The organism is Rhizobium sullae, assembly GCF_900169785.1.
Lineage (GTDB): Bacteria > Pseudomonadota > Alphaproteobacteria > Rhizobiales > Rhizobiaceae > Rhizobium > Rhizobium sullae.
Genome location: NZ_FWER01000050.1, coordinates 1 through 57,671, shown reverse-complemented (window position 1 = coordinate 57,671; position 57,671 = coordinate 1). Strand labels below are relative to the sequence as shown.

Sequence of the window (57,671 nt, the reverse complement as noted above, 5' to 3'; positions counted from 1 at the left end):
AGCCCCGATCAAGTGTTCACAGAAACCACGCATGATTGGTGGGCGGCGGATGAACGCCTAGCGGGCAACCTGGTGAAAGTGCCCTCGATCTCGGAAGTTCTACACCAAGCGGGACGGCCGTTTGCGGTCGTCACGTCGAGTGGCCCCGGCGTTCTGCCGGCGCTGAACTGGAAGGGCCAGCAGCGCGGACAAACCGGTTTCAATGTCCGCCATCCCCAGATCGGCTACCCGCATTCGTTTGCCGCCCGCGCCCATCGTTCCCTTAAAATCCCGGCCGGGGGCATCTCCGCCGATGGACCAATGACGGCGTTCCGGGTATTTGAGCGCGAAGTATGGCCCTACGACAAGCCCGCCGCCACCATTCTATGGTGCACCGAAGTCGATAGCGTCAGCCATCTGCACGGCCTGCAATCGACCCAGCTACGAGAGAATATGCGGGCTTGCGATGCTGTAATTGGAGAGCTGCGGGCATGGCGGGACGCCCAGCCGGAGCGCGACAGCATCACGTTGTTTATCGTTTCCGATCATGGCCATGTGACGATCGGCGGCACAGTCAACGTGGCCGACGCTCTTTGTCAGGCCGGTTTCAAGGCGGCGGCATCTTTCAACGATCATGCAACGCAGGTGCTTGTTCGACCGGGCCGCGCGGTGGGCCTTTGGCTCAAACATGATGACCCGGCCTTACTGCGGGACATACGGGACTTCATGATGGAACAGGTATGGTTCGGCGGCGCATTCAGCCCTGCCAGCGAACCGGGCAGCACCAGCGGCACGGTGGATGGCAGTCTTGCGCTGGAACTGTTGGGTGCGGGCGGCGAGCGCGCTCCTGGCCTGTTCGTGCACCTCGGGAAAACGCCTGCCGACGATCAGACCGATCAGGCCGGGCATGTGGATTCGGTCTTTTACGACCCCGGCGACAACGATCTGCGGATAGGCGGCGGCACGCATGGGGGGCTGCATCGCGGCGAGTTCACGGCCGTTCTCGCGAGCTACGGCGCGGGAGTCGCGCAGGGCCGGGTTTCAGATGCTCCGAGTTCAATCACGGACATTGCGCCCACAATCCTGTCACTGCTGGGGATCGACGCGCCGAAGACGATGACAGGCCGCGTGCTGGGCGGCGATGCGCCGGAGAGTGAGGAACTGGCATACGCGGAGATTCTCTCTGCCGGCGTCCACAAAACCACCTTCCTGACGGGTATCGAGCGGCAGGGCCATTTCCATGTCAGCGAAGGTGGGATTCAGTAGGGGCATCCTACAGAAGGGCTGGCACCGTAAACTTAACGCTGTGAAAACAAGATCTGGGAGTGAGGCTTTGGTTCGTTCGGCGTGAAGGCGGGCGATTTGGCGCCATGCTTCGATGGCAGTTGCTCGACCGACGGCCCATTTTTTTGTTCCCTCGCAACCAGATTGCGAGCTCTGTAGCAGAGCGCTTATCAAAAGAAGTTGGGAAAGGGAGAAGGCGAAAGGGAAGGAAAACCGGTCGCAGATCGGTCCTCCCGCCGCCGCTGTCGCTCAACCGCCGCCTCCGCATCCCGGCCACAGGTCCTTCGCAGGGCTGTTAGCCCCGCTTGTCCTTCGCGGCAGGGCTGCTCGACCGCAGTTGCGCCGGTAGGGCCGCTTTGCGGTACGGGAGATGTCTTCAGGAAAAAATGAAGACAGGAAGGACCGGCAGAGGGCTTGGTCCGCATCCCCCGGAAAGGAACACTCCCATGCAACTCATGAAGGTCGATCCGCGTGCGCTGAAGGCCAATCCCGACAACACCCGCCAGTCGACGTCGACGCCCCAGGCCGACGCGCTGCTGCTTGCGACCATCAAGGCCGTCGGCATCATCCAGCCGCCCGTCATTTTCGCCGAAGCCGGCGGCAACGGGTATGTCATCGAAGCCGGTCACCGGCGCACCCGCATGGCGATCGCCGCCGGCATCGAGGAAATCAATGTTATCGTCGTCGAGGCGGCCAACGACAATGGCGCGATGCGTTCGATGATCGAAAACATCGCGCGCGAACCGCTCAACCCCGTCGATCAATGGCGCGGCATCGAGCGCCTAGTGGCTCTCGGCTGGACCGAGGAAGCGATTGCGATTGCGCTGGCGTTGCCGGTCAGACAAATCCGGAAGCTTCGACTGCTCGCCAATGTGCTGCCGGCGATGCTCGATCGCATGGCCAGGGGCGACATGCCAAACGAGCAGCAGCTTCGCACGATTTCCGCGGCGTCGCTCGACGAGCAGAAGGAAGTCTGGAAGGCCCACAAGCCGAAGAAGGGTGACACGGCATCCTGGTGGGCGATCGCCACCGGCCTCACCAAGACCCGCATGTTCGCGCGCGATGCGAGCTTTGGCGACGATCTCCGCCAGGCCTATGGCATCGAATGGGCGGAAGACCTCTTCGGACCGGGTGACGAGGACAATCGCTTCACGACGAACGTCGAAGCGTTCCTCGGTGCGCAGCAGGAATGGATGAGCAGCAATCTCCCGAAGAAGGGTTTCATCGTCGAGCTCAACAATTGGGGCCAGCCGCAGTTGCCGCCGAAGGCGGAGCGTGTCTACGGCAAGCCCGGCAAGGGCGATTGCACCGCCATGTACCTCGATCGAGAGGGCAAGGTGCAGTCCGCCCACTTCCGGATGCCGGAGGCGAAGAAGGCGAACGGCAGGGCCGATCCGACCGCGCCCGGCTGTGAGGACGGAAACGAGGCCATCGATCTTGCAGCCAAGACACGTCCCGACGTGACCCGAAACGGCCTCGACATGATCGGCGATTTCCGCACAGACGCTCTGCATGAGGCATTGGCACAAGCGCCGATCGAGGACGATACCTTCATGGCGCTGCTCGTCCTCGCATTCGCCGGCCAGAACGTCTCGGTCGACTCCGGATCCGAAACCTCCAACCATCTCTACGGCTCCAGGCGTTTCGCCCGGCACGCCGTCCAGCTGATCGGTGAAAATGGCAAACTGGAGTTCGCCACGGATACGCTTCGTGTCGTGGCCAGGTTGACCCTGATCGACGCACTGTCGGCGCGGACCACCCGCACGGACAGTGGTATTGTCGCCCGGATCGCCGGCGATGCCATTGGCGCCGACACCTATCTTCCGAACATGGGCACGGAGCAATTCCTCGCGTGCCTATCGCGTCCGGCACTGGAAGCGTCCTGCGGGGGTAGGAGTGTCGTTCCCCGCCCGCGCGTCAGGGACACCCGCGCTGCCCTTGTCGAGCACTTCAAGGAAGAACGTTTCGTGCATCCGGCAGCCCTCTTCGCACCCGATGACGCGAAGCTGGCCGAGTGGCTGGCCAAGAAGATGGAGCATGGCGGCGAGGACGAAGATGCACTCGCCGACGGGAAGATGCGCGGCATCGGGCCCGGCGCTGACGATGAGTCGTATCCGTCGATCAAGCACGACGCAATCGACAAACCGCATGTTCCGGAAGCTGAGGACGGCGGCAGCGCAGCCGACACCGAGTTCGAAGAGCTGGATGAAGCCGACGCTGACACCAGCGCTGAGGATCCCGATACCGCTTACGGAATCGCGGCAGAGTAATCCTGCTCCACAACGTCATAACGATCGGTACCGCCGCCCGGCCATCACTGGCGGCGGCATGCCTATGACGCTCGGCGATGACGCGGACAGTGCGGCGGCGCAAGCTTGGCCGGGAGGGCGCGTTTTTGGTGGGGGCTGATGCGCTGGAGGAGGAATGCTGGCTGTCGGTCGCAGGAGTTTCTCTCCTTCGGGGATTCGGATCCATAGCCCGACCCCTGCCGGCCTGCCCTTCGTTTTGCTGCGGTCTGAACCGGCGGCCGGTCGTTTCAAGGCCGCTACCGCGCCGCCGAGCGGCCAGTGCAGCCTCGCTCGCAAAGCGGCTCCGCGTCCTTCGCGGGGCTTTACCCCGCTTGTCCGCAAACCAGTTTCGCTCGCTCTGCCGTCCCGGACCTCTGAAAGCGCCCGCCCTCAGCCGGTTCCTGTCGACCGCATCGAAGGGCAGACCGGCAGCGGCCGGAGCCGCTTCGGTGGAAACCGCGAAAGGAAAACCCCATGGCCAAGCCCGCAACCAATAGACCTTCCACCCGCGTTGTCCCGCTCCGCAAGGGCGCCACCCTCGAAATGGTCAGGCTCACTTGCCCGGACACCGCACAGGCAATGCTGATCGCCGAGAGTTTTGGGACCGCGGTGGTCGACAGCGACGGCATCCATGAACTCCACGAGCGTCTGATCATTGAGACCGCTGACAGCCTTTCGAGCGGTCTCGGCGAGAAGGCGATGCAGATCCATCTCCAACGCATCGTCGGGGCCTATGTCAGCTCGGCGCACGGAGCCGGCCAGTTCTACAGCAGAGCCGTCTCCGAAGCCCGGGACGCTACCGCAAAATCGGCAAACGACGCCCGCGATGAGGATCTCGACGGCCCGGTCGGTTACGACAGTGCCGCCCAGCGTAAGCGCGAATTCGCCGCCGACATGGGCATTCAGTCCCACGCGCTGCGGATGGCCGCTGAGGGTGCGGTCTCCGCCTATCGCCAAGTCATAGGCGACGTCTGGAAGCCTTTCGACCGCCCGGTCGAAAATCCGGGCCACTCGCTCGACCGCAAGGCAGCCGAGGCACAAATGGCGGCTCTCGGTTGAGCCGCTCGCGCGGGAGCTTCGGCTCCGCTGCGTCTTCCCTCTCTCCTTGAGCTTTAGGCCGGTTCCTTTCGGACCGGCCTTTTTACATGGAGGAAAGAGAAAGGCAGAATATCGATCCTGCCAACTACGCGGTCCCCGTCCCGGTCGGCGGTCCTGCAGGAGCCGGCGGCCTGCCGCAACGGCTTCGCCGTCCTTCTCTCCGTTCCGGCCGTTCCGGTGCGGCGTGCCACCCGATCGCTCCTGCCTTCGGACCTCCGCGACGGAGCCGCGGTGGGCGCGGCCTCCAAAACGGAGGATAATGACATGAGCAGGAAAGCCGAGGGCGAACGCGCCGACATCTATGCACGGATCACGGACCGGATCGTTGCCGATCTGGAAAAGGGTGTAAAACCCTGGATGAAACCCTGGCACGCGCCCAACACCAATGGCCGGATCACCCGGCCGCTGCGCCACAACGGCCAGCCGTATTCGGGCATGAACATTCTCTTGTTATGGTCGGAGGGAATGGCGCGGGGGTTCACTTCCCCTATGTGGATGACGTTCAAGCAGGCGCTTGAACTGGGCGCGGCAGTGCGCAAGGGCGAGACCGGGTCGACGGTTGTCTTCGCTAGCCGCTTCACCAAGTCCGAGGCGGACGGCAATGGCGGCGAAATCGACCGTGAGATCCCTTTTCTGAAGGCATACAAGGTCTTCAACATCGAGCAGATCGATGGGCTGCCGGAACACTACCATCACCTACCGGGTCCAGCGCTCAAACCTGGCGAGCGCATCGAGCACGCCGATCGCTTTCTCCAGAACACGGGCGCTGTCATTCGGCATGGTGGCGCGCAGGCGTATTACTCGCCGGTCACGGATCACATCCAGATGCCGCCGTTCGAGACGTTTCGCGATGCCGCCTCTTACGTGGCAACGCTAAGTCATGAAAGTTGCCATTGGACGGCGCGCCCCGATCGCGTCAATCGCGATCTCAGCCGATATGCCAAAGACAAGACTGAACGCGCCCGCGAGGAGCTGATCGCCGAACTCGGCAGCTGCTTCCTATGCGCCGATCTCGGAATCGCGCCGGAGTTGGAGCCACGGCCGGACCATGCGTCTTATCTCGGCTCGTGGCTGAAGGTCCTCTCCGACGACAGGCGGGCTATTTTCCAAGCCGCGGCGCATGCCCAGCGTGCAGTCAACTTCCTGCACGGACTCCAGCCCATTCAAACAGAAGAGAGGGCTGCTGCGTAGGGACCGCTAAGGTCGGTCGTTGTCACCCGCAACGGCCGGCAACTCTATCGGATTTCCGTCCGATTGCATGTCCTGACTAGGTTTGAGGTCCAGCTTTTCCCAGATCGATGGCTTCTGATCGGTTGATTTGAGCTTTCGTGACTGCTTGATTTCGAGCACAAACGGTTTTGTCTGCTGACGCATAGATCCTCCAGGCGACGAATCGCGGCTCGACAATATCGCGTTGATAACAGGAGGCAACTGCCCGGCTGGACGAGTTTGTCGTCTCCGAAGTCGACGCCAAGACTTAGAGACAGAGGAGCGGCTTCGCGACCGGGCTGTTCCGCCGGGGCAACGATAGTGGCGAGGGCGCCATCGACCTGTTCCCTGTCATGGCCACGTCCTCCGCGGGCTCGATGAGGCATGTCTGATCGGAGACCGGCTTCGCCTCGATCGCTCTCCCGCAACGGCCTTGCGCAACTTTCTTCCCCTGCGAACTGTGTTCGCATTCCTCGCGCAACAAGAAAGATTCTCCTGGCCGCCCTCCATTTCATTGCGGCCTTTCAGGTGCGGTCCGATCGTCCCCGATCCTTGCGACAGCCATCGAGGCCGCGAAGGGCGCGGCCCGAAACAACCGAAAGGAACTTGGACATGGCTACCATCGGCACCTTCACCTCCACCGAAAACGGCTTCACCGGCTCGATCCGCACGCTGGCCCTCAATGTCAAGGCCCGCATCTCCCGCATCGACAACCCCTCCGAAAAGGGTCCGCACTTCCGCATCTACGCCGGCAATGTCGAGCTGGGTGCGGCCTGGCAGAAGCGCTCCAGCGAGACCGACCGCGACTACCTCTCGGTCAAGCTGGACGACCCGAGCTTCCCCGCCCCGATCTACGCAACGCTCTCCGAGGTCGAGGGCGAGGACGGCTACCAGCTGATCTGGTCCCGCCCCCACCGGGACTGAGATCCCAAAGGCCCCGCCGCTAAGGCGGGGCCAATGGGCCGCTTTGAGAAAGTAGGCAACGGGCGTCGAGCCCGTTTCCCGCTTTTCGGGTGCCACACGGAGAGGTGGGGTCTGCTCATATCGAGCCAATCGTGCCGTGGAGCCGGGCCAGCCTCAAGGACGAGCGGTTCCCCCAAAATGCTGGCGCATTTCGGCTCCCCCACTCGCCGCCGCTGGCGGTCGCATGCGCGATCCTTGACCCTGACCCACCGCCACGACCGTGGGCGTNGCCGCCGCTGGCGGTCGCATGCGCGATCCTTGACCCTGACCCACCGCCACGACCGTGGGCGTCATCTTTCTCAAACATCAAGGAGATGACGATGATCGAACAACAAATCGAAGAACTGCGCGCCGAGTTGAACGCCTGCATCGAGCCCGCCGAGCGCCGTGAGATCGAAGCCGAGCTCGAAATCGCCCAGGCCGAGCTGATCGTCATGCTTGCCGAACAGGACGGTTCCACCGAGGCCGAGCCGCCCTTCTGAGGGCGGCATATCACCGGCGCTGCCGTTCCGTCGCCGTCCACAGTACGGAGAGGAGCGATCCGCTGCAACTTTCCTTTCGGTCTACCGTCATCGACATCGGGGATGTTGCATCCCGTCCGTCGCGCCGCAAGCTGCCGGCGCCAGAATTTTCCCCACCGCGTTGCGGCTCCTCGCAGGCCAAAATTCAGGCGCCGGCAGGTCCTCCACTCTCATTTCGGCGTTTCAGGTGCTCCCTCCTTGCCCGTCATGCGGCCTATCCCCGCGATATCCGCTTTTCGAAAGGAGAATATACCGTGCAACAGCTCGCTCAATTCCTCATCGCCACCGGCCGCAGGCTCCGCGTCCTCGGCAACGTGATCTGTCACTTCTTCCGCAAGGGGAAACTCGGTCTCAAGCTCACAATCAAGATTCCGTTCCTGGTCGAGATCGAGGCGTCGTTCGAGACCGACTGGAACCGGCGAGAATAACGCGCCAACAGGGGCCGCTTCGGCGGCCCCTCCTCTGTCAGCTGGAACGAGGAAAGCAATTATGGTCAGCTCCGAAAATTTCGGCGCGTTGTTTTTGGCTGATAGCCGCGACCACGCTTTTGCTTCAACAGCTCAAGGAACAACTGAACCGCTTCTTCTTCCCGTTCGAACACATGCTGTTTCTCCTGACCACGTTTCCCGATCCTTCCCCAGCGTCGGGTCAGGCAGGCCTCTCCGAACATCGTCTGCTCGATCTGCATGGCATAGTACCGCGCCATGTTCTTGGCTGGATCCGTTCGTTCGACATAGAGCTGGTAGGGTTGCGAAATCATGCCGGCATGATCGTCACACGGCGCCGCCACGTCCAACGACATATGTGAATCCTACAGATGCGATCGATTCATTTTCGTGAAGAATGGCGTGTCGGGCGAGGCGCCGATGGCGCGCGGCTCTAGTCGCACCGCGACCTGAGCCCGCACGCGGTCTCCGCCCTATCGGGTTACGATCCTCTCGCAGCAAGAAGCATGCCTCTTCCACATGTTGTTGCCCGGAGCCCGCCGGCTGGTCTCATAGCCATCGGAGATGGCAAGCGGTCGCGTCCTTTCCGGACGCGGTTCTATCTCTCTCTGACACCCCATTTTGCACCCGCCGTTCCGGCGTCAAGGACATCGCGGCCCCTCCAATTTTCCCTGCACCGCAAGCGGCACAGGGAAAATCGGTTCCTCCGCTCGCCGCACGGCGGCCGCGTTCCGCGGTCCCTGACCCCTCACGGACTATGGTGCGGACACCTTTCGTCAGAAACGAAAAGGAGACTCTGATGACAAAGCATCAAATCACTCAGCCGGTTGAAGAAGACCAGAAGCGGCCTGATCAACAGCCGGATTGGCTTGAACGCTTGCGCGGAAATTTCGATGCGGAAGTGCATCTTCCTTCAGACATCTCGCGCGAATTTCTGTCTGCGGCGCTGCTTTGGGCAACCGACAACAAGGTCGATTTCGGATTGTTCCACGAAGCCGGCAAGATCATCATTGCGCATTTTGGCGGTGATGAGATCTACCTCCCGTCGCGGTGGTCCGACAAACGATGGCACATCGGCCTTGAGGACAACGAGCCTTTCGATCCGAGCGACTGAGGTCGAGACCAGAGGCGGCTTGTCGCCTCTGGTCTTTGCCTATTCACATGAGCCCCTCCGGCCGGATCGACCGAGCGGAGCGGCCATGAAAGGGGGGCTCTGCCACCCCTCTCAATCTCACCCCATGAAGTAAGGGCAATGCCCCTCCTTCAAACTTCCTCCCATGGGGAAAGGGGACGGTTCCCTGCTCCCTTTCCCCAACCCCCTGTCCCGTGCCGGAGAAGCGATGGTTCGCTGTCACCCGCCCTGGCACCAGCCGTGTCGGGCACCATCCCATGATCGGGCGAGCCCTTCGTCGATCAAGACGTCGCCCAGCGAATTGCCTGCGCGAGACACGGTGCGAAGTTTGCGACCGCACTTGTCTTCATCACGGAACCCGGCCGCCAGAGAGAATTTTCCAGCGTTGAGCAGCGCCAGGAGGCGGGATTTTGCCGCTTCACCTTTGATCCGTTCAGCCTCGCAGCGGGGCGGGCTGAGTTCAGGCGTATCGATATCGGCAATGCGGATTTTCTGGCCCTCGAACCAGAATGTGTCGCCGTCGACGACGCAGTTCGCTCGATGACTGTCGTCGCAGATCGAAAATGCGGCCGACAATGAATCCGTCGTCGGTGTCTTGGCCAAAGTGGCGAAGCCGGGGAGAGCGTCGGCGCCGCCATAGGTAAGCCAACCTCCAACAGCAATGATCACGGTGCATAGAACTGCCGTTGAGCGTTTAAGCCGTCTGTTCTGCCCAGATCTCAGCAGTCCTCCACCCTCGCGCTGCCGATCGCGGCCGCCTCCGACCTTCGGCGGCTTTCTGAACGGACCCACATTCGATTTCGCCACTATCGGATCCCCTCGTTTCGCCTCACCCTATGTCGGACCCGGATTCATCTGCGTTTACGGAGGAGCTTGGCTCCGGGCTGCGGTGTGGCCGCCAAAATGGTGTGCGAGGGGCGGGGAGCAGTCGATCCCGCCTCCCCTTCGGGCCACTATATTGAGGCTCCTGCGGCTGCTCTGTTTCCCGCCCGTCGCACGACGAGAATTCCCGAAATCTCGCCCGTCGGGCGTCGCTATGCTGATTTCTCCGATACTCTTCATTTTCCTGGATCAGCCTTGCTTGCTTGCTTGCACTGCGCGCCGGCTTGGATCATGCAGTCTCTGGCGTATCGCCGATCATGTGAAACCTGTTCGTGCCGACGCATGCCTTCATGTCGTCGCGCCGGAACCAGATGGCTCGTCCGCATCGGAGCGGCGCGTTGCCGGCTGTGAAGACGATCTGTTCGTCGGCACGCATGCGCAGAACTTCATGGGGCTGGATGAGTGGTCTGGCAGCGAGCTGCTTCGAGCGCGTCCGCGATGATCCCTTTGCCTGGAAACTGCGGCTGACCTGGTCGATCTCGACCGTGGTCATGCCGCAGCGTCGGGAGATGTAATCGGCGGTCTCGGGATCGTTGATCGCGGCAAACGAAATCCAGCTGGCACTCTCGAACCACTTGCTTGCCGCGTCGCGACCGCCATAGGTTTCGCGCATCTGGCCGATCGACTGGTAGATCATCGTCAGCGTGATGCCGTATTTGCGGCCGGCGTCGCGCGCGGTCTCGATAATCCGCATGTAGCCGAGGCGGGCGACCTCATCGAGGAGAAACAGCGCGCGCCCCTTTATTTGTCCGTCGCGATTGTAGATCGCATTCAGAAACGAGCCGATGATGACCCGCGCAAGACCGGAATGGGTCTCCAAGGTCTTGAGGTCGATGTTGATGAAGACGTCGGTGTTTCCCGCCGCGATGTCGCTGGTCGAGAATTTCTTTCCCGACACGAGGGCGGCATAGTTCGGATAGGAAAGCCAATGTGTCTCCTTGACCGCATTGGCATAGACGCCAGAGAAGGTTTCCGGCGTCATGTTGACGAAGGCTGCGACGTTCTCCTTCACGAAATCCGAGCCCGAATTGTCGTAGATGTCTTGCAGCCGCTTGCGCAATGTCGGCTCAGGCTCGGAGAGGTTCATGCGCACCTGCCGAAGTGTCTGGTCTTTTTCATCCGTGTGACCAGACAGGCAGACATCGGCGATGAGTGCCGTCAGCAGCTGGAGCGCCGATGCGCGAAAGAAGTCGTCACGGACACCACGCGCGCTACCGCTGTCGCTCATGATCCATGAGGCCACTGAGGCAATATCCTCTTCCTTGGTTCCGCCGAAACGGCCGACCCAATCAAGGACGTTAAAGCCAGTGGCCGGCTTTCTGGGATCGAGAATGAACACGTCCCTTCCCGCTCCGGCCCGATGCCCGGAGACCATCGGTGCGACCTCGTTCGATGGATCGAGCACAATCAGCGTGCCGCCCCATTTGAGTGCCGTCGGGATCGTTACCGACGTCGTCTTGAAACCGCCGGAACCGGCAAAGACGATTCCATGCGACGAGCCGAACGAGCCATCGAAGCACAGCAGCGGCGACTTGCCGCCGGCGCCCCAGGCCTCAGCGCTGTCACCCCGAAACGCTCGGGCACCGACACTGTCCTTGTCGACACGATAGCGCTCACCGATGACGATACCGCCATCCTCCGCAAACAGCTTCGCAGCTTCCGTCAGTTTCATCCAATCCGTTTCACCATGGAGCGCCCTTTTGCCGCGAACGCGTTTCGGCTCCGTGCTTGCGAACGCCGCGTTGCCGATGAACGCGACTCGGACTGCGAAGCAGGCGCACATGAACGCTGCCCCCATGCCGATCAACGTTGCCGGATCGAGATAGGCGAATACCGTCTTGTCGGCGTTAAGCGTGTTCGTGAAAGCGGCAAGGCGCATCGTCTCGCGCGTAGCCGCGATCAGGATCGTCGCGCTGCATCCGGCAAGGACACCCCAACCTGCCCGCTTGATGTTGATCGAGCCGGCGCTCGCGAACAGGAACAGAACTCCGATTGCGCCACTGGCCAGAAAGGGCAAGGCGATCCCCGCCCGCCCCCATGCCTGTCGTGCGGCCTCGGTCTTTCCGAAACCTGCGAGCCACTGCTCGATCCCGGTCATTCCGATGACGACCAGGATCATCAATGTCCCTGGTACGACGACGAGCGCAAACCTATTGATAGTCATTGCCGAAGGCCTCCACGCCGATTGCCGTGAGCCTGGACCGCTCGCCCTCGTCGCCTTTGATCCGGCGGGCGGCATCGATGAGCGCTCCCAGCAACAGCGCGCGCTTCTCGTAGCGCAGCCCAGCTTTGACGATCAGGCCGCCGAGCTCGATCTTTTCGCGCGTGTCTTTCTTGCGGGCGTCGGTTGTCAAAGTCCTGCTCATGCGTTCAAGCCTCGCCAGCGCTGCCCGCGCCCGCGCCAGACGCGACCGCCGTGGTTGCGCCGCTGCCATCGCCTGCGCCCTTTTTCCCTCCGGTCGTACCGCCCTTCCCTCCCCCTTGGCCTCCGCGAAACCGTTTGGTCAGTTGCTCAAACGCAGCCTGAAGCTCCGCCTCGTCGATCTCGATTTCGCCCAGTCCTGCCTTGAGCGCAATCCGGCCAATCCGCTCGGCTTCCCGGGCTTCGGCAATCTTGAGCTGCTCCTGCAGTTTGGCAATTTCGTCGCGGATTTTCGCGGAGGGCTTCTTCATGTCCGATTGTCTCCATGGCTGAGAAAGCGTGTCTTTCGAAGCCAGTTTCCGGAACTTCAGTAGCGAACGCACTACTGTGAATCCTACAATCGCCAGCGGCGATGCTTTGGTGGATCATCCCGGCCGTTCCGAAGGAGCGGCTTCCAAGGGCGCAATTATACGTCGCTGGCGCGACGTGTTGCTGAGAGAGCCTGGTGGGGCCGCCGCTCCCGACGAACCCTTTGAGTTTGTTCGCAACCGGGAGAGAACTCCGCCGTGGCCGTCCCTCACTTCTCCGTCAGCGTCGTCGCCCGTGGCTCCGGCCGCAGCGCCGTCCTGTCGGCGGCCTACCGGCACTGCGCCAGGATGGAGTTCGAACGGGAAGCCCGGACGATCGACCACACGCGAAAGCAGGGGCTCTTGCATGAGGAGTTCGTGATCCCTGCCGACGCGCCGGAATGGGTGCGCAGCATGATTGCCGATCACTCGGTCGCCGGGGCGTCCGAGGCCTTCTGGAACAAGGTGGAGGGCTTCGAGAAGCGATCCGACGCGCAGCTCGCCAAGGACGTCACCATCGCCCTGCCGCTCGAACTGACGGCCGAGCAGAACATCGTGCTCATGCGCGATTTTGTGGAGCGGCACATCACCGCGCAGGGCATGGTGGCGGACTGGGTCTATCACGACGCCCCCGGCAATCCTCACGTCCACCTCATGAGCACATTGCGCCCGCTGACCGAAGACGGGTTCGGCTCAAAGAAGGTCGCGGTGCTCGGCCCGGATGGCAAGCCAATCCGAAATGACGCCGGCAAGATCGTCTATGAGCTTTGGGCCGGCAGTACTGAAGATTTCAATGCGTTTCGCGACGGCTGGTTTGCCTGCCAGAACACGCATCTGGCGCTGGCCGGTCTCGACATCCGCATCGATGGCCGTTCCTTCGAAAAGCAGGGTATCGACCTCGAGCCAACCATTCACCTCGGCGTCGGCGCCAAAGCCATCGAGCGCAAGGCCGAGCAATCCGACCACAAGTCGGAGACCTCGACTCCCAAACTCGAACGCATCGAGCTTCAGGAGGAGCGCCGCAGCGAGAACGCCCGCCGCATCCAGCGCCGTCCGGAGATCGTGCTCGACCTGATCACGCGGGAGAAGAGCGTCTTCGACGAACGCGATGTTGCGNGCATCCAGCGCCGTCCGGAGATCGTGCTCGACCTGATCACGCGGGAGAAGAGCGTCTTCGACGAACGCGATGTTGCGAAGGTGTTGTATCGCTATATCGACGATGTCCTTCTGTTCCAAAGTCTGATGGTCCGCATTTTGCGAAGTCCGGAAGCGCTCCGGCTCGAACGCGAGCGGATCAACTTTGCGACAGGTATTCGGACATCCGCGAAGTACACCACGCGCGAGATGATTCGCCTTGAAGCCGAGATGGCCAATCGCGCGATCTGGCTCTCCGGTCGCGCCTCCCATGGCGTCCCTGAGGCGGTGCTGCAGGCGACCTTCGCGCGCCATTCCCGTCTGTCGGATGAACAGCGAACGGCGATCGAGCATATCGCTGGGACCACGCGGATTGCCGCTGTCATCGGCCGCGCCGGCGCCGGCAAGACCACGATGATGAAGGCTGCCCGCGAGTCGTGGGAAGCGGCCGGCTATCGTGTCGTCGGCGGAGCGTTGGCTGGCAAAGCCGCAGAAGGTTTGGAGAAGGAAGCGGGCATCGTTTCCCGCACGCTCTCGTCCTGGGAGCTTCGCTGGAACCAGGGTCGTAACCAGCTCGACGCGAGAACCGTTTTCGTACTCGACGAGGCCGGCATGGTCTCGTCGCGGCAGATGGCGCTCTTCGTCGAAGCCGTCACCAGGGCCGGCGCCAAACTCGTCCTGGTCGGCGATCCGGAACAACTTCAACCGATCGAAGCGGGCGCCTCCTTCCGCGCCATTGCCGATCGCATCGGCTATGCCGAACTCGAGACGATCTATCGTCAGCGCCAGCAATGGATGCGTGACGCCTCGCTCGATCTGGCGCGCGGCAATGTCAGTCAAGCGGTCGATGCCTATCGTGCCCATGGGCATGTCAGGGGATTGGACCTCAAGGCGCAGGCGGTCGAAAGCCTGATCGCCGATTGGGATCGCGGCTACGATCCTTCGAAGAGCAGCCTGATCCTCGCACACCTTCGGCGCGATGTTCGGATGTTGAACGATATGGCTCGAGCCAAGCTGGTCGAGCGCGGCATCGTCGCAGTCGGTTTTGCCTTCAAGACCGAGGACGGAACCCGCATGTTCGCGACCGGCGACCAGATCGTGTTCCTCAAGAACGAGGGCAGCCTTGGCGTCAAGAACGGTATGTTGGCCAAGGTGCTTGAGGCTGCACCCGGCCGGATCGTCGCTGAGATCGGCGAAGGTGAACATCGTCACCAGATCACGATCGAGCAGCGCTTTTATAACAACCTTGACCACGGCTATGCGACGACGATCCACAAGAGCCAGGGCGCGACCGTCGACCGGGTGAAGGTGCTTGCTTCCCTTTCATTGGACCGACATCTCACCTATGTGGCCATGACGCGCCATCGTGAGGACCTCGCCGTCTACTACGGCAGTCGCTCCTTCGCCAAATCCGGCGGTCTCATCCCGATCCTGTCGCGCCGAAACGCCAAGGAGACGACCCTCGATTACGAGAAGGCGTCGTTCTATCGCCAGGCGCTGCGCTTCGCGGAAGCGCGGGGCCTTCATCTTGTCAACGTCGCCCGCACGATCGCACACGATCGCCTCCAATGGGCCGTTCGGCAAAAACAGAAACTCGCCCACCTTGGCACCCGTCTTGCGGCCATCAGCACAGCGCTCGGGCTGGCCCGCGGCAGCAGCAAACACTCCATCCCGAACACGATCAAGGAGGCCAAGCCCATGGTATCAGGCATCACCACCTTCCCGAAGTCGCTCGACCACGCTGTCGAGGACAAGCTCGCCGCGGATCCCGGCCTCAAGAAGCAATGGGAGGACGTCTCGACCCGCTTCCACCTTGTCTACGCGAAGCCGGAAGCAGCCTTCAAGGCCATCGATGTCGATACCATGTTGAAGGACAAATCGGTCGCGCAGTCCACCCTGGCAAGGATTGCCGGCGAGCCAGAGAGCTTTGGCGCGCTCAACGGCAAGACCGGTCTTCTGGCGAGCCGTGCCGACAGGCAGGACCGGGAGAAAGCGGTCGCCAATGTGCCGGCGCTCGCCCGAAATCTTGAACGCTATCTTCGTGAACTGGCCGAAGCCGAATTCAAACACGAGACGGAGGAGCGCACGGTCCGACTGAAGGTTTCGGTCGACATCCCGGCACTGTCTCCAGCCGCCAAGCAAACGCTCGAGCGCGTGCGCGATGCGATTGATCGCAACGATCTTCCGGCTGGCCTCGAATACGCGCTCGCCGACAAAATGGTGAAAGCAGAACTCGAAGGGTTCGCCAAGGCGGTTGCCGAACGTTTCGGGGAACGGACCTACCTGCCTTTGGCTGCGAAAGACACTGATGGCAAGACCTTCGAGACCGTCACAGCAGGAATGACGGCCGGCCAGAAGGCAGAGGTCCAGTCCGCGTGGAATTCCATGCGGACGGCCCAGCAACTTGCCGCTTATGAACGAACGACGGAAGCGCTCAAGCAAGCCGAGACGCTGCGGCAAACCAAGAGCCAAGGGCTCTCGCTGAAATGACCGGCGCTGCAACCCGCCGGTCGATAACCAAGCAGCAACGACGAGCCATTGTGGTTCTGTCGATGGCGGCGATGGCCGCCATCCTGCTGGTCGTGACTGCCGTCGCCGGCCGCTACCGCATCAATCTGACACCGAGCGAGCCACTCGGCCTGTGGCGCATCGTTCCGCTTCATCGACCGGCAGCAGTCGATGACCTCCTGTTCATCTGCCCGCCGGAAACGGCGGCGATGCGGGCAGCGAGGGCCCGAGGCTATCTTCGTTCCGGTTCCTGCCCGGGCGGTGTTGCACCGCTGATCAAGACCGTAACCGCCGTCGCAGGACAGAATGTCGAAATCGGCGTCAGCGTGAGCGTGGATGGGCGGGAGGTGTCCTCTTCCAGTCTCGCACTACGAGATGGAAAAGACCGGCCGTTGACGCCCTTTCCGAGCGCCATCGTACCGCCAGGACATGTCTTCCTGCATTCCGCATTCCCCGGCTCCTATGACTCCCGATATTTTGGCCCGGTGCCGATCTCCGGTATTCTCGGGCTGGCGCAGGAGGTGTTCACCTATGTGCCGTGATTACCTTCGGCCGGCGCTGCTGATATTCGCTTCGATCGCGATCGGCGTGGTGGGCTGGAGCGGCCATGTGTTGCTCCTTCCTGTCGCGCTTGGGTTTCCGGTTCTGTGGTCGCTCGCACGAACGAGATTGGTGGCGGCACTTGTCTCCGCCGGATATTTCCTGGCCGCATCGCGAGGTCTGCCACAGGGCGTGGCCGCCTTCTATTCGTCGGATATCTGGCCGGGCTTGTTGCTCTGGCTGTGCGCGTCTTTGAGCTTTGTCATGGTGCATGCCGCCCTCTGGGCGACGAGCGCTGCCCTTCGCCCATTTCGCTATTTCCTCGCTGCCGTCATCACGTTGCGAAATGGTATGGCAACCCCACGAGCAAAGACGTCTTCCCGCAGATTTTCGAGGATGCGCTTTACGCATGGAAGACTGGTGAGTTTGAGGGCTTGAGCGTGTTTCAGGCGGAGGATCCTGGCATACCCATCGAAGCGCCGCAGCAAAGCGATAAGGAAGTGGATGGCGAGGAAGCGACGCCGAAAGACTTACAACCAGAGACGATGCAGGATGTTAGGCATGCGGGGATACGGATCGATCTTTCCCGCATTGGTGGTCAACAACAGCGTTGAGTTCACCTCGCATTGGCGAGGCATGTTCCGGCCAAGCCAAAGTTTAGGCGACTCCAAAGCATGAAATTAATGCGCTTCCAGATGCCTCGTCCGCGGTTGTAATGGCGGCGAGCCAGTAAAACCCGCGCACTGACGGGTTCCAGCTAAGAAGTTGCCCGACAAAAACCCGACAGGATCTGAATTCTGCTCGCTGAGCCATGAACTCGCGTGGTTGCGACCAAACCGCTCATTCGTCCAGCCTCGCAGCCGCAACCGCGTGCGGCATCAGGAATGTGGCAATCTGCGCGATGACGTCGATCAGATCGCCAGGATTGTGTGCAACGCCTTCAATGAAAGCACGCCATTGTCGCTGCTTTTGCTGGTCCTTGGCAAAGGCGTCCGTTAGGGCGTCCGGCAGGTCAATGGGGATCGGTGTCTCGCGGCGATCAAAGGTAGCGGCTATTGCGCGCGCCAGCCGATCATCGCTAAAGTCGAAAGACCTGCTGAGGATCCAGATGTCGTAGAAATCCTTCATGCGGCTGTTTACTCGCCCCAGCATCACCATTGCCTGGAACTTCTCGGCAATGACCGTTTCTCGCGCATAGGCCCGAAGCCGCGGCATCGGAAAATCGAGCATGGAAGGATAATCCAAAACCTCCACCCCAGGCTCAAGCGCATCGCCAAAACCGATGTCGATGGTCAGGTTGATCCGGGCTCCGCTGATCGAAGCGATCACCCGCAGCCTGAGCCCACCATAATCCAGTGCCTCGCGAATACGATCCACATGCAGCGTATCAGCGTCGAACGTAACGCCATCGTCGGCCTCTTGCGCCAGAATTTCCCGAAATGTCTCAAGCATCGAGTCCGGACTCGGATCACCGAAACCCAAAAGATCCAGGTCGCGCGTGCCTCGGTGCGGATTGTCGAACCAACTCATCATCAACATCGCCCCTTTTAGAACGAAGCGATCGGCGTGGGGCGACTGGCTAAGCCGGAACAATAACCGTTCAAGAGCGAAACGCGTCAGGACGAGATCGAAGCTTTGCCCGCTTGCCTTGGCGAGTTGCAACAGGCGGGAGCGCACCGAGGCGCCGACGTTTCTGATTTCTTTAGCCATTGGCGGTCAGCGCCTCGAGATACGGCCGGATCACAGAGCCAACGCCACCGCGTTCCGCCTGGTTGGCGATTTCGCCAGGAGTCGCCCTTCGTTGCCGCAGCGCCTCCTGCAGCCCTTCTATCGCTACCGAAAGGCCGATCTTGTTGCGATATCTAAAGCAATCGGCAATTGTCTTGGCAATTCCAAAGACCCTCACAGGAACGCCTTCAATGATATGGGTTTCGACGCTGTCGTTGAGAAGGCTGTCTGTGAAGCGCACGATGCGCACAGCGGGGGCTTCCAGCTTCGGCGCCCAGTCCTTACGGCCTATGGCAAGCCAGATTTGTCCGGGGAGCTGATCTGTCAGGCTGTGAAATACCAATGCCGAAACGAGGCAGATAACGGCTTTGGGCGCGCGTTTTGCAACCTCCGCCAAGCTGTGGCTGGCGTCGAGCTGCGCATCAGGAAGTTGATAGAGACCGCGGGCAAGCCGCAGCACTTCACCATCTCGTTCCATTCGGCTCATGGTGGCAGCCGTCACTCCTGCGTTCCGCAGTTCGACGAAACGTGCTATCCCGCGCTCGGTTAGCACGGTCCGAGCGATTTGGCGTTGCGTGACTGAACTGGGCATTGATATAAAAGCTCGGAGAATAGGATCTATTATCCCAGGATTTGTATCACAATCCTGGGGGCCGAGAAAACCCTCGCATTATGAATTCTTCACCACGACTAATTGCCTCGATGGACAAAGCTGACAAATCTAGTGGTCGCCTGGAGTAAAGATGTAGCTTGCGGCGAGGTCCACCATGCGCGCAGTGAGAGCCGGATAACCCTCGACGATCTCGTCTGCGGCAGCGCCTTGCAATTTCATCGCAGCGATTGTTCGGACTCGAGAGGAGCACAAATCTCAATTCCATTTGACTTGCTTCGACGATTTCTCGTTGTCGCGGGCCGGATTGAAGCTGCTGAGATCCCAGATTATGCGCCTGTTTGCGTACTCACTTGGGTCTCACCAATCGGTCGCACTAATTCGACGTGGCTGACATCTAAGGCTTGAGCCAGTTCATAAATCGTAATCACAGTTGGGTTGCGACGACCTCGCTCCAGGCTACTAAGATATTGCTGGCTGAAACCAGAACGCGCCTCGACCTCTTCCTGTGTCAGGCCTTTCTCCCGACGCAGGCGGGCAAAATTCGAGCCGACCAGTTTGCGCATGTCCATGCGCCGAAAGATCGCCGTTTACACACTCGGAGTTTATCAACTAAAGTATGTAAAGCTCCTTCCCGTAAATGCCCGCCAATGCGGGCGGGTAATGGGTTTAGTTGTCGATATAAGCATCAGCACATTGTCTGCAACTCAGAGATTTCGGATGTAACGGTGTCCCATTTGATGTAGGCGAACCTTCGGGGCCACTTGGTGAGAGAATGAAAGTTTGGGAGAAGCGGGTGAACAAAGCGAGCTCATCCGATGCAAATGGTCGAGAAAAGGAAAGAGAATCGCGCTTCAGCTCGATGCAACAGTCGAAGCTTGAGGCGTTGGCTGTCTCGGCAATTCTCGAACACCGCCTCCTGATCGCCGCCGACGAAGCTGTCTATGAGGAATGGGCTCGCGCGACCGCAGACCCATCACTTTCCGCCGCCGTGCTCAAGAGCCTGCAGGAGGAGTATGTCGCGCGCCAAAAGAAATCTGAAGTCCAGCAAGAAGAACTTTCGGAAATCATCGATGCGTTAGGCTACATCCCCGAGGTTCCACTCGATAAACATGAATGACGGTCAAACCAACCCGTGATCTTTAGCAATTGCGACGAGCTGTGGGACGGTCGCAGCCTCAAGTTTTTCGCGCGCTTTATCAAGGTAGTGCTGCACTGTCCTCGGTTTGATCCCCGTTAGCATTGCGGTTTCCGGAGCGCTTTTACCCTTTGCCGCCCACATGAGGCACATTGCTTCTCTTGGTGAAAGCAACCGTCTCGGAGCGACAATGGTCGTCGCGGCGATAATCTTCAGGCAGTAATGGATCACCAGCACCGCTCGGATCGCTTGTTGCGCATCCCGCAGTTTTGAAACGTCAGCCGTCGGCGCCGAAGATGCAAACGTCAGCATCATCGTCGACCCGAAACTTCCTTCGACGGGGATCGTCACCCCACTCCGAATTCCGTACTCGATCGCCTGGTCCCGAAAACGCCTGAGTTCGGAGGTTCCACGAGCGGGCCAATCGTCGGCCGTCCAGGAAAACATTTCCATGCGACGCTTGGCTTCAGTAACGACCGGGTCGATGCGGGAGTAATGGCCTTCGAGATAAACACCCTGCCATTCCTCCGGATAGGAGTTGAATGTGCGGATTTCCAACCCCTCAGTCTGCAGATAAGCAAAACGGTCGAAGCCGCATGCGTGCGCAAATGTTTTCAAAGCACTTTTGATCATACGTTCATCATGCGCGGCTTCTGTCATATCGATGAGAGAGCGAAGGTCACCGTCCACTAACTTTTCTCCTTTTTTCGACGGTGCAAGCCTCCCACTCGTCGCGCCGTTCTGACGCCGCGAGGTACCGGTTGCCACCGTTCGGCTAGCCGGAACCACATGGGACATTGGACGATACGGCAATTGCTTCTACGCGAAGCAGATCCACGTTCGTTGCATCGCTTAGGTCTATTGACCTCTGCCGGGTATTCAACTCTTTCTGATCTAAAGACGACGATTTTATAGAGATTTTTAGTCACACCTGCGCCCCCGCGCGGAATGTACTTGCGACGTTCAGCGACAAGCGAAAATCTGAGCGTCCGTTAGCTGTTTAGCGGCCGCTATAGACAGAATGAAAAATAACATCCTGATCGACCAACACATTGAACTTGTAGCCCGGCCGGATGCGAATCGTCGGCTGAACGTTCAGATTCTTCGAGATCGTCTCTTCTGCTACGCGGCCAAATGACGCGGCAAAATTCCGTCTTGCTGCATCCGAAGCCGTGTCCTGCGTCGCGAGCGTCGAACTCTCAGGCATCGACATATCGGTACCCGCCCCGATGATTGCCACCAGGGCTGCAGAACCGAATGTTCTCCAGAGATGTCGGTCGACCTTGTCCTGGAAGCCGCCATAACCTTCAGCGTCAGTGCCCGCCATACCACCGATCTGCAGGGTAGACCCGTTCGGAAAAATGAGGTCCGTCCAGACGACGAGTACCCGTTCCTGGCCGAAAGACACCTTGGAATCGTAGCGACCGAAGAGCTTTGCGCCTTGCGGGATGAGAAGGCGATAACCGGTTGCGCTGTCGTAGACATTTTGGCTGACCTGAGCGGTAATGCGCCCCGGCAGGTCGGAATTGAGGCCGGTGATCAATGTCGCCGGGATGACTGAACCGCGCTTCAATTCGTTGGGTGACATCTGCGGCACGACCTGGTTCGGCAGGTAGCCGAGATCCTTGATGTCCTGATTAAAGAAGTCCTCCTTCGACGTCTGCCCGTTCTGATCGACGTTCTGCTCCATCAAGCCTGATTTCATGGCCGCGCCATAAAGGTCTGAGGCGCTGCTCGTCACGGCATTTGTCGGCTGGCGGACGGTGTCATTGGTGGAGATTGCAGCCTTCTCGACATCGGAGATGTCTACCTTTAGCGGCGAATCGAGCGCCGTGGAACGGGCCTGGAGACGCGCCATCCGTTGCCGCTGGGCTTCGCGCATATATTGTTCATCCTGCTCTCGCTTCAGGCGTGCCTTCCACTCCTCTTCGGATTCGAGCCTTTGTCGGCGATCTTGTCGATCTGTTGGTTGGCGCTCGAAGACCGGTTCCTGCTTTTCCTTTTTCTCCGCGACGACTGGCGTCGGTTGAAACACCTCCTGCTTTTCTGGGTCACCGATAATGCCGTCGGTGACACCCCGCTTAAGCTGATCGCCGAAACTGGTCGCAGGGCTGTTGGAAGCACCCTCGATGTCGCCATGATTGAAGGAAAGCCCGCGCAGTGACAGACCAATCACGACCACGCCGACGAACAGCACGATGACGATGATGGCGACGATGATCGGCAGGCGGTTGAGCCGGCGCATGCCATTCTGATCGTCGGCCTGGGCTGACGCGCCAAGTTGGAGCGACTGGACCATATTGCTCTCCGTCAGTTACGCTGCATGATCGAAAGCGGACTAGCCGGCGTGGCGCCTGCCGCCGTTGGTGTATAAGCACGTCCGAGAGCGATCGAAGGCGTCGAAACCCGCGCGAGCAGCTGCCCGTCGAATCCCTCAATTGCATAGGCAAGCTCGACCGGCTTGATGTCTTTGGCGACTTTGCCGTCCCTGACGACCGTATAACCCCGCCCCTTCAGGGCCGCCTCGAGGGCGGATGCGAACTCCGATGCGTCCGTCTCCATTTTGATCGTGGTCGTAGCACCGGCCGGGCCGATCTGTTCGGCCAGACGACTTGCCATGTCGCCGGCGATGGCGCTTGCAGCCGGTCCGGTGACGGCCACAGGTGTGGAACTGGTGGTCAGTGCGTCGTCCGCCGTTTGGCAACCGGAGAGCAGCGCGCCCACGACGAAATATGTGAGAAGCTTGCGCATGGTTCAGCCTCCCCGCCGGATGGTGATCTTCTGCTGCCGCCAACCGACACCGGAAACGAGGATCGCCTTGTCGATCGCATAGTCGACGGTCATCATGTCGTTCTTCATGCGATAGTTGACGATGCGATTTTGACCGCCGGAGACGACGAAAAGCACAGGCGCATCCTGGCCGGAGATCGACTTCGGGAACTGGATGTAGGTCTTCACCCCGTCCGAATAGACCCGCTTCGGTTTCCACGAAGCACCGCCGCTGATTGAATAGGAGAAGTTCAGCTTGTCCGGCGCGGTGCCCGGAATGCCGCCCGTTTCGAGACGGGTGTTGATGTCGGCGAGCTTGGTGGACACGTCTTCCGGATATTCGAAACCAACGCGCGCCATGTATTGGCTCGGATGGGACTTGAGCTGGATGTGATAGGTGCGCCGCGATGTCGTCACGACCATTGAGGTGAGAAGGCCTGGCTCCGACGGTTTGACGATGAGATGGATCGCCTGTCCGCCTGTGGCCCCCGAAGTGGCCGGCTCTACCTTCCAGCGCACGGTGTCGCCGACCATAACATCGCGAACGATCTCGCCACCCTGAAGTTCGATGTCGCAGACCTGCAGCGGCGAGCAGACGACGGAAGGTTGCGTTTCGCCGAACAGGAAGATCACCTTTCCGTCCGGTCCCGTCGTCACCAATCCCGGCGTGCCGCGCCACTTTTTGGAAAGATTTGTTCCTTTCACCTCGTTGCTCGTCATACTTTGCGCCTGCGCGCCCGCCGCAAGCAAGAGTCCGGCCATGCAGCCGGCGGCCGCGATCAATCCCGTTTTTTTCATTGAAAGAATCCCTACCCTTAAAGCTGTGCCGTCCAGTCGAAATCCCGGACGTAGAGGCCGATCGGATTGAGGCGGATCGTCGCCTCATCCTGTGGCGCGGTGAGCGTCACCGTTGCGATCCCGCGGAACCGCCGCGTGCCGGTTTCCTTGCCCTTGCGGTCCCGCTCGTATTCCGTCCAGTCGATCTGATAGGTCTGGTTCGAGAGCGCCACGATGTTGTTGACCTCGATGGCAACGGTCGAGGACTTTGCCTTCTCGAACGGAGAATTGCCTCGGAACCAGGCGTTGACCTTCTCCGTCGACGGATCGGAGGTGCGAAGAAGAGCGTAGGTGCGGTCGATATATTGCTTCTGTACCACCGCATCCGGCGTGATCGAGCGAAAGCTCGTGACGAAGTTGCCGAGTGTGGCGCGCACCACGCGGACATCGGCATACTCGATCTGCTCGGGGAAGCCTGCGGTGACCGCAGTTCCGAGCTTGTCGACCTCGACGATGTAAGGCACGAGCCTCACTTGCGTGCTGAGATACATCGCGTAGCTGAAGCCGATGACGGCCATTACCAGACCGAGGACACCAACAATCCGCCATGCGGCGGCTGCCTTCACATAGGAACCATAGCGTTCGCTCCATTCCTGGCGGGCGGCAAGGTATGGGTTTTCCGGGGCGCGGTTCGCTGCCATTTATTCTTCCCTTGTCTCGATTACGGTTTGTCGTTGCGTTCGGGAGGAGGCTTCGGTCCGCTATGACCGCCGCGCTGTTCATCGAGCTTCGCATTGGCCAGTCCGAGAATGGACCCGGCATAAGCGCCCGGAGAGCCGATTGCCTTTTCCTTCGCGGCTGATCCGGCTGCTTGCGCGCCGGAACTGAAGCTCGCGCCCATGCCGCGAAGAGCGGCACCTGCAACGGATGAACCAGCAGCTCGTGCGGCTTGCGCGGCCGCAAAGCCTGCGCCGGCGGCGCCGGCGGCGAGGAAGCCAGCGCCTGCGGCGAAAGACGCCGCCTGCCCGCCGTGGCGGATCGCTTCCATTCCTCCGGACACCGATGCGCCCTGGACAACGCCCTGGATGATGTTCGGGACATACATGGCGATGATGAAGACTACGACGGAAATACCGGCGATCGCCAAGGTCGTAACGAACTGGTCCGATGAGGCAGTCGGAGCTTGCGCAAGGCCAAGCAGGACGTTCGATCCGATCTTGGCGATCATCACCAAGGCCATGAGCTTCATGCCGACGCCGAAGGCATAGACGAGGTAGCGAACAGCAAAGTCTTTCGTGAAGGACGAACCACCCAGCCCGAGCATGATCATGCCGGCGAGCAGGCCGACATACATCTCGACCATGACCGACACGAAGATCGCTGCGACAAGCGAGAAGCAGATAACGACGATGCCCATCGCCAGCACCGCCGCGATCGCAAGCGCATTGTCTTCGAACACCCCGAACTGTGCCTGCTCCGACATCTGCGAGGCAACGCGGATGCCTGCATCGAACACTTCCGCGGGCGACGCTGAACCAGCGCCGGCGCCAATCTGGAAAAGACTGTCAACCACCGCTCGCGCAAAGGTCGGACCTTGGGTCAGAACGAATGCGAAGAACCCGATGAACATAATCCGCCGCACCAGTTCGGCGAACCAGCTGTCCAGCGAGGCTGACTGGATCGCCAGCCAGACGGCCGCAATGCCGATCTCGATCGTTGCGAGAATCCAGAATAAGGATTTCGCCGCCTCCATGATGGTGGTCTCCCACCCCCTCGCAGCAGACGAGACCTGGTTTTCCAGTTCCGTGAGGACCTGTCCCTCCTGCGCGAATGCGGGAACAGCATAGGCGAGGGAAAAGAGACCTGTAATCAGGAAAGAACGCGCAACAGTCACCTTTACCATCTCGGGCGCATCTCCTGGCCTTCCTTGATCGGCGGCAGCTCCTTGTCGGAGCCGAAGAATTTTTCCCGGACGGCGCGCTGCTCCTCGGTGAGCGCAGGTATTCCTGTGTTTCGGGAATTGATGATCAGCACTGTCATTGCAGACGATGCAGCGGCGACAGCCAACAGCAAGGCAATCAGGACGGGGCGGCTCACCAGCGCGGCTCCATTTTCTGGCCCTCCGGAACGCTCTTGACCTCGGCGTTGAAGAACTTTTCCCGCCGCGCCTGCGCCAGGTCCTTGTCGGTCTGTTCCGTCTGAAGCCATGTTCCCATCATTGTCATCTGTTGGGAGACGAGGCCGCGAAGCTTCTGCATTTGCGCGACTTGCTGAGCGGCGATCTCGTGCCCGACCTGCAAAGCCTTCATCTGCCCGTCAGCCGTCTCGGACATCGACCGCAATGAGGACATCGTGTCTTCCTCGCTGTCGAACTGGTCGGCCGTCAGGCTCGCGGCCTTCAGCGAGCTGGTGATCGTGTCACGGTTGGTGTCCGACCAGGACTGGTAAGTCGAGGAGAAGGTTGCGTTGCTCGGCAAATTCGTCTTGAGATCGGCGTAGCTCTGAAAGCGCTGCTGAAGAACGTCGTCCGCATTCCCCATGGAAAAGGCGATGCCCTGTCCCTGGTCGACGATACTGCGCAGCTGGTTGAGATCGCTTTCGACCTGCCCCCAGATATGATCAGGAAGCTGCGCGGTGTTTTGCAACATGTTCTCGTAGATCTTCAGCTGGTTCTGGATCTGCTCTGCAAGCTGGCTGATCTGCGTCAGCTGATTGTCGACCTGGATGCCGGAGCTTTTCATGAGATCGACAAGCTGCGCATTGTTGGCGAGCTGCGTCCATTCGGTCGCAGCGCCGGTGGCTGTCCCAGCTTGCACCGTGCCTGAGCCTCCAATCGTGAGAGCGGCGGCTGTTAAGCAGACGAGCCATCTACTTGAGTAGCGATGCGGCATCGTGAACTCCTCTCGTTTCAAGCCAGTGGATCGGCCATTCGTGGCCATGTTCGGATTTCAGTGCGCGGATGCGCTTGAGGTCCTCTTTGCCCGACGCGCCGACAAAGCTCAGTGCGATTGGCCCAAGCGACATGTCGAAGAGCCGCCGGCCGTCGGGGGTAGCGACGTAGTATTCACGTTTGGGGATCGAGCTCGAGACGATCTCGATCTGACGCTCGTTGAACCCTATTCGCTCATAGAATTCTCGCGTGCCCGACTCACGAGCGGCGCCATTCGGAAGGCAAATCTTGGTCGGGCAGGATTCCTTCAGCACGTCGATAATCCCGGATCGTTCGGCATCCGAGATCGATTGGGTCGCAAGAACGACGGCGCAATTTGCCTTGCGCAGCACCTTAAGCCACTCGCGTATCTTGTCGCGGAACACAGGGTGGCTGAGCATGAGCCACGCCTCGTCGAGGACGATCAGACTTGGCGACCCATCCAAACGCTTCTCGATCCGGCGGAACAGGTAGGTCAGCACTGGCACGAGATTGCGCTCGCCCATATTCATTAGTTGCTCGATCTCGAAGGTCTGGAAGGCGCCGAGCGTGAGGCCGTCCTCTTCCGCATCGAGAAGCTGCCCCATCGGGCCGTCGACGGTGTAGTGACGCAGTGCGTCCTTGATCTCGCGCAGCTGCACGCCGCTGACGAAATCCGAGAGCGAGCGACCGGATGCATTCGCCATCAGGCCGATCTGCCGAGAGATGGCGTTACGATGATCGGGGGTGATGGTGACGCCCTGCAGGCCGACCAGCATCTCGATCCATTCCGTCGCCCATGCCCGGTCGGCGTCACTCTTGAGCTCCGACAATGGGCAAAGGGCCAATGTTCCGCCCTCTTCCGCATTGTCCCCGCCGATCTCGTAGTGATCGCCGCCAGCAGCGAGCGTCAGGGGCAGAAGTGAACTGCCTTTGTCAAAGGCGAAGATCTGCGCATTTTCGTAGCGACGAAACTGCGCGGCGATCAGGGCGAGCAACGTCGACTTGCCAGAACCGGTCGGACCGAAGATCAGCGTGTGGCCGACATCATCGACGTGCAGGTTCAGACGAAACGCTGTCGAGCCGCTCGCAACCTGCATCAAGGGCGGCGAATTCGGTGGGTAAAAGGGGCATGGCGCGACGGGGTTTCCGGACCAGACCGAGTTCAGCGGAATCAAGTCGGCGAGATTGCTGGTGTTGATCAGCGGCTCACGGATGTTGCAATACCAGTTGCCTGGCAAGCTACCGAGATAGGCGTCGGTGGCGTTGAGCGTTTCAATCCGCGCCCCGAAACCTTCCGCCTGGATCAGCCGCCGGATCGCTTCGGCCTTCTCCTGGAGTGCTTCGCGATCGCTGTCGAACAACACAACGACCGGTGTGTAATAGCCATAGGCAACCAGTTGCGACGAGGCCTGCGCGATCGCATCCTCAGTCTCGACTACCATCGTCATCGCGTCCTGGTCGACGGATCGACTTTGTGTCTGGAATATCTGGTCAAAGAACGGCCGGACCTTCTGCTGCCATTTCTTCCGCGTCCGTTCGAGCTTTTGCCGGGCCTCCTCGGCATCAAGGAAAATGAAGCGCGATGACCACCGATAAGTCAGCGGCATCAGGTCTAGGCTGTTGAGAATACCGGGCCAGCTCTCGGCCGGCAGACCGTCGATCGCAACGACGCCGAGAAAAAGGTTTTCGACCTTTGGCGTCAGTCCGTGCTCAAGCTCCGCGGTGGCGATCCAGTCGAGATACATGGGAACGTCGGGTAGCCGGATTGGATGGCTTTCCCCGGTAGTGCAGAACCGCGCGAACTGCAGCAGCTCGTCGTATCGGGCAATTCGCTCGCCTCCCCTTTCGACCGTTTCACGGGTTTCCATTCGCCGGATCGAAAGCGTGTTGGCCAAATACTGCTCAAGCTCTCGCACCGCGTTCTTGAACACGAAGAGCACCGTGTCCGCGTAGGATTTTTTCCGGCTTTCCTCATCCGAATAGATGTATTTGCTGAGAGCAGTCTTTTTGGATTCGAGCGGCCGGTGGGTCAGGATCAGCGCATGCTTGCTCTCGAAATGCCCCTGCTCGCGCGCGAAATGCGCCCGACGCTCGGCATCGATTGCGCGGGTTACCGGGTCGGGGAAATGGCATCGATCTTCTGATGGATAGTCGACCGTTGGAATACGGATGGCCTCCACCTGGATCATCCAGCCGCTTCCGAGCCGCGACAGAACGGCATTGATCTGCCTCGACAGCTCGTTACGCTCGAGGTCGGTCGCGCTTTCGGAGTCCGGGCCAGCGAAATACCAGCCGGCCATCAGGCTTCCGTCCTTCAAGAGGAGGACACCATTGTCGACCAGGCCGGCATAGGGAACGAGATCGGCGAAGGAAGGGCCGGTCACCCGGAAGCGTTTGAGAGCTACCATGGCCGCCTCCTCAGTACCGTCGCCACGGCGTAGTGGTTGCCTTGTAGTAGAGCTTGTAGGAAATGTGCCTGATATAGACTTGCCGCATCAGTGGGTCGGACTTCGCCATCATCCTGAGCAGCCCGACGATCACGACCCAGACAGTGACGCCGAAGATCGCCGAATAGGCCGTAAGCACGACGAAGATCAGGATCACTGCTGCAAGACCGGTGATCAGGACCAGCTCCCGGTCGGCGCCCATGAGCAGGTTCGGGCGAGAGAGCGCGCGATGGATGCGGTTACGCCGCAGGCCGGACAGGGACTCAGCCATGATCTCCCTCCCCTCCTCTGTTCGAACCAATTGACGTGATCTGCTCGTCGGTCAGCCCGATCGAAGCGCCGGTCGCACCGAACAGGCCGACAATGTTGGTGGCGCCGAGCAGGATGCCGGCGACAAGAACGACGTACACAAGTCGCCGCGCGAAATCGTTGAGCTCGCCGCCGAAGATGAGCATGCCGCCGGCGATGGCCACGGCTGCAAGCGCGATCGCACCCGCGACCGGGCCGGTTATCGATTCCTGAATCTGCTGCAGTGGCCCTTCCCATGGGAGGCTGCCGCCGGAACTGGCGAGCGCCGGCGCGACAGAGGCAAGAACGATTGGCGCCGCCGCGAGCGCGGCCGCGATGAGGGTATGCTTACGCGACATGGCGCGCCTCCTGTTCTTCAGTGGGCTGATCGGATTCGATCTCATACTGTCCGTTGATGAACCGCTCGACTTGAATGATGTCGCGAACCAGCCGCCCCCGCGGTGTCCGCTCGATCGAAATGACCAGGTCGACCGCCTCTCCGATCACCTCGTGCATCGGCTGCTGGCTTGCCTCGGCCGTCAGCTGTTCAAGCCGACGCAGCGCCGACATGGCGGTGTTCGAGTGGATGGTCGCCACGCCGCCCGGGTGGCCGGTGTTCCAGGCCTTGAGCAACGTCAGGGCCGCGCCGTCGCGAACTTCGCCAACGACGATCCTGTCGGGGCGCAGCCGCATCGTGCTCTTGAGGAGCCGCGCCATGTCGATCGTATCGCTGGTATGGAGGAGAACGGCGTTCTCGGCTGCGCACTGGATTTCGGCGGTGTCTTCGAGAATGACGAGGCGATCGTCTGGTGCGGATTTGACGATCTCTCGGATCACAGCGTTCGCAAGCGTCGTCTTGCCCGAGCCCGTTCCCCCGGAAATGATGATGTTCAGCCTCGTGGAAATGGCACTGCGGATCGTTGCGGCTTGGTATTCTGTCATCACGCCGGCGCAAATATAGTCTTCGAGCGGAATGAGGCGTGATGCCCGGCGACGAATCGCGAAGGCAGGCTTGGTGACAACGGGGGGCAACAGTCCCTCAAAGCGATGGCCACCGATTGGCAGCTCGCCGGAGATGATGGGCTGTTCCATGTCGACCTCTGACTGCAGCGCGTGCGCCACTGTACCAATGACCATCTCGGCGGCAGCGGATGACATCTCGCCGGCGGGCGCAACGCCGTGACCTAGCCGTTCGATGAACAGCTTTCCGTCTGGATTGAGCATAATCTCGACGACATTCACGTCATCCAGGGCAACACAAAGCTGATCGCCGAGCGCATCCTGAAGTTTGCGGACGAGCCGAGGGTGAGAGCGAAGCTGGTTCACGTATTTCTCCTTAGGCTGCCAGGCTGACAGGGGGCGAGTTCAGAACGGTAGTTGGAGGGGCGAAGCCTGAGGAACGTATCTGCGTCGGCGGACAGCGTGCCTGCTACGGCCATCGTCACGCCGATCTTCTTGGGTTCGCCTAAACGATGCAGCTGCCACCCAACGCGAGCGAGGATCCGCTCAAACCGAAGATCGGTCACCGTAACAATCTCAGTGTACGCATTCGCCATGCACCATTCGATGATGCCAGCGAACATGGTGAGCGTCGCTTCATGGACCGAGCCGTCCGCCCTCCCCCCCGTGAGAGCCGTATCGACGCAGAACCGGGAACTCTCGATCATCGCGGCATGACAGTTGAGCTGACCGTCGGGGAGAAGCGAGGGGAAAACATCGGCTACCATCGTCGGACCAAGCGCCGGAAGAAGTCTCGCGCACCCAGCCAATTGGCCGGTCTCGGCGATGGCGAGAACATAGGTCGGTCGAAGCGCGTCAAAGCCATCGGACTCGTACCCCGCCGTTACGTCCACCTCCCAACCGAGGCGGTCGGAAAAAACCCGCGCACGTAGCTGGTAGTGGAGGTGAAGGAGGTGAGCCTCTTGAATCGTCCGGGGTGCTGAAAACGCGAGAACCTGCATGAACTTTCTCCGTCGTTGTTGGTGGCGGCGAAATCAGCACAGAATTGAATCGAGAGGCAGTTGTAGGATCCTACAAGTCGCACTCACGCGAGTCGGCAAGGAAAAGCGATAAGGGGTGATCGAGGGGGCCTTGCGCGGCCACATAAACGCGGGGCGCATTGTAGGATTCACAGTAAAACGGACCATGAACGCGGCGGGCCATCCCCCTAGCTAAATCCGTGAAAACGCAAGGAAAAGAAGCTATGGGTCTGCAACCCGTCGATTTTGCCTTAACCCTTTGTTAACCTTAATTCTCTTGCGGCTATCTGAGAATCGGGAGATAGTTGCGAAAATTATGGCTATGGGGCCATTTTTTCGAAAGTTCAGCCTCCCGGGAAATAGTTTGCAAAATGAGCCATCAGCAGCCTAATCGTTTTGATATCGAGATTGCCCAGCAAGGGGCAAAGATCTCAAACGCGTTGCATATGCTGCGCAGCCAACAGTATCCGCCAGATGCTCGCAAGGGACTGCGCAAGTTCCAATTGGGAGAGGTCGCTGACTTCATCGGGGTCACCCAAAGCCATCTTCGACAGATTCATTCGGAAGGTAAGGGTCCCGAGATAGAATCGGTCAGTGGGCGGCGCTACTACACGGCTGACCAGATGCTCGAGCTTCGTGATTATCTGGAGGCCAATAAAAAATCTGATAAGAGATACTACGTTCCCCGTCGTCGTGAAGGCGAGCCGATGCAGGTCGTATCGGTCGTGAATTTCAAGGGCGGGAGCGGGAAGACGACGACCGCCGCGCACCTTGCTCAATATCTCGCTCTCACCGGCCATCGCGTACTGGCGGTCGACCTGGATCCGCAGGCATCGCTGACTTCCCTGTTTGGAATCCAACCTGAACTCGATGATACGGCCTCCCTTTACGAGGCGCTTCGTTTCGATGATGAACGGAGGTCGATCGCGGAAGTCATCCAGCCAACGAACATTCCTGGCCTGGACGTGGTTCCTGCAAATCTGGTCCTGCAGGAGTATGAGTATGATGTTCCCCTGGCAATCTCCTCCAAGAAGGGTGAGGACGGCCGACTGTTCTATATGCGCATTTTCAACGCGCTGAAGCAGGTGGACGACAGGTACGATGTCGTGGTCATCGATTGCCCACCACAACTGGGATACCTGACGATAACGGCGCTCATGGCCTCGACAGGCATTCTGATTACGATCCATCCTCAGATGCTGGACATCATGTCGATGAGCCAATTTCTGATGATGTTAGGCGGAATTATGGGCCCCGTCGCAGAGGCTGGCGCTGAAATGCGTGTTGAGTGGTTCCGCTATCTTGTAACTCGCTTCGAGCCGACGGACATTCCACAGGCACAGATGGTCGGATTCATGCAATCCATGTTCGCCCAGCAGATGTTGCGAAACCACGTCCTGAAATCGACGGCAATTTCCGATGCTTCAATAAAGAAGCAGACCTTATACGAGGTAGAGCGGGGTGATTTCGTCCGGTCTACCTATGACCGGGCGATGGAAAGCCTGAACGCAGCCAACGGCGAAATCATGGAACTAATCCACGGCGCATGGGGGCGGAAATGACGTATTTGTCAGCCGTTTTTTCGCGGGGATTTATGAGTCATATCAATTTCTTGGCGACGTTGAAAGCGAGTTTGGAGGCCGGCTATGGCGCGTGAAAATCCTTTTGCGAAGCTGGACATGGCTTCCATCGCTTCTAACCAGACACCGACAAAGCCTGGGTACGGCATGACGGGGGCAGCAAAGACTGTCGTTCGCTCCATCGAGGACTTGGCCGAGAACACCAAGAAGCTGATGGAAGGCGAGGTGATCGTGGATCTGGATCCGCGGTTGATTGACGTTTCGTTTGTCGCCGATCGCCTTTCCGACGATGGCGAGGAGTACCAGGAGCTAAAGCAGGCGATCAAGACATCCGGCCAGACAACGCCCATTCTGGTTCGACCCAGTCAGGCAGATAGCCAGCGGTTCATGGTGGTCTTTGGTCACCGCCGTCTGAAAGTCGCCAACGAACTTGGCATTCCGGTCAAGGCAGTCGTCAAGAAACTGGACGACATCACGTCAGCAATCGCCCAAGGGCAAGAAAATTCCGCCCGCTCGAATCTGTCGTTCATCGAGCGCGCTTACTTCGCACAGAACCTACTCGCGTCCGGAATGACGAAGGATGTGGTTCGGTCGTCGCTCGCGATCGATGAGGCGATGCTCTCAAAGATGCTTGGTGTTGTGGAGGCAGTTCCAGCCTCGGTCCTCAAGCTGCTTGGAGCATCCAAGAAGATCGGACGTGACAAGTGGCTGAGCCTCCGTCAATTGGTTCTCGCCCCTGCCCTCTTGAAGGCAGCTACGGAACATGCAGGAACCGCGGAGTTCGCTGAGCTGACAGAGGACAAGCGGTTCGATGAACTTCATGACTACCTGAAGCGCTACAAGGTCAAATCGGCTGCAAAAAAACCCAAGTCCACTGTGTCCGGGAAGGTTTGGACGTCGAGCGATACATCACTGGATTTCGTGATGAACGCCAAACCAAAGAAGGTTGCGATCGAGCTTTCGAATGTGGAAGCGAAGCCCTTCAGCGAGTGGCTTTCAGCCCACATGGACCGCCTGTACGACGAGTACAGGGGATCGAAGCAGGAAAACAACGGAGAATAAACCGCAAAAGAAAAAGGCCCCCAAACGGTAAACCGTGGAAGCCTCTCTCGTATCTCTCGCAGGATTGAGAATCGCATTTCCCGGAATCACAGTCAAGAGTCTTGGCACCGATTTGGTGAGCGGATTTCCTTTGCCTGAAGAAAGGTGAAAGAAAAATGCAAACGGGACATGTAACGACGCCCTTTGGGCGGCGGCCGGCGACGCTTGCCTTGGTGAAAGGGCAATTGGCGATCGCGGCTTCAACGCCAGGCACGCGTGTCGAAAAGTGGAAAGTATTTCGCGATGTGTGCGAAGCGAGGGAACGCTTTGGCCTGCAAGACAGAGCGCTTGCCGTTCTCGATGCCCTTTTGACGTTCTACCCTGATCCACAGCTCGATGGCGAGAACGGACTTGTTGTATTTCCATCCAATGCGCAGCTGTCCGTTCGCGCTCACGGGATTACCGAGAGTACACTGCGCCGCCAACTCGGAGCACTCGTCGATGCAGGACTTATCCAGCGTCGTGATAGTCCAAACGGAAAACGTTATGCACACCGCGATCGAGCTGGGGTGATCGAACAGGCTTACGGCTTTGATCTGAGCCCGCTGCTTGCGCGTGCGACCGAGCTTGCCTTGCTGGCTCAGGACGTAGCCGCGGAGCGTATGCGCTTTCGCCGGGCGAAGGAAGCACTCACGATCTGCCGCCGAGATGTCCGCAAGTTGATAACAGCTGCGATTGAGGAAGGCGCTCCCGGCAATTGGGAGCATGTCGAAATGATGTATATTGGAATTCTGGGACGGCATCCTCGCTATCCGGACAGAAATCAAGTCGAAGCCACACTCGATGAGATGGAGCTCTTGCGTTCTGAGGCACTCAACCTTCTGGAAATGCAATCAGAAACCAAAAATATGCACGGCAATGCCATCCCGAATGACCGCCACATACAGAATTCAAATACCGAATCTATAAATGAATTTGAACCTAGCTCCGAAAAAGAGCAGGGCGAGAGCGTGCCGGAAGAGCCTCAAGCAACGAGTGTGACGCCTGGAGAGACGAAGGCAAAGCTCGAACAGATCAAAGTGTTCCCGCTGGGAATGGTTCTTCGAGCTTGTCCGCAGATTGGAGACTATGGGCCGGGGGGCGGCGTTGCACATTGGCGAGAGCTGATGACTGCGGCCGTGGTGGTCCGCTCGATGTTGGGTGTCAGCCCGTCAGCCTATGAGGAGGCCTGCAATGCGATGGGGCCAGAAAATGCCGCAGTGGCTATGGCGTGCATTCTCGAGCGATCAAACTTCATAAATTCTGCTGGAGGCTATCTTCGCGACCTAACGAAACGCGCGGAACGTGGGGAATTCTCGCTTGGACCGATGCTGATGTCTCTGTTGAAGGCAAACGGTGATACCATACGTCGCGTGGGATAGACGCAAACCGCCAAATTAGTTATTACGATGCCGATCCGGCTATTTTCTCAATCCCGATTGTCAGCCGTTTTTTTTTTAAGATATTCAAGCAAATACAGATAATTAGAGGAAATGAAGCAGGTTAATCCCCCAAGTTGCCTAGAAGGCTGGGGACGAAGTTGGCAGCCTCCCAAAAAGAGTTGCCTAACATTACCAGCACGATCGACTTGAGGTACCCATCATGTTGTAAAAATGCTGGAGCGAGATTGCGATTGTTAACTGGAAAGCTACATGACCAATTAGGGGAGGGCCTTCACCTTAATGCCCTGGCTACGCGGCAGGCGAAACTGTGTGCGCGGCTAGTGAAGTTCGACGGCCTCCACCTCGTCCAGACGCTATCGGGTCTGTCGACGATCCCCGAAAACCAGGTTGCCACGTACCGGATCGAGGCCTTGATCCATCTTGCCGTCGCTTTCTGCCGGGGAACGCAAATCCCGTCTGATGCTCAGATCCGTGAGTGGCTCAATGATGACCTGCTTCAAGACCCTCTTGGCCTCGGTGAGGATCCTGTCGAAGATGTTTTTGCCACCGTCGTGCCAGCATGGGGAGGCGGCGTCGTCCTGCTCGAAGGCTCTTGGATTGATAACGGGTACTACCTTCAGAACCTCCTGGCTGCCCTGCTCCGTTTGCCCGATGAGGAATGGGCTCAAGCCGCCTATCACCACGTGATGGCCATTCTCCAAATTGCCCGCGGGGTTTCGGAGCGAACCGGTGTCAAACGCTATGGCAAATGTGCGTCCCGCCCTGGAAAAAAAGTCACCGTTTCGCCAGGTACAGCCGAGGCAACGCGGTCGGCCGCGCGGTTCAGCGTCCAGGACCTGGAAAACCTTCGTATTCATGCTTGGCAAATCGCCCCCTTTGTTCTTGCAGACAATGAGCGCGACGTCATTGGGTCAGACGTGCTCGGGCATTCGGTCCTGGAGCGGTACCCATTGCTGAGGCAGGGAAACGACTGGCTCCTCGCCTTGCCGACCGCAATCGGGGCAGCAGCACGCCGCTTTATTCTGGAGTTTGCCCAATCGGAGAACGCGTTGCCGCGCCTCGAGGCCGCGCTCCGTGCTGTCGAGCTTCAGGACGTTCGGACATTTTTCGCATCAAATCTTGGCTTCAGCAATCGGATTTCGGATGACGATCTGGAGCAGCTGAATTCGCGCACCACCCTAATTAGGACGACATTCGGAGATGGCTGCCATGCTGTTATTGTGCACATTGGCGACGATCTTACCGAGACACTGCAAACAGGACTGCTCGGAGTATCCGAGGTGGGCGAAGGAGTGATGGAATCGGTTCGCGACGCTGAAACCGAACTTGCAAGTCGCCCCAACTATCGGCACGGGCTAACTCTTTTCGTCCATGGCGGAGTAGGGCGAGGATCTGCTAGAGATGCTGCATCTTCTCCGGCCAGTTGGCATCACGTCGACTTGTCGCTGAGCGATGGGTTAAGAATGAGCTGGGATGGGGACTTCACCGCGAAGCGGATCTGGAAAATCCTGGAGCAACAGGAGAAGCTTCACTCGCGCGGTTGGCAAATCGAAAACCCTTACGGCTTCATCAATCTCTACGGTTATCTGCAGGAACGCAATTTTGAAGTTGTGCCCGTCGAATTGCCGTTGTCAGGGATAGCGACCCTCGACGGTGGTTACGCCGGTCTGGCGCGTCATCGAATAAGAACGGAGAGCGACTACCATCTCACTATAGGACCGGACGGGCGGTCGCTCATCGAGGTGCAAAGGCGTTCCACGTCCTCGTACTTCAAGGAAGTCAGTCAACTCCCCATTTTCGTTTCGCCGATGGATGCTCTCCAGGACAAATTGCGCGTTGTCGTCGAAACAGAGCAGAGACCGTGGTGGATCGACCAGGAATTCGGACCGTTTGGCATTCGGGCGTTGACCCTGAACATCTGGGACGCGGCACAGAAATGGCTGCTCAGGTTGGCGCCTCTTTTAGAGCATGAGCTGACAACCCTGCCGGCCGGCCCGGTTGCGATGGAATTACTGTTCTCTGATCTTGAAGACCTGTCACAACTGGCCCCGATCGCTGCCGATCAGCTCGCGCGTCCGAATGTGACAGTGTCGAGCGGCGTGATCAGGATCGATTCAAGGATTGCCAGTCTATGTGGTTACATCCACGAGACGAACATTGCGGAGCGTTATCTCATCGCAGCGATGGCGCTTGGCGCCAGCCAGCTGGCGGGATTGCCTCGCTCAGTCGATTGGGCGGACGAGCTCGCTGTAAGGATTGCTGGCACTAAGGACGCCCGTTTTGCACATGCGATCCCGGCAGGAGACCCCGAGCAGATGATCCAGGCGGCGTTGCCCCTACCGACGCCGCTCTATCAATCAGACGAAGACCGGGCCTGGTCCGACCTCGGGCTGGCGACGCTAGCTGGCGCAACGGGGCGTGGGATTGTTGAGCAAGGCAATGTCAAATCTCTGCTACATGCTGCGGTGATTCGGCTTTGGGATAGAATCCGTGCTCGGCTGGCAACGATTGATCGACGAAGTCTGGTCGTGAAAGCGGTTGTTAACCATGAGGCTATCGATCGGGATAGAGCCGAGTGGGGCCAGACCGCTGCAGCGCTTCTTGCCCTGCACAAGGATCAGGGAGATGTCCTGTCTACACACAATGAGCAGGAGGGGAAGCGGGCTTCGGCCGGAGTGGCCAGCCGAGCGATGGCGGAAATGGCGTTGTGTACCTGCCCGACCGAAGGCGGCATTTCCTGCACGGAGATCGACTTCGACCAACTGCTTGCGGAAGTCTGCACACTGATAGACTGTGCGACGCAAAGCGATGCCTACTACTACGGTTTGGCAACAGGTCCTCTTAGGGTCACACCGAGTGGATGCTTCCTCTTTGATAAGGGTTTCTACGATCAGCTGCATAAGCCCTATACTCACGCGCACGGTGACCGCGCCTTTCGCGATGCGGCCGCAGGCTACGCGGATTCATTTGACAAATCCGAGCCTGACGCGCGGAGCCCCACAGCTCCGGTGCTCGATCCCGACCTCATCGCGGGGGTGCGCGCTGAGTTCGGCATGGGGCTAGCGGAGCTCATCGAGCTGTCGCACAGCGTGGCGGAAATGGCACTCGGAAATGGTGATATCCTGGTCTCGATGACCAGAACCGAATTTCGTGGACTGCTGGCTGATCTCGGCACCGATGTCGACGTTGATCGCGCCTACGTATCTCTCACCTTAAGGCCGAGGGCCCAGTGGGACGAGTTAAAGCCGGAAGGCGCCCGTCCGCGGGATTGGGAGCCTTGGAGAATGAACAGGAAGCTGTCGCTGACGCGACGCCCGTTTGTTCAGTTGAGCGATGGCGAGGACCCCGAAATCCTGATTTCTTCGGTACTCCTGTTACGAGTCGTTCGGCGCTACTTCGAGGTTATCGAAGGCAGGTTAGGAGCCGAATTATTCGATACCAAAGAGATCGGAAAATGGATCGGCAAAGTCGTCGATCAGCGCGGGCATGCCTTCAATCATTCCGTTGCGGCGCGATTGACGGAGCTTGGCCTGACGGCACTGCCCGATCAGCTGATGACACAGTTCCACGGAAAGAAGGAACTTGGAGATGTAGACGTGCTCGCCTGGAACAAGGAGGGTGATGTCTGGATCATTGAGTGCAAACGGCTGCTGCTCGATCGAACGGTTGGTGAAGTTGGTGAACGTCTTGCTGATTACACGACTACGGGAATGCGAAACGGCAAGCGGACGCCAATCCAGAAGCATCTCGATCGCATCAGCTTTTTCAAGAATGACCCAGGCGTTTTGACCAAACTGACAGGCATTGCCCCGGCGAAAATTCGCCTCCGGTCTGCGCTCGTGACGAGCGGCATCGTTCCTATGCAATTTGCAAAAGCAATGTCCCAGCTCGTCAATATCGCGACGGACTATAGAAGTATGGGAGCCGCGGGGTTCACGCCTAGTGGATGCGCGGAGCTACCATAGCGCCCTAAAGCATTTGCGCTGCCCGGCCGCTGCGTCGGGCTGCGCTAAATTCATTTAGACCGAAGCCGCGAAGCATATGTGCATTCTTACAGAATGCGACCTGCGGCTGACTGTGCAGGCGAGTTTTCGATGAGCGAATTCGAGTAGCGGTGCTGCGTGACCCCGTCAACTCCATCGATTTTACGATCAATCGGCATATGCCTAGCTAGGCTTTCGGCCACGTCAGTCAGGGCAGAAAGCGCAGCCGTAGGCAATACATCGGGGCGTGTCATTCCCATCCCTCTTAGCTCTCTTCGAAGACCGTTGGAAGCAGGCACAACGCGTTTGGTGGAATGATGTCATGTGTCTGGAGTGGAGTTTTGCTATCGCGGAGAGGCCTACTCCGCGAGAACGTGCCCGTTAACCTGATATCCGTGGCGAGGTTTCGGCGCTCAACCCTGAAAACGACGAAGCGCTTTTGCTCGTCGTCGTATTCATTGTATGGCCTCGCAGCGACCAAAGCGTCCTCAATATGAAAATTCTCCTCCCGCATAAGCGGGACGGATCCCTCATTGAGTTTCAGGATGGCCCATATCTGGAGTTCTTGGTCACACGTGGTGCATAAGAATTTTTTGTCGGTCATACTCTACCTGGCTCTTGCCAACTTCTCATGTAACAAAGAACGCTTTCAAAGCGTTTATGAGATTGCTCGTTATAGCATTCGGACGCCTAGGCCGCCGCCGTGGGTGCCGTCGGTTAGCAACTCAAGGCCGCTGCACCAATCGCTAGCGTGAAAATTCGCTCTTAATCGCAGTACTCTTGTATCCGACCTTGCTCAAGACGGCCCTCTGTCGAGTTCGGTCAGAGAAGTTTCGCGGCCCGGCCGCTCCTCCTTGTTGCATTGTTATAATAGCTAGACGCCTGCTGCACGGAGCGATGGCGCGACTGCTCCATAGCCTCGGGGAGGGGAATGCCGCGATTGGCGGCTTCTGTCAGATATCCCGACCGCAATCCATGCGCCGAAAACTCCCCACGCTCCAACCCGGCCATCGCCGCCCGCTGCTTGAGGATGGCATTGACCGACTGCGGATCGATCGCCCGCCGCGACACCGTCCCCCAGCGCCCGATCCCCCGAAACACGCTGCCGGTCTCGATCTTGGCGGCACTCATCCAGGCCTTGAGCGCCTCGACCGGTCGGCCGGTCAGATAGACGACATCGTCCTGCTCGCCAGTCGTAGTCTTGGTGCGGCCGAGATGGATGGCGAGAGAGGGGAGGGGGGCGCCATTCTCGACCGGGATCGGCGGCTCGACGGTCAGTTGTTCGCGCCGCAGAGCGGCAACCTCGCTGCGGCGGCGACCGCCGGAGGCAAAGGCGACCATCAGGATTGCCCGGTCACGGAGATCGCGTAGGCTCTCGGTGGCGCAGGTCGCCAGCAGTTTTGCCAGCACATCTGATGTGACCGCCTTGGCGCTCTTGCGACGGCGCGTCCGGGGAACGGCGCGCACGGCGAGACGGATAGCTGACTTGAGGGCAGGGGAGGAAAAGGCGCCGTCGAGGCCGCGCCATTTGGTCAGCGTCGACCAGTTCGCCAGCCGCCGGCGCACCGTCGCTGGCGCATGCGGGCCGACGGATTTCAGGAAGCCTTGGCTCCGAAGGTTTTCGTCGACGTCGGCCGGCATGCCATGATCGGGATCGGTCTCGCGGCGTTCTGGGTCCCAAAGATGATGCGCCACGAATTTCAGCAGCAGTGCTTCGGGCGCCGGCCAGGGCAGCGATTTTCCAGTCACTGCCATCCCCCAGGCTTCGAGATAGGCGAGATCCGAGGTCAAGGCCCGCAGTGTGTTGTCGCCCATACCCTGGTTGACGAGATGGCGCAGCGTCTCGACATCCTGGTCGGTGAGCAGCTCGGCAAGCTCGTCGCGGCGCTCGAGCGGCAGCACCGCGGCGATCGTGTCGAGCTCTTCGGCGCGCCGCTCCACGGCGGTCAGTGATGTCTTGGGTTTGGCCACAAGCGCTCCAAATCGCTGTATTCGGCGGCCATGTCGGCCTTGCTTTGCTGCGATTCTTGCTGATTTGCGCCGTGAAATCAATCTACCATCGATAAGCGATACTTATCGCTGGTTGGAAACACCATTGTAAATCTGCAGCCGTGAAGGAAGCTAGTTTCCAAATACCTTCCGATTAACACTACATTCGCCATAAATTCAATGCGTTATGATCTGGCGACATTGTCCATCCAGACCCCTGCTGCGGCCGATCTCCGATGCCGGCATCGCGCTGGCGCGTCTCGACGAACGCATCGCCGGCTTGCCGGTCGGTGCAGCGACAGGATTCCGATAAGCGGTGGTTCTCAAAGAACAACCGTCAAACCATATCGATCCAGCAATGGAGTCTCATTTTTCGTAACGCGTTATGCAAACCGGACATGTAAGCGTCCACTAGGAAAGCGGACGGCCAAGATTGGGTGTCGGCAGCGATGTGGGCGGATGCCGTCTCGAGTAGGCTGAGCTTGCGACCATGGGACAAATCCTGTCCACCAGCCGCTGGATGGGGAGAAACAGCGATGACCAGATTCTTGACGGCAACTGCAATGACCATGCTCGCGGTGCCTGGCTTGGCCACGGCCTCGGAGGTGGCCCCGGAAATGGCCACAGCCTCCATCTCGGGCACTTCAATGACCGTTGATCAGGACGGCTACCGGGTCGTTGGGACGCTGGCCTGCTGAGTGGAGGGACAGCCGATCCGGTTCGTTTCAACGCTTGGGCCGGGGCAGCGCCTGGTGATCTCGGTTCCGCAGGCCCTTGGTCAGCCGCCGATCGATTTGGAGATCCAGCGCCATGGCGAGGCGCGTGTCCATCGGACCGCCGGAGGGGGAGATCGTGACCATGAATACCTTTGTGAAGCCAATCGCGCACTACATCCTTGGTGTAATCATGTCGACAAGCATTGCCGCCATTGCTGCGTCCGCGGGCGAGCCGGCAGGGGCTGGCACCAACTCTGGCGACGTATCGCGACAGCTGGTCTTGCCGGGCACCAGAATCATTATCGAGCCCGGCGCCTTCGCTATCGGATCAGAACCCACCCAACACCAAGCAGCGCTGAAGGGGCTCCGTGGGAATCTCTGCAATAGCACCCATTAAGGGAATTGGAAGTTCCTTGGATTGAAGCGGTTGGTTCGAATTGGCCTGAAGCGTTCAAGGGGTCTGTCAATTAATCGACGGCTCGGCTGAGATAAACCGTGTTCCAGAGGATGATCGCGTTGACGACGAGGTTGAGGCCGGAAGCCCGGTAGGCCATGGTTTCAGCGACGCGATTGCGCAGCTCACCAAGCTGGTGGAGAAAGACGGCGCGGGCAAGGGCATGACGGCTTTCCCCTTTGTTGAGGATGGCGTGCGATCTGCGTCGCAGCTTCGTGTCGAGCAACCAGTCGCAGATGAAGATCGAGCGCTCGATGCGGCCCATTTCGCGCAGCGCCTGATTGAGCCGGTTTTGCCGGGGCGACGCGGCAAGTTTCTTGAGGATCACCGAGGGCGGCACCAGACCTGCGCCGATCGACGCCTTCAGGCGCAATACCTCATCCCAGTGCTGCTCGATGACATCCATATTGACGGTTCCGGCGATCAGCGCGTCAAGCGGGGCGTAAGCCGGATCTGGATCGATGACGAACAGCCTGCGATTGCCGAGATTGCGGATCCGCGGAATGAGCCTATAGCCGTAGGCATGGAACATGGAAAACGTCGTTTCAGTCGCGCCGGCGGTGTCTGTGGCGTGCTCATGGATTTCGATGGAGCTTTCGTTGTGAAGGAGCCCATCGAGCACGTAGGGCGCCTCGCTCTCGGATGCCTGGATCATGCGGGAGAAGAAGGAGGCGAAGCGGTTGGACAGGAAGCCATAGAGCGAGGCGCCGGGCCGCTTGCCATATTTTGCATTGTAATCGAGACTGGCTTCGCCGCGGCCGCCGGCCGGAAAGAACTGACCGTCCGAGGAGGAGATATGGCCATCGCCCCAGATCGCGGCGAAGGGGTGGTTCTGCTGCGTGTCGAGCAGAACGACGGTCGCCGTGGTATAGGTTTCCGACCGCAAGTGCCGGTCCACCATCAGCATCATCTGATGGATCGTGACACCACGCGAGCTTTCGGCCATGCGCTCAGCGCCCGCGTTGGTGGCGTCGGCAAGGATCGCGGCCATCAGCGCCGCCTCATCGCTTGCTGTCTCACCGGTGCGATAATGGGTGAAACTGTCGAGAAACCTGGTCCAGCTGTGAACTTCGGCGAGCAGGCTGGTGATCTTGAGCCGGGGAACGAGGATATAAAGACGCCGGCTGAGCGCCACGATCCTGTCGCGCTCCTCCTCACGAACAGGCGAGATCGACAGACCCTTGTCGGAAATCGCCGCATCCGGAATGGCGTTGGACGCTGCCGCCTGAGCCAAGGCTTTCAGTTTGGCGTCAAGCGTGGCAGTGCGTTCGGCCCGCCAGGCCGCGAAGCTGTCCGGGATGGCCAGCCCCAGCCTTCCTTCCGCGCGCCTCAGGGCGAAGGTCGCGCGGCAACAGATAATCCTCGAAACTTCGCCATGCCCGGCTGCCATCGACCCAGATGTCGCCGGCTCGCAGACGATCGCGCAGGTGGACAAGCACCGCCACTTCCCAGGCGAGGAAGTCGATCTCGCCGCCACCCGGCCGGACACGTCGTCGCCATTTGCGGCTCAGGAAGGCAAGCGGCACGTGCGCGGGCGGCTTTCGCCCGCGGTAGAGCGCGCGCAGAAAATCGGTTGTGCGAACGGCGATGCCCCTTGGCGAAGGCAATATCCTCGGCCGAGAGCGCATAGCGCGCCAAGGCTTCTTCATAAGCTTCGGGTGGCTCGAACAGAATGGCACGCGACTGCGCGTCGAGGAAGGACATCGATCGTGCCTGCCCTCAAAGTGAGGTGTCGGGCGCGACTTTCTTCCCGGGCCCGGTCCATCCAATCCGCCTCAGTGTGTCGATCAGCGTGGAGCGCGGCACCTTGAAGGTCCGGCAAACGGACGCCTTGCTGGCGCCGCCTTCCAGAGCCGCAAGAATCTGTTCGACCTTTTCGGTGTCGATTGCCGGTGGCCTGCCGCCCTTGCGACCGCGTCGGCGCGCCGCGGCCAGGCCCGCATTGACCCGCTCCGTGATCAGCGCTCTTTCGTATTCGGCAAGCGAGCCAAACAGGTTGAACAAAAATGCGCCATGCGAGTTCGTCGTATCCATTGCCTCGGTGAGAGACCGGAAGGCGATACCGCGCGCCTTCAGTTCCTCGACAATCCGGATCAGATGCGAAAGCGAGCGCCCCAGCCGGTCGAGTTTCCATACGACCAGAACATCGCCCCTGCGCAGTTCCTGCAGACAGGCCTTCAGGCCGGGTCGATCGTCGCGCGCACCAGACGCGCGATCCTGATGCAGATGGCGTTCATCGACGCCAGCCGCAAGCAGCGCGTCACGCTGCAGAGCGACCGACTGGCGCTCGTCACCACTGGATACCCGCATGTAACCGATTAGCATGTACGACAAACCCCAAATCTGAATTTTTCGTACGATGTCACATTCCGACAGGGTTTGTCGCGCAGAAAATCGCCGTCTTTTTGAGATCACCTTGAGCCTTGAGGGCGCGCTACGCGGAAATCACCCGTTTCCCGTCACCTGACCCAAGTCTTAGCTGTAGCGGCTGAGATTGTCGGCGCTCGGGCGCGAGATCATCACGAATTTCGCCTTTTACCCGCAACGATACGCCCCTTTTGCGGTAGGTCTCTGCGTTCGGCTACGGACTATTTTAGTTGCGCAGCTATGAGCTTGTCCCGAAGCTCGCGTTTCAATACCTTGCCGTAGTTGTTCTTTGGCAGTTCATTGAGGTAAACGTAGCGCTTCGGCCGTTTGAACCGAGCAATCTGGCTATTGCAGTGGGCGTCCAGCGAAGCGTCGTCAGGCACCGACCCTGGTCGGGGGACGATGAATGCTACAACGATCTCGCCCCACTCCGGGTCAGGCTGGCCGACGACGCTGACTTCCTGCACATCAGCGTGCTTGAGCAACGCCTCCTCCACCTCGCGCGGATAGATGTTGGCACCACCGCTGATAACGACATCCTTTGACCGGTCCCTGAGCGTGAGATAGCCGTTCTCGTCGAATGACCCCATGTCACCAGTGAAAAGCCATCCGTCGCGCAGAGCTTCGGTCGTTGCATTTTCGTTGTTCCAGTAACCCGACATGACAACATCGCCCCGGCAGACAATCTCGCCGATTTCGCCGGGCCGGACGGATTTTCCATCGGCGGTCACAACTGCCACTTCCACGCCGGACCGCGCGAACCCGACCGAGCCCAAGATGGCGTCGTCGTCCGTTACATGTTCCTCGCGCGGCAACCCGGTGATTGTCATTGGCGATTCGCCCTGGCCATAGATTTGCGCGAAGACTGGCCCGAAGACGGCAAGCGATTTTCGAAGCTCTTCCACGTACATCGGCCCGCCACCATAGACGATCGTCCGTAAATTTGCCGGCACGCGCCCCGACCTATCGGCTTCTTGCCGGAGCCGCTGCACCATTGTCGGGGCAAGAAACACGCTGCAGGCCGCGTGCGTCTCGCACAGATCCATGAATTCCAAAGGATCGAACCCGGCCGATGCCGGAACGACTTGCCTCGCTCCCCGCGCAATGTAGGCGGGGATGTAGAGCCCTGAGCCATGCGACATGGGAGCGGCATGTATCAGGCTCGCGTTTGCGTTGGGGCTATCGATGTCCGCCAAATGGGCGACGGTCATCGCCAGCAGATTGCGATGTGAAAGCATTGCGCCCTTGGACCGGCCTGTCGTGCCGCTCGTGTAGAAAAGCCAGGCCAGTGCTTCCGGGGAAGCAGGCACTGGCTGCCCCCATTCCTCCCGAAACAAACCTTGGTAGATGCCTTCACCGATCACGATTGGCCGACAGTTCGCGACGGACGATCCGTCGAGAGCTCTGACAAGTCCTGAAGCGAGCTTCGGCGAAACGAATACCGCAGCCGCGCCCGAGTCCTCCAGGATTTGAACCGCTTCCTTGACATGGAGCTTGACGTTGACTGGGGTGGCAGCCATTCCGGCGGCCCAGATGCCAAAAAACAGCTCGATGTACTCCGGTCTGTTCTCGCTCATAACCGCAATACGGTCGCCAATCTGAAAACTGCGATGCAGCGCCGCAGCAATCTTCAGCGCCCGCGATCGCAGCTGTGCAAAAGTCCAGACCTGTTGATCCCCGAGGAATACAGCGCCTTGTTGGGGGTGGCGCGCGGCGATTTGATCAAGGAGTGAAAAAACGTTCATGTTATACCGGCTCCGAGAGGCAATCACGAGACGTGAGGCAGGTCGAACTGGACTGTCCGCTCGACGCGCATCAGCAAATCGCGACATGCAGCAAGCGGTCGATCACGATCTTCCTATCTGAACCGAGATGTCAATCTTCGGCGTCGATGGTGCCGACAAAGGCCTGACGGGTTCGAATTTGCAAACCGCGAAGGCGAAAGCTCGAGAAGACTTCAATAGCAGCGGACGCGTCGCGCCGCCTGCTACGCTGTCGGCATCGAGATGATCTGAGAATATGCGAACTCCCCTTCACTGGCAGTCGCCAAAACCACACCGTTCCATGAGAGCAGCAATCTTCGATCGATCGTCGCCGCGCGTGCTGATGCCGAGATTGCCGATGCTGCTTGCCGCGCCGGTCTCGATTACAAAATGTTCGGTGCTGATTGACACTCCGGACGCCCAATTGATCCGCCATGAGCGGCCCAAGCGAAATTCCATCCCCGTTTGCCCAACAGATAAGCCAGAAACATTTTAGGCGCCGGAATCCATCGCAGCGGCCTTGAGTTCCCGGTGGGTGTTCACGTCGGCACAGCTTGTTATCGCTCGAAGGGCGGTGTGATGTCCGGATGGCGCCTTTCCCAACAAATCACCCGCCTTCAAACGCAGTTACGTCTCCCACCACCTTAGGGATACTCGTCGCCAGCAGACGGTGCAGCTCCGTCTCACGCACTCGCCTTGTCTCGTTACTTCCTGGGATGGGATTTGCCCAACAGAATAGCGAATAGAGTAGTTCGATCCCATACTGCTGCAGCCCTCGAGCGGCACGGATGCCTGTACGATGCTGGACGTACCGATCCTCAACTCTATGGCGGGTTACCCCGACATAGGCACCGTAAAATCCGTTCATTTCCGTATAGCCTGAGCGAAGCATGACGTAGAGCCTGCCCCTTCCACGCGGCGTGTCGCACGGCCCAAGCTCTGCTAGAACGACCTGCCTTGCCGCCGCCAGCCAGGGAATAGGTGGAAGGCCGTCCGGAAAGAGCCGCAGCGCGGCCCTCCCCCGACTGTCGCTCCGTTGCCGTAGTTCCTCGTAGGCGAGCGTAGCAAGTTCGAGTCGAGGTGGATCGAGCGCAAGCCATTCTTTGATCTTCTCGTGTAGCTGCGGACGTTCCCAGCCGATAAACGGCCGCGCGGCGCTATAATTCAGCCCTTCCAGCTTTCCGTGAGCGACGGGTTCGTAAGGCATGATGTTCCTTCCAGCCTTCCTTATCAATTGCGTTGACCCTTAGAATTTCAGCAGCCTTCCGGATTCCGACGCGCGATGTTGGGAGCTCGAATCGGCCGCTCTAGTGGAAATAATTTCTGCGAAGTTCTCGGTTGGCTTGGATTTCACCAGCATCCAGGATTGACCAGCATGATTTGATGCGGCGATATCGTTATTGACATCGTCTAATGATAGTGACATTTAATGACGTAAACAAGGGGTTCATCATGATCGCTCCACGCAATTGGTCTGGTAATATGGAGGAGTTCTCTCGCAAAGCGGCCGAGACGCTTGAAGGGATAGGTCATTCGGATGTGAGCGAACCCACGGTGCGGCTGATCCGGGACTATATGCAACGCGGCATTCTCGGCGATGTGGCCAAGAAAGGCCGTGAGGTAATTTTCGAGTATGGGCACCTCGCCAGGTTCGTGGCGGCACGTCTCCTGCTGGCGGACGGGTGGCCGCTTTCAAAGATCAAGGAACATTTCGACCTCAGCAGTCCGGAGGAGATCGAGGCACTGATCCCGGGCGCTCCAAACCGCGCGGTTCTCGCTCTCGAACGCATTCGGAGCGAAAGTGCGGGGCAGTCCGGTGAGCCGCGCCAGACTACGCATTTTAGAGGTCGTGCCGCGAGGGTCAGCAGTATTCATGGCGAACTTCGCGACGCATTGCAGCGCCTCGGCATTCCGGATGGCAGGCCTGCCACAGAAGAATTGACTCTGTTTGCGGTCGCACCCTGGTGCCAACTCCTCGTGCAGTCCGATCGCCTCAGCCGGATCACTCTCGAAGAAGCGGAAGATATCGGACACGCCGTTACAGCAAGCCTCATTTCTCACCTGACCCGAAAAGGAACCTCAAGATGATCTCGATTGCATTCACGCCTCATCGCACAGCGCTCCTCGAAGGGCACTCGAATACGGTGGATGTTCTTGTCCGGGCTCAGGCCCCGGCCGCGGCTGGCCAGCCGAACCTGCGGTCGCCGCTCAATCTTGCGCTTGTCCTTGATCGTTCCGGGTCCATGCAGGGTCTTCCATTTGCGCAGGCTGTTCGCTGCGCGGAGATGATCATTGAAAGGCTGAATAGTGACGATAAGCTGAGCCTCGTCGTTTATGGAGAACGTGCGGAGGTACTCGTACCCGCCGCCAACGTTACGGATCGCGTGCGGTTTCGTCTTGCGCTTCGATCGGTGGAGGCCGGCGGAAATACGGCACTGCACGACGGGTGGCAGGCAGGCGCTGGGGAACTCGCTCGACATTGTCGTCCGGGAACGATTTCACGGGTTCTTCTGCTGTCCGACGGCTGCGCAAATGTCGGTGTGACCGACCCCGCGATACTCGCAAGACACTGCGCCGAATTGATGGAAGCGGGAATTTCCACGTCCACTTATGGGCTCGGAAAGCGTTTCAATGAAGACCTGATGTCTCAGATGGCAGCGCAGGGAGGCGGCCAGGCGCATTACGGTCAGAGTGCCGAGGACCTGATGGAGCCCTTCCAGTCCGAATTCGACATGTTGTCATCGTTATGCGCACGACAGCCATGGTTGTCTCTGATGCCCGTCGAGGGCGTGAAATTCGAACTGCTGAACGACTACCGGATCGACGCAGACGGACGCATCCGGTTGCCTGACATCGCCTACGGGTCGGAAGCCTGGGCGCTCGTCCGGCTTTCCATTCCCCGTGAGAGGACTGCAAAGGGTGACGGGCCAATCAAACTGCTGACTGCGGTACTGGCATACGTGGACCTCGACGGTGCGGTCCATGAAACAGAGGCGTCTCATCTGTTCCTGCCGCTGTTGCCGGAGGAAGCATACGGGGCAATCACCCCGGACGAATTGGTGGGCTCCCGTGCCGCCGAAATCCGAGCGGCTGCCATTCAGGAGCAAGCACGGATTGCCGCGCGGGCGGGTGACTGGGAGAGAGTTGCGCATCTTTTGAGCGCATTGAAAGAGGAAGCGCTTCATAGTTCCTGGCTTGCCGCGTCGATAGCAGAACTTGAGCGCTATGCCCGAAACCGGCAGGGGCAACTCTTTTCCAAGGAAGCTCACCACAAGGCCACGCGCATGAACACTCGGCTGACGTCGATCGACGAAAGTTTGTCCTCTTGGTCCACTGATGAGGAAGTGGTGAAGGCCTCGTTCTTGCGCCGCAAACTTGAGGAAGGCCGCCGATTTGTACGTCCATTGAAGGACAGCAACGAATGAAGGAAGTGAGCGTTTGAATCAGCATCGGCCCGCTATCCCCTGAACCGACTGCCACTAGGTGCATCAGTTTGTTGGCAAATTCATAGCATAGGTGGGTCATCATCGGCGCCGATCGTGAGCCGACTGGGCATGCGGCGGCGGGCTGCATCAGCCGAGGCCTGACACGTGGGTGGCTCCCCGAACCCGATCGGAAAGTACCGTAGCGGAGTTCAAGCCAGGTGATTCACATCGACCCATTTTTTAATAGGTCACGCCACTGAAAGCATCCCTTAGTTGTTTGCAGGCTAGAGTTCCATGAAACGGCATCGGGTGATCAATGGAAACCGCCAATAATCCTGGATATCGAGGCAGCATTGCGCCGCCATGATCTGAATGAGGGGCGGCGAAGGTTCATTGGAGAACTTTGGCATGGGACGTGAAAGTTGCTATGAGCGCCGCGACGAGGAAGAACGCAGCGAGCGCGAACGCCGGGCGGAACGAGTACAGGCACACGAAGAAGGTCGGTGCGCTAACGGACGACAGGTCAAGGATACGATCCTCTATCTTCTCAGAAAAGCACCAGCTTCGGCTCCCTCAAGATCGAGGCGGACGATCATATTGGCTGAAAGGCGATCAGGACTTCAAGGACTGAGGAACGGAAATGATGAGGCCGCCGACATGCCCGGTGGGCGGTTAAAGGGTGTGTGAGTGGAAGCGGGGCCGCGACGGACGGCCGCAGTTGACACTGCAGACGCGCAGCATTCCGTCGGCGCGGACGTCAAGGGGACTATCACCCGCATGAGCTTCAGGAATGTCAAAGGCCCTCACAATGCGATCCGGTCCGTAGTGGCCAAAGGCTGCCTACAGGGTCATCGGCTTCGGCACGTCCGAGATCGACGCAAGAGCGTGGCAGCCCCGCATCACCGCGGTGCGCGTCGTGCTCGAGACCCTTTCGTCACCCGGATTGCCTGCCGCTGAAGACGCGCTGCAAGATTGCTTCAGCGTTGTTAAGGGCCTGTTTTCGCGGATCGCGCTAGGCGACACGTCGGACTGGTACACCGTGTCGAGACTGCTCGGATACCCTTCCTCCGAACTTGCGAGGGCTACGTCCTGGCGCATGTCGTGGGCGCGAATGGCGATCCGGGTACAGGACGCGGAGGTCTACGAGATCGTCCGTTCGCGGATAGTCGAAGACCACTGCCTCGAAATGCTCGGCAATTATCTCGACATGGCGGTCGACGCGGCCCATCCCCTCGACGAATTCGGCTGGGCATATATTCTCTGGTCCAGCTCCGAGTGGGACATCCTTCATATCGGCGCCGCGGCCGGTAGCGTCGAGCACGTGGTCAAGCGCCTGGACCGCGAGCACCCCGACCACAATGCCTTCGGCGTCCTGGCGACATGGCTCCTTCACGATCCGCTCGACGCCTACCGGCGTATCCACGAGCGTCTTTTCTCACACGCGATCGGCGACGGCTTCTTCCGCATCGCGCTGGGAGACGCAAAGGCGGTCGTCGAGCAGATTCTGCGCGACACGGGGAATGTTTCCCATTCGCCATGGCATGGCGACCAGGGGGTGAAAAACGGGGCGTGCCACACCACGTCCTCCGGCGAGGACCTTTACATCCGATAAGGGGCGGATGCCGGCTTGTGAAGGACTGCTTGGAACTTTCTGTCTAAAGCTACGCGGAGCGCGCTCGGCGCATTGTGGCTTGTCGCCGCGGGAAGCATGCTCGGCGAGTAAAGCAACGAAGGAACCGAAATGCAGACCAATGACGAAGTACTCGCGCTCTTCGACAGGGTGCCGCGCGACCCTCATCGGCAGGTGTCATTAGAGCTGGCTCGGTCTGTCTGAACAGTTCCCGGCGTTTTGCTAAGTGGATTTCGGCCTACAAAAGGCTGTCCGCGCGAAAACCCGGGCTTTCATCGAAGCTCGTCGCCGAACGGACATAACATTGGGGTTTCTTCTGGACTTTGCCGAGGGGGCCGCGGCACGATCTTGCCGCAGGAGGACTTTGTTTTGGCGCGATCAAGTGTGATCGCTACACGAGCTGGCGACTTACGCTGACTGTCCGATCACAGAAGAAGCAGCCGCTTAACGATCGGCCCGAGCTGCGAATACGACAGGTACGAAGCGCCGACCACGAGCATCGGCAAAAGCGCGGGGAGCAGCACGGGCAGGACGTTCCCCTTGTTGATCAGGAGCGCCGACGTCTTCATCGACGCGAGATAGACGGGCTTCACGTCGTGGAATTCCGCCACCTCCGGCTCCGCTTCGTCGGCGAAGACGTTGCCCCCCAGCGTGGTCCGTTCGCTCCATCGTTCGAAGGCGGTTGCCTTCGTCAGGGATAGCAGAACCGCCTTTCTCTTCAGCCGGGAGACCAGCAGAGCGACGCCTATCAAAGGGACGATGTAGTAGATCGCCACGACCGCCAGCCACGCGACGCATACGGCGGTGAAAAGGCCGGGCGTAACGGTCTCTCGCTGCATGACGTGGCCTACGCCCGCCGCGAACACCGAGCTCACCGCCAATGTAAACAGACCGTAGCCCGCCGGGTAGAAGCCCAGGAAGCCGAGACCTGCGTGACCGTCCGGATGCGTGGCGACGAGACGAAGGCGGCACCTGCCGAAGGCCGAGAGGAGCCGCCACCAGACGACATGCTTCCATATCAGTCGCGTCAGCAAGAACCAGTAGAGGGTGTTGCCGACGACGAGACACCACAGGCCGGTCACCGAGACACCTCCTTCAAACACTGCCCAGGCGGGACCGCCTCCACCGAGGAACGTCGCTGCGTTGAATGCCGTCGCCATGACGGCGAGTGCCGCGCACACGATCTCCGGCGCTCGGGCGGTCGTCCGGCCGCGCGCTTCCCGCAGCGCCTCGCGCGCGTGCGGCATTGACTGCGACGCCACCAGCGGGACGCGGAACAGGAACGACAGGCATTCATCGAGCGCGAAGCCGATCGGTTTTTCGGCAAGCGTCAGCAGGACGGGCGCGATCAGAAACTTCGCCCATGCACCCCAGTCGCGCAGGAAGAGCACCACTCCATAGCCGCCGCGCGTCGCCAGCAACAGCAGCACCGGGACGGTCCAGCATAGCAACGCCAGCACGAACGCCCGCCACCTGCGCTTCCCCATGCCCAGGCGGTCCATCAGGTCGTAGAAAGGACCCCCATGCATGATCCGAAGACGATCGACGTCCGCGCCGGCCATCTAGCCCTCCGCAGCGGCGGCTTTGGCCTGCTGCGTCCGGATCGCAGTCGCGGCTGCCGCTGCGCCATCGCGGTCGTCGTTGCCGACATGCACGGACGAGGTCGCGAACTCGATGCTGTTTTCCTTGAAAGCCTCGCGGATCTTGGCGTACGCCTTGCGCCTTATGTAGGTCTGCATGCCGGGGAGGGTCGTCATGGCAAAACTGAGGACGATGCCGTAGTCGCCGAACTCCTCGACGCCCTTCATCTTCAACGGCTGGATGAACAACGGTCCGAGTTCAGGGTCGGCCCGTAGTTCCGCTCCGATCTTCTTCGCGATCATCGCCAGATCGACGATGCCCTTTTCGCCACCCTTGGCGACGCCCATAAGATCGTCCGCGAGGATCGACTTGAAGGGTTCCTTCGCCTTCCATTCGGAATGTTGCGGCGCAAGCTTCTTCACGCGGTCGAGCATGAAGGCAAAGTGAAAGTAGATCGGCTGCTCGGACCAGAGCGTGCCATCGTTGTCGAAGACCGCAATCCGATCTTCCGGCGCGACGTACCCTTCACCGCCCGCGGTCGTCGTCGCTTTCACGAAGTCTATGATCCGCGTCTTCGCGGCCGTGTCGTTCCACGAGGGCACAGCCTCCTGAGCCAAGGTTGGGCCGAGGATGCCTCCCACTAGCAAAAGGCCGGCGACGAGAAAAGCCGCAAGCACGGTGTCGTAGATCTGAGCGCGGAACTTCATCTCTTCACCTCAAGTTCTCTTTACGCATCGGAAGCCGACGTGGCTGGTGGAGGTATCCTCGGGTTCGGCATGACGGGCCGCTGGTCGGTACCGCCTGCAGTAATTCGGCGCACACAGTTGCGACCCGCCTTTGAGAACCCGCCTGGCGATGCGGATGGCCGGCTGGCGTGGATCGAAGCTCGAATCGGCGTCGCCCCCGCGCGGATTGCTTGGGATGCAGCATGAATGCTCCGCAGGTTCCGGGTGGCGTGTCGACCAGTAGTCGCTCGTCCATTCCCAGACGTTGCCGATCATGTCGTAGAGACCGTAGCCGTTCGCAGGGAAGGACCGGACTGGCGACGTGCGTTCGCTTCCCTTCGGCTTGGTGGAATGGATCGGGAACGTGCCGCTCCAGGTGTTGGCCATCGCGACGCCGCCGGGCGCAAGTTCGCTCCCCCATGCGAATTCCGTGCCGTCCGCTCCACCGCGGGCAGCCAGCTCCCATTCCGCCTCCGTGGGGAGATCCATCCCCGCCCAGTGCGCGTAGGCGAGTGCGTCTCTGTAGGCGACGTGGACGACGGGGTGGTCGAGCCTGCCGCGCAGGTCGCTCAGTCCGCCGAGAGGACGCCGCCAGTTCGCACCGAACTTGAAGATCCACCACTGCGAAATATCCGGTCCGTCGACCGACTTTGGTTGCACGAAGACCAGCGAACCCGCCCTCAGCATCTCGGGCTTTGCCCCCGGATAGTCGTCAGGATCGGGCGCCTTCTCGGCGACGGTGACGTGCCCCGTCGCCTCGACGAATTCCTTGAACTGCCTGTTCGTGACCGGCGTCTCCGACATCCAGAAGCCGTCCACCTTCACTGGATGGGCAGGGGCCTCTTCCGGATAGTGGTCGTTCGATCCCATCGTGAACGTCCGGCCGGGAATCCAGACCAGTCCATCGTCCCGTCGGTCGTCTGCCGCACTCTCGAATGCCATTGCCATAGCCACCTCCAGGACTGATCCTCCCGACCTTAACTTCCACGCCGCGCGAGGGAAGATTGTTACCGTAACAACGAGGGTAACAACGGCCTCCGGGGCGTGGGATTCAGATCGGGCAGGGCGCTCTTCGCATCCTCGCGCTCCGCAGCGGGCAGAGCGATCGCAGACGCCAGCGCCGTCCGATCCAACTGTGCGTCGCGCGAGCGGAAGAGACGCCGCTCGAGGAGCGCGACCTGCGGCGCCAGCCTCGGATTCCCTTGCGCGTCGACCCAGGCCGTGACCGTCCTGAATCCCAGGCGACGGCTCCAGTCCTGGAGCGCGCGATAGATGGCATCGTCGGGACCGACCCTGATCACCGCCTGGAGCCGGCGCAGTCTTCGATGCGGAGAATTCCGGCGCTGTTCCCGAAACCTTTTCAAGCCTGCGCGAATTGCCGGATAGCGTCGCCATGCGAACAGAGCCGCAGCGACATCGACCGCGCCCAGCAACATCACTGTAAGCAATCCTCTCGTCATTCCCCTCGAAGGGGCGGATTCCTGATCCAGTTTTGGATCGATACGCGTGCGCGGCGTTGTTGGTGCTGCGACGACGAGGCCGACGGCGGGAAGGGTCGCAGCCGCATTGGCATGGCCATCGACGTCGAACCAGGAATAGGAAATCGCGGGAAGCGAAAAACGGCCCTCGCTGGACGTCGTGTAGACGATGGTCTCCGTTCTGGTGCTTCCGGTCTCGACGCTGCGGCCTATCCCGCGTCGTTCCACCCCGTCCGCAAGCAATGGCGGCTTTGCGTATGTGGCGAGTCCCGCGACTTGCGCAAGGTCGAGGGGCGGCATCAGCATCGCCTGCGTATCCTCTGCAAAGATGACGATCGTCCTTACGACTGCGCCTCCCACCCTGAGGCTTGCCGGATCCCTGTCGAAGGACTGGGTGACGGTGAGATTACGCGCGGCAAACGGCGTCGAGGTCTGGCCGGAAGCCGGAGCGACCTTGAAGGAAGGGAGGGCCATCTTCACCTGCGTCTTCACAGGATTTCCATTCGCGGAATAGCCTAGATCGATGTCGATCTCGGGGAGCGGGAAGGATCCGGCCTTCTCCGGAACGACGGCGTAGCTCCTGCGGATTCCGGAATACTCCACGCCGTCGATCGTCTGCACCAGGTTCTGGGGACGGTCGTCCGACAGCGTTACGAGGGCGTCCGGCACCTTGAACAGCGGAAACTGCGGCGGCGACGTAAAGAAGTCCGGCGCGAAGACGTCGACGACCACGTGCACCTGCTGGCCGGGAACGATCCCTTCGGCGCCTTCGATCGACGCCCGCCCGAACGGCTCGGCTGCGAAAGCCCGTGCACATGTCAGGAGAACGATCAGGACGACGAGGAATTTCATCGTGATCATTGCGCCATCCTCCCGGCCTCGATCGAGAATTTGCGGGCCATCAGGTCGGCCGGACTGACGGAGATGTTTTTCATCCACATCTCGGAGGTCTGCTCGGCGACGTTGATCGTGCCTTCCTTTCCCTGCTTTCCCTTGTCGTCGAACTGGACGCTGTCCGGGGCCTCGCTCGGCTGCTCCGGCTGCTCCTCCTGTTTCTCCTTCTGTGCCTTGACAAGCTGTTGCGCGACGGCGAGGTTTGCTGCCGCATCCGGCCAATCCTCTCGTTTCTGGAGCGCCTTTCCGTAGGCGGCGACCGCCTCGTCGTACTTCCCGAGGTGCAGAAGGGCGTTGCCCTGGTCGTACCAGCTCTCGGCGGTGTCGACGGAAGCGAGCACGTCCACCGCCTCCTTGAACTTTTCGGCGCGATAGAGGGCGACGCCCTTCCACATCGGATCGGAAAACTTGTCCGCCGCCGCGGAGTAGTCGCCGCGTTCGAAGGCGATCCGCCCCTGCTGGTCGTGCGTCAGCCACATATCCGCAAGCCCCGCGGCGCGCGCGGTACCTGGCGAGAACAGTTGGACTGCCAGCAGCACGATGCCAGCCCGGACCACCCACCCTTTGCGGAAGGAGAAGGCCATGGCGATCGCCAATGGCACGATCAGCCACCAGCCCAGGTCGCGCCAGCGGTCGCCTTCCTTGGCCTGCTTCTGCGCGAAGTTCGAGCGCACCCGTTGCGCGACCCACCGGACGTCCGTGTCGTCGTCCGTCACCGTCGCGACGCTCGCTCCGGTTTCCTTTCCAATTTCTTCCAGCTTCGCCACGTCGAGTTTCGCGAACAGACGTGATCCGGAAGGATCGGAAGCGAATCCGCCGTCGGGCGTCTTGACCGGACCGCCGGCCGACGTGCCGACGCCAAGGATGACGATGCCGTTCGAATTGGATTCGATCGCCTTAGAGGCCGCTTCCTCGACCCCGTCGGTCAGCAGGAGGATCGTGCCCGACGCTTCTTCCTTTTCGAGCAGGCTGTCCGCCAGCGCCAGGGCGGCTGCCGTGTCCTTGCCAGGCCTCGGCATGAGCCGCGTCGCCAGAGCGTCGGAGTAGCTTTCGAGCAAGGCGGCGTCCTCCGTCGGCGGCAGCACGAGATGGGCGCTCCCCGCATAGGCGACGATCGCAGTCCGAGCACCTTGCCTCGTATCGATCACGTCCTTGATCTTCAGCTTGGCGCGCTCGATCCGCGAGGGGGTCACGTCAATGGCGTCCATCGTCTGCGACAGATCGACCGCGATGACCAGAGGCGCGGCGTCCTCGACGAAGGGC

The 57,671-nt window shown here is 59.9% G+C and carries 53 protein-coding genes and 2 pseudogenes (1 of these 55 running past the window's edge); 21 read left to right on the top strand and 34 right to left on the bottom strand.

From position 1 onward, the window contains the following. The 7 genes from BN1800_RS30625 to BN1800_RS41650 form a co-directional block, all read left to right on the top strand. Positions 1–1,245 carry the 3' portion of an alkaline phosphatase family protein gene (locus BN1800_RS30625; protein ID WP_087002886.1) on the top strand. Its footprint begins 234 nt before the window's first position, so 1,245 of the gene's 1,479 nt are visible here — the last part of the coding sequence; its start codon lies beyond the left edge, outside the window; the stop codon is at positions 1,243–1,245. 464 nt (positions 1,246–1,709) lie between these two features. After that, on the top strand, positions 1,710–3,533 hold the full coding sequence (locus BN1800_RS30620) for a ParB N-terminal domain-containing protein (protein WP_087002883.1): 1,824 nt from the start codon (positions 1,710–1,712) through the stop codon (positions 3,531–3,533). Between the two features lie 492 nt (positions 3,534–4,025). Beyond that, positions 4,026–4,610, top strand: a complete 585-nt coding sequence (locus BN1800_RS30615) for a hypothetical protein (protein ID WP_087002880.1) — start codon at positions 4,026–4,028, stop codon at positions 4,608–4,610. A 303-nt stretch (positions 4,611–4,913) separates the two neighbouring features. Next, positions 4,914–5,840 carry an ArdC family protein gene (locus tag BN1800_RS30610; protein WP_087002877.1) on the top strand — a complete coding sequence of 309 codons (927 nt, stop codon included), beginning with the start codon at positions 4,914–4,916 and terminating at the stop codon, positions 5,838–5,840. A 630-nt stretch (positions 5,841–6,470) separates the two neighbouring features. Next, a complete protein-coding gene (locus BN1800_RS30600) occupies positions 6,471–6,782 on the top strand; it encodes a DUF736 domain-containing protein (protein ID WP_087002871.1) in 312 nt (103 codons plus the stop codon). Between the two features lie 359 nt (positions 6,783–7,141). Then, entirely contained in the window at positions 7,142–7,303 is a 162-nt protein-coding gene (locus BN1800_RS41655) for a hypothetical protein (RefSeq protein WP_179213927.1), read from the top strand. A gap of 293 nt (positions 7,304–7,596) precedes the next feature. Continuing rightward, entirely contained in the window at positions 7,597–7,770 is a 174-nt protein-coding gene (locus BN1800_RS41650) for a hypothetical protein (protein ID WP_179213930.1), read from the top strand. Positions 7,771–7,835: 65 nt separating this feature from the next. On the opposite strand, the gene BN1800_RS30590 is transcribed toward BN1800_RS41650, so the two are convergent. Continuing rightward, positions 7,836–8,144, bottom strand: coding sequence for a WGR domain-containing protein (locus BN1800_RS30590; RefSeq protein ID WP_087002868.1), 309 nt, complete (start codon positions 8,142–8,144; stop codon positions 7,836–7,838). 443 nt (positions 8,145–8,587) lie between these two features. Between BN1800_RS30590 and BN1800_RS30585 the strand changes: the two genes are divergently transcribed. Beyond that, a complete protein-coding gene (locus tag BN1800_RS30585; RefSeq protein WP_087002865.1) occupies positions 8,588–8,902 on the top strand; it encodes a hypothetical protein in 315 nt (104 codons plus the stop codon). A gap of 237 nt (positions 8,903–9,139) precedes the next feature. On the opposite strand, the gene BN1800_RS30580 is transcribed toward BN1800_RS30585, so the two are convergent. The 4 genes from BN1800_RS30580 to traC all read right to left on the bottom strand — a co-directional run bounded on the left by BN1800_RS30580 (position 9,140) and on the right by traC (position 12,475). Further along, on the bottom strand, positions 9,140–9,589 hold the full coding sequence (locus BN1800_RS30580; RefSeq protein ID WP_087002862.1) for a thermonuclease family protein: 450 nt from the start codon (positions 9,587–9,589) through the stop codon (positions 9,140–9,142). Positions 9,590–10,031: 442 nt separating this feature from the next. Further along, a complete protein-coding gene (gene traG, locus BN1800_RS30575; RefSeq protein ID WP_087002859.1) occupies positions 10,032–11,966 on the bottom strand; it encodes a Ti-type conjugative transfer system protein TraG in 1,935 nt (644 codons plus the stop codon). Then, positions 11,953–12,168 (bottom strand): type IV conjugative transfer system coupling protein TraD, encoded by a 216-nt coding sequence (traD, locus tag BN1800_RS30570; RefSeq protein WP_087002856.1) that lies wholly within the window; start codon positions 12,166–12,168, stop codon positions 11,953–11,955. Before traD ends, traG begins: the two co-directional genes overlap by 14 nt. 4 nt (positions 12,169–12,172) lie before the next feature. Beyond that, positions 12,173–12,475, bottom strand: coding sequence for a conjugal transfer protein TraC (traC, locus tag BN1800_RS30565; protein ID WP_087002853.1), 303 nt, complete (start codon positions 12,473–12,475; stop codon positions 12,173–12,175). A gap of 255 nt (positions 12,476–12,730) precedes the next feature. On the opposite strand from traC, the gene traA reads away from it, so the two are divergent. From traA to BN1800_RS30545, 4 genes and pseudogenes are all read left to right on the top strand, one after another. Next, on the top strand, positions 12,731–16,135 hold the full coding sequence (traA, locus tag BN1800_RS30560) for a Ti-type conjugative transfer relaxase TraA (protein WP_087002850.1): 3,405 nt from the start codon (positions 12,731–12,733) through the stop codon (positions 16,133–16,135). After that, positions 16,132–16,695, top strand: coding sequence for a conjugative transfer signal peptidase TraF (gene traF / locus BN1800_RS30555; protein ID WP_087002847.1), 564 nt, complete (start codon positions 16,132–16,134; stop codon positions 16,693–16,695). Before traA ends, traF begins: the two co-directional genes overlap by 4 nt. Continuing rightward, a pseudogene (locus tag BN1800_RS30550) lies at positions 16,685–17,029 on the top strand (conjugal transfer protein TraB); the annotation flags it as partial. The gene traF and the pseudogene BN1800_RS30550, both read left to right, overlap by 11 nt. Further along, positions 17,029–17,307: pseudogene (locus tag BN1800_RS30545) on the top strand (lysozyme family protein); the annotation flags it as partial. The pseudogenes BN1800_RS30550 and BN1800_RS30545, both read left to right, overlap by 1 nt. Before the next feature lie 226 nt (positions 17,308–17,533). On the opposite strand, the gene BN1800_RS30540 reads toward BN1800_RS30545, so the two are convergent. The 3 genes from BN1800_RS30540 to BN1800_RS30530 form a co-directional block, all read right to left on the bottom strand. Beyond that, positions 17,534–18,403 (bottom strand): nucleotidyl transferase AbiEii/AbiGii toxin family protein, encoded by an 870-nt coding sequence (locus tag BN1800_RS30540; protein ID WP_087002845.1) that lies wholly within the window; start codon positions 18,401–18,403, stop codon positions 17,534–17,536. Continuing rightward, entirely contained in the window at positions 18,396–19,013 is a 618-nt protein-coding gene (locus tag BN1800_RS30535) for a type IV toxin-antitoxin system AbiEi family antitoxin domain-containing protein (protein WP_087002843.1), read from the bottom strand. The genes BN1800_RS30540 and BN1800_RS30535 overlap by 8 nt, the downstream gene beginning before the upstream one ends. Positions 19,014–19,360: 347 nt before the next feature. Beyond that, a complete protein-coding gene (locus tag BN1800_RS30530) occupies positions 19,361–19,603 on the bottom strand; it encodes a helix-turn-helix domain-containing protein (RefSeq protein ID WP_087002841.1) in 243 nt (80 codons plus the stop codon). Between the two features lie 224 nt (positions 19,604–19,827). On the opposite strand from BN1800_RS30530, the gene BN1800_RS30525 reads away from it, so the two are divergent. Continuing rightward, positions 19,828–20,151 (top strand): transcriptional repressor TraM, encoded by a 324-nt coding sequence (locus BN1800_RS30525; protein WP_087002839.1) that lies wholly within the window; start codon positions 19,828–19,830, stop codon positions 20,149–20,151. A gap of 3 nt (positions 20,152–20,154) precedes the next feature. Here BN1800_RS30525 and BN1800_RS30520 read toward each other — a convergent pair whose 3' ends face one another. The 13 genes from BN1800_RS30520 to traI all read right to left on the bottom strand — a co-directional run bounded on the left by BN1800_RS30520 (position 20,155) and on the right by traI (position 31,322). After that, entirely contained in the window at positions 20,155–20,859 is a 705-nt protein-coding gene (locus BN1800_RS30520; RefSeq protein WP_087002837.1) for an autoinducer binding domain-containing protein, read from the bottom strand. A gap of 310 nt (positions 20,860–21,169) precedes the next feature. Further along, the gene (gene trbI / locus BN1800_RS30515; RefSeq protein ID WP_087002835.1) at positions 21,170–22,468 is read right to left on the bottom strand and encodes an IncP-type conjugal transfer protein TrbI; all 1,299 of its coding nucleotides are present in this window, start codon (positions 22,466–22,468) and stop codon (positions 21,170–21,172) included. Between the two features lie 11 nt (positions 22,469–22,479). Further along, a complete protein-coding gene (gene trbH / locus BN1800_RS30510) occupies positions 22,480–22,920 on the bottom strand; it encodes a conjugal transfer protein TrbH (RefSeq protein ID WP_087002833.1) in 441 nt (146 codons plus the stop codon). A 3-nt stretch (positions 22,921–22,923) separates the two neighbouring features. After that, positions 22,924–23,736 (bottom strand): P-type conjugative transfer protein TrbG, encoded by an 813-nt coding sequence (gene trbG, locus BN1800_RS30505; RefSeq protein ID WP_087002831.1) that lies wholly within the window; start codon positions 23,734–23,736, stop codon positions 22,924–22,926. Positions 23,737–23,753: 17 nt separating this feature from the next. After that, entirely contained in the window at positions 23,754–24,416 is a 663-nt protein-coding gene (locus tag BN1800_RS30500; RefSeq protein ID WP_034523051.1) for a conjugal transfer protein TrbF, read from the bottom strand. Positions 24,417–24,436: 20 nt separating this feature from the next. Further along, a complete protein-coding gene (trbL, locus tag BN1800_RS30495) occupies positions 24,437–25,618 on the bottom strand; it encodes a P-type conjugative transfer protein TrbL (protein WP_087002828.1) in 1,182 nt (393 codons plus the stop codon). Then, on the bottom strand, positions 25,612–25,812 hold the full coding sequence (gene trbK, locus BN1800_RS30490) for an entry exclusion protein TrbK (protein ID WP_087002826.1): 201 nt from the start codon (positions 25,810–25,812) through the stop codon (positions 25,612–25,614). The genes trbL and trbK overlap by 7 nt, the downstream gene beginning before the upstream one ends. Then, on the bottom strand, positions 25,809–26,606 hold the full coding sequence (gene trbJ / locus BN1800_RS30485; protein ID WP_087002824.1) for a P-type conjugative transfer protein TrbJ: 798 nt from the start codon (positions 26,604–26,606) through the stop codon (positions 25,809–25,811). Before trbJ ends, trbK begins: the two co-directional genes overlap by 4 nt. Then, positions 26,584–29,034 carry a conjugal transfer protein TrbE gene (locus tag BN1800_RS30480; RefSeq protein WP_087002821.1) on the bottom strand — a complete coding sequence of 817 codons (2,451 nt, stop codon included), beginning with the start codon at positions 29,032–29,034 and terminating at the stop codon, positions 26,584–26,586. Before BN1800_RS30480 ends, trbJ begins: the two co-directional genes overlap by 23 nt. A gap of 10 nt (positions 29,035–29,044) precedes the next feature. Next, positions 29,045–29,344 carry a conjugal transfer protein TrbD gene (locus BN1800_RS30475; protein ID WP_087002820.1) on the bottom strand — a complete coding sequence of 100 codons (300 nt, stop codon included), beginning with the start codon at positions 29,342–29,344 and terminating at the stop codon, positions 29,045–29,047. Beyond that, positions 29,337–29,720 (bottom strand): TrbC/VirB2 family protein, encoded by a 384-nt coding sequence (locus BN1800_RS30470; protein ID WP_087002818.1) that lies wholly within the window; start codon positions 29,718–29,720, stop codon positions 29,337–29,339. Before BN1800_RS30470 ends, BN1800_RS30475 begins: the two co-directional genes overlap by 8 nt. Then, positions 29,710–30,687 (bottom strand): P-type conjugative transfer ATPase TrbB, encoded by a 978-nt coding sequence (trbB, locus tag BN1800_RS30465; RefSeq protein ID WP_087002816.1) that lies wholly within the window; start codon positions 30,685–30,687, stop codon positions 29,710–29,712. The genes BN1800_RS30470 and trbB overlap by 11 nt, the downstream gene beginning before the upstream one ends. Next, a complete protein-coding gene (gene traI / locus BN1800_RS30460; protein WP_087002814.1) occupies positions 30,684–31,322 on the bottom strand; it encodes an acyl-homoserine-lactone synthase in 639 nt (212 codons plus the stop codon). The genes trbB and traI overlap by 4 nt, the downstream gene beginning before the upstream one ends. A 389-nt stretch (positions 31,323–31,711) precedes the next feature. Between traI and repA the strand changes: the two genes are divergently transcribed. The 4 genes from repA (at position 31,712) to BN1800_RS30440 (ending at position 39,368) form a co-directional block, all read left to right on the top strand. Next, positions 31,712–32,902 carry a plasmid partitioning protein RepA gene (gene repA / locus BN1800_RS30455; protein WP_087002812.1) on the top strand — a complete coding sequence of 397 codons (1,191 nt, stop codon included), beginning with the start codon at positions 31,712–31,714 and terminating at the stop codon, positions 32,900–32,902. Between the two features lie 84 nt (positions 32,903–32,986). Further along, entirely contained in the window at positions 32,987–33,982 is a 996-nt protein-coding gene (gene repB, locus BN1800_RS30450; protein ID WP_087002810.1) for a plasmid partitioning protein RepB, read from the top strand. A 155-nt stretch (positions 33,983–34,137) separates the two neighbouring features. After that, positions 34,138–35,382, top strand: coding sequence for a plasmid replication protein RepC (repC, locus tag BN1800_RS30445; protein WP_087002808.1), 1,245 nt, complete (start codon positions 34,138–34,140; stop codon positions 35,380–35,382). Between the two features lie 341 nt (positions 35,383–35,723). Beyond that, positions 35,724–39,368, top strand: a complete 3,645-nt coding sequence (locus BN1800_RS30440) for a hypothetical protein (RefSeq protein WP_143534165.1) — start codon at positions 35,724–35,726, stop codon at positions 39,366–39,368. A gap of 283 nt (positions 39,369–39,651) precedes the next feature. Here the strand turns inward: BN1800_RS30440 and BN1800_RS30435 are convergent, their stop codons facing one another. Further along, positions 39,652–39,990 (bottom strand): hypothetical protein, encoded by a 339-nt coding sequence (locus BN1800_RS30435; protein WP_087002804.1) that lies wholly within the window; start codon positions 39,988–39,990, stop codon positions 39,652–39,654. Positions 39,991–40,208: 218 nt separating this feature from the next. Beyond that, on the bottom strand, positions 40,209–41,357 hold the full coding sequence (locus tag BN1800_RS30430) for a site-specific integrase (RefSeq protein ID WP_087002802.1): 1,149 nt from the start codon (positions 41,355–41,357) through the stop codon (positions 40,209–40,211). A gap of 554 nt (positions 41,358–41,911) precedes the next feature. Between BN1800_RS30430 and BN1800_RS41645 the strand changes: the two genes are divergently transcribed. Beyond that, on the top strand, positions 41,912–42,073 hold the full coding sequence (locus BN1800_RS41645) for a hypothetical protein (protein WP_179213929.1): 162 nt from the start codon (positions 41,912–41,914) through the stop codon (positions 42,071–42,073). A 485-nt stretch (positions 42,074–42,558) separates the two neighbouring features. On the opposite strand, the gene BN1800_RS30415 is transcribed toward BN1800_RS41645, so the two are convergent. The 6 genes from BN1800_RS30415 to BN1800_RS30395 form a co-directional block, all read right to left on the bottom strand. Continuing rightward, positions 42,559–43,845, bottom strand: coding sequence for a Tn3 family transposase (locus BN1800_RS30415; protein ID WP_244564712.1), 1,287 nt, complete (start codon positions 43,843–43,845; stop codon positions 42,559–42,561). Then, positions 43,796–44,152: a hypothetical protein gene (locus BN1800_RS44125; RefSeq protein ID WP_244564714.1), complete on the bottom strand. Its 357-nt coding sequence runs from the start codon at positions 44,150–44,152 to the stop codon at positions 43,796–43,798. Before BN1800_RS44125 ends, BN1800_RS30415 begins: the two co-directional genes overlap by 50 nt. A gap of 112 nt (positions 44,153–44,264) precedes the next feature. Continuing rightward, positions 44,265–44,870 carry a recombinase family protein gene (locus tag BN1800_RS30410; protein ID WP_087002797.1) on the bottom strand — a complete coding sequence of 202 codons (606 nt, stop codon included), beginning with the start codon at positions 44,868–44,870 and terminating at the stop codon, positions 44,265–44,267. 263 nt (positions 44,871–45,133) lie between these two features. Then, on the bottom strand, positions 45,134–46,657 hold the full coding sequence (locus BN1800_RS30405) for an acyl-CoA synthetase (RefSeq protein WP_087002795.1): 1,524 nt from the start codon (positions 46,655–46,657) through the stop codon (positions 45,134–45,136). A 288-nt stretch (positions 46,658–46,945) separates the two neighbouring features. Further along, entirely contained in the window at positions 46,946–47,086 is a 141-nt protein-coding gene (locus tag BN1800_RS41640) for a hypothetical protein (RefSeq protein ID WP_179213928.1), read from the bottom strand. 196 nt (positions 47,087–47,282) lie between these two features. Further along, entirely contained in the window at positions 47,283–47,882 is a 600-nt protein-coding gene (locus BN1800_RS30395; protein WP_087002791.1) for a hypothetical protein, read from the bottom strand. A 245-nt stretch (positions 47,883–48,127) separates the two neighbouring features. Between BN1800_RS30395 and BN1800_RS30390 the strand changes: the two genes are divergently transcribed. The 3 genes from BN1800_RS30390 (at position 48,128) to BN1800_RS30375 (ending at position 51,712) form a co-directional block, all read left to right on the top strand. Continuing rightward, positions 48,128–48,763: a hypothetical protein gene (locus tag BN1800_RS30390; protein WP_143534163.1), complete on the top strand. Its 636-nt coding sequence runs from the start codon at positions 48,128–48,130 to the stop codon at positions 48,761–48,763. Then, on the top strand, positions 48,760–50,100 hold the full coding sequence (locus BN1800_RS30385) for a vWA domain-containing protein (protein ID WP_087002787.1): 1,341 nt from the start codon (positions 48,760–48,762) through the stop codon (positions 50,098–50,100). Before BN1800_RS30390 ends, BN1800_RS30385 begins: the two co-directional genes overlap by 4 nt. A gap of 916 nt (positions 50,101–51,016) precedes the next feature. After that, complete coding sequence (locus tag BN1800_RS30375; RefSeq protein WP_143534161.1) at positions 51,017–51,712, top strand: hypothetical protein; 696 nt, start codon at positions 51,017–51,019, stop codon at positions 51,710–51,712. 443 nt (positions 51,713–52,155) lie between these two features. On the opposite strand, the gene BN1800_RS30370 is transcribed toward BN1800_RS30375, so the two are convergent. From BN1800_RS30370 to BN1800_RS30345, 5 genes are all read right to left on the bottom strand, one after another. Continuing rightward, positions 52,156–53,292, bottom strand: coding sequence for a hypothetical protein (locus BN1800_RS30370; protein WP_087002782.1), 1,137 nt, complete (start codon positions 53,290–53,292; stop codon positions 52,156–52,158). Further along, positions 53,293–54,018 (bottom strand): hypothetical protein, encoded by a 726-nt coding sequence (locus BN1800_RS44120; protein ID WP_425299080.1) that lies wholly within the window; start codon positions 54,016–54,018, stop codon positions 53,293–53,295. 9 nt (positions 54,019–54,027) lie between these two features. Further along, the gene (locus BN1800_RS30355; protein ID WP_087002780.1) at positions 54,028–54,984 is read right to left on the bottom strand and encodes a formylglycine-generating enzyme family protein; all 957 of its coding nucleotides are present in this window, start codon (positions 54,982–54,984) and stop codon (positions 54,028–54,030) included. Positions 54,985–55,043: 59 nt separating this feature from the next. Then, positions 55,044–56,375, bottom strand: coding sequence for a BatD family protein (locus BN1800_RS30350; RefSeq protein WP_244564708.1), 1,332 nt, complete (start codon positions 56,373–56,375; stop codon positions 55,044–55,046). Then, the coding region (locus BN1800_RS30345; protein WP_087002778.1) for a VWA domain-containing protein at positions 56,372–57,671 on the bottom strand (1,300 nt) is incomplete at its 5' end. The genes BN1800_RS30350 and BN1800_RS30345, both read right to left, overlap by 4 nt.

Excerpts from the sequence above, each read along its gene's own strand:
- BN1800_RS30620 (WP_087002883.1), top strand. The coding sequence starts at position 1,710 with ATGCAACTCATGAAGGTCGATCCGCGTGCGCTGAAGGCCAATCCCGAC.
- BN1800_RS30615 (WP_087002880.1), top strand. The coding sequence starts at position 4,026 with ATGGCCAAGCCCGCAACCAATAGACCTTCCACCCGCGTTGTCCCGCTC.
- BN1800_RS30610 (WP_087002877.1), top strand. The coding sequence starts at position 4,914 with ATGAGCAGGAAAGCCGAGGGCGAACGCGCCGACATCTATGCACGGATC.
- BN1800_RS30600 (WP_087002871.1), top strand. The coding sequence starts at position 6,471 with ATGGCTACCATCGGCACCTTCACCTCCACCGAAAACGGCTTCACCGGC.
- BN1800_RS41655 (WP_179213927.1), top strand. The coding sequence starts at position 7,142 with ATGATCGAACAACAAATCGAAGAACTGCGCGCCGAGTTGAACGCCTGC.
- BN1800_RS30590 (WP_087002868.1), bottom strand. The coding sequence starts at position 8,144 with ATGTCGTTGGACGTGGCGGCGCCGTGTGACGATCATGCCGGCATGATT.
- BN1800_RS30585 (WP_087002865.1), top strand. The coding sequence starts at position 8,588 with ATGACAAAGCATCAAATCACTCAGCCGGTTGAAGAAGACCAGAAGCGG.
- traG (WP_087002859.1), bottom strand. The coding sequence starts at position 11,966 with ATGACTATCAATAGGTTTGCGCTCGTCGTCGTACCAGGGACATTGATG.
- traD (WP_087002856.1), bottom strand. The coding sequence starts at position 12,168 with ATGAGCAGGACTTTGACAACCGACGCCCGCAAGAAAGACACGCGCGAA.
- traC (WP_087002853.1), bottom strand. The coding sequence starts at position 12,475 with ATGAAGAAGCCCTCCGCGAAAATCCGCGACGAAATTGCCAAACTGCAG.
- traF (WP_087002847.1), top strand. The coding sequence starts at position 16,132 with ATGACCGGCGCTGCAACCCGCCGGTCGATAACCAAGCAGCAACGACGA.
- BN1800_RS30540 (WP_087002845.1), bottom strand. The coding sequence starts at position 18,403 with ATGGCTAAAGAAATCAGAAACGTCGGCGCCTCGGTGCGCTCCCGCCTG.
- BN1800_RS30535 (WP_087002843.1), bottom strand. The coding sequence starts at position 19,013 with ATGCCCAGTTCAGTCACGCAACGCCAAATCGCTCGGACCGTGCTAACC.
- BN1800_RS30530 (WP_087002841.1), bottom strand. The coding sequence starts at position 19,603 with ATGGACATGCGCAAACTGGTCGGCTCGAATTTTGCCCGCCTGCGTCGG.
- trbI (WP_087002835.1), bottom strand. The coding sequence starts at position 22,468 with ATGGTCCAGTCGCTCCAACTTGGCGCGTCAGCCCAGGCCGACGATCAG.
- trbH (WP_087002833.1), bottom strand. The coding sequence starts at position 22,920 with ATGCGCAAGCTTCTCACATATTTCGTCGTGGGCGCGCTGCTCTCCGGT.
- trbG (WP_087002831.1), bottom strand. The coding sequence starts at position 23,736 with ATGAAAAAAACGGGATTGATCGCGGCCGCCGGCTGCATGGCCGGACTC.
- BN1800_RS30500 (WP_034523051.1), bottom strand. The coding sequence starts at position 24,416 with ATGGCAGCGAACCGCGCCCCGGAAAACCCATACCTTGCCGCCCGCCAG.
- trbL (WP_087002828.1), bottom strand. The coding sequence starts at position 25,618 with ATGGTAAAGGTGACTGTTGCGCGTTCTTTCCTGATTACAGGTCTCTTT.
- trbJ (WP_087002824.1), bottom strand. The coding sequence starts at position 26,606 with ATGCCGCATCGCTACTCAAGTAGATGGCTCGTCTGCTTAACAGCCGCC.
- BN1800_RS30480 (WP_087002821.1), bottom strand. The coding sequence starts at position 29,034 with ATGGTAGCTCTCAAACGCTTCCGGGTGACCGGCCCTTCCTTCGCCGAT.
- BN1800_RS30475 (WP_087002820.1), bottom strand. The coding sequence starts at position 29,344 with ATGGCTGAGTCCCTGTCCGGCCTGCGGCGTAACCGCATCCATCGCGCG.
- BN1800_RS30470 (WP_087002818.1), bottom strand. The coding sequence starts at position 29,720 with ATGTCGCGTAAGCATACCCTCATCGCGGCCGCGCTCGCGGCGGCGCCA.
- traI (WP_087002814.1), bottom strand. The coding sequence starts at position 31,322 with ATGCAGGTTCTCGCGTTTTCAGCACCCCGGACGATTCAAGAGGCTCAC.
- repA (WP_087002812.1), top strand. The coding sequence starts at position 31,712 with ATGAGCCATCAGCAGCCTAATCGTTTTGATATCGAGATTGCCCAGCAA.
- repB (WP_087002810.1), top strand. The coding sequence starts at position 32,987 with ATGGCGCGTGAAAATCCTTTTGCGAAGCTGGACATGGCTTCCATCGCT.
- repC (WP_087002808.1), top strand. The coding sequence starts at position 34,138 with ATGCAAACGGGACATGTAACGACGCCCTTTGGGCGGCGGCCGGCGACG.
- BN1800_RS30435 (WP_087002804.1), bottom strand. The coding sequence starts at position 39,990 with ATGACCGACAAAAAATTCTTATGCACCACGTGTGACCAAGAACTCCAG.
- BN1800_RS41645 (WP_179213929.1), top strand. The coding sequence starts at position 41,912 with ATGACCAGATTCTTGACGGCAACTGCAATGACCATGCTCGCGGTGCCT.
- BN1800_RS30410 (WP_087002797.1), bottom strand. The coding sequence starts at position 44,870 with ATGCTAATCGGTTACATGCGGGTATCCAGTGGTGACGAGCGCCAGTCG.
- BN1800_RS30405 (WP_087002795.1), bottom strand. The coding sequence starts at position 46,657 with ATGAACGTTTTTTCACTCCTTGATCAAATCGCCGCGCGCCACCCCCAA.
- BN1800_RS30395 (WP_087002791.1), bottom strand. The coding sequence starts at position 47,882 with ATGCCTTACGAACCCGTCGCTCACGGAAAGCTGGAAGGGCTGAATTAT.
- BN1800_RS30390 (WP_143534163.1), top strand. The coding sequence starts at position 48,128 with ATGATCGCTCCACGCAATTGGTCTGGTAATATGGAGGAGTTCTCTCGC.
- BN1800_RS30385 (WP_087002787.1), top strand. The coding sequence starts at position 48,760 with ATGATCTCGATTGCATTCACGCCTCATCGCACAGCGCTCCTCGAAGGG.
- BN1800_RS30370 (WP_087002782.1), bottom strand. The coding sequence starts at position 53,292 with ATGGCCGGCGCGGACGTCGATCGTCTTCGGATCATGCATGGGGGTCCT.
- BN1800_RS44120 (WP_425299080.1), bottom strand. The coding sequence starts at position 54,018 with ATGAAGTTCCGCGCTCAGATCTACGACACCGTGCTTGCGGCTTTTCTC.
- BN1800_RS30355 (WP_087002780.1), bottom strand. The coding sequence starts at position 54,984 with ATGGCAATGGCATTCGAGAGTGCGGCAGACGACCGACGGGACGATGGA.
- BN1800_RS30350 (WP_244564708.1), bottom strand. The coding sequence starts at position 56,375 with ATGATCACGATGAAATTCCTCGTCGTCCTGATCGTTCTCCTGACATGT.